Origin of the sequence: Williamsia sp. D3 (assembly GCF_000506245.1) — a bacterium.
In the GTDB taxonomy this organism is placed as follows: Bacteria; Actinomycetota; Actinomycetes; order Mycobacteriales; family Mycobacteriaceae; genus Williamsia; species Williamsia muralis.
In genome coordinates this window covers 227,920-283,583 of record NZ_AYTE01000004.1, presented here as the reverse complement: position 1 = coordinate 283,583, position 55,664 = coordinate 227,920, and the positions used below count along the sequence as shown (strand labels likewise).

The 55,664-nt window shown below is 64.3% G+C and carries 62 protein-coding genes and 2 pseudogenes (2 of these 64 only partly in view); 31 read left to right on the top strand and 33 right to left on the bottom strand.

Features of this window, described 5'->3' with window-relative positions:
* Positions 1–99, bottom strand: partial view of a hypothetical protein gene (locus W823_RS35090; protein ID WP_200866347.1) — the start only. It extends 660 nt beyond the left edge of the window; the window shows 99 of its 759 coding nt (coding positions 1–99); it begins with the start codon at positions 97–99; the stop codon falls past the left edge of the window.
* Between the two features lie 19 nt (positions 100–118).
* Positions 119–3,490, bottom strand: a complete 3,372-nt coding sequence (gene lysX / locus W823_RS35085; RefSeq protein WP_023955132.1) for a bifunctional lysylphosphatidylglycerol synthetase/lysine--tRNA ligase LysX — start codon at positions 3,488–3,490, stop codon at positions 119–121.
* 62 nt (positions 3,491–3,552) lie between these two features.
* Here lysX and W823_RS35080 point away from each other — a divergent pair, with 62 nt between their 5' ends.
* The 3 genes from W823_RS35080 to W823_RS35070 all read left to right on the top strand — a co-directional run bounded on the left by W823_RS35080 (position 3,553) and on the right by W823_RS35070 (position 5,931).
* Positions 3,553–3,792, top strand: coding sequence for an RNA-binding S4 domain-containing protein (locus W823_RS35080; protein WP_023955130.1), 240 nt, complete (start codon positions 3,553–3,555; stop codon positions 3,790–3,792).
* 87 nt (positions 3,793–3,879) lie between these two features.
* Positions 3,880–4,365: a ribonuclease E activity regulator RraA gene (rraA, locus tag W823_RS35075; protein ID WP_023955128.1), complete on the top strand. Its 486-nt coding sequence runs from the start codon at positions 3,880–3,882 to the stop codon at positions 4,363–4,365.
* Between the two features lie 12 nt (positions 4,366–4,377).
* Complete coding sequence (locus tag W823_RS35070; protein ID WP_023955126.1) at positions 4,378–5,931, top strand: succinic semialdehyde dehydrogenase; 1,554 nt, start codon at positions 4,378–4,380, stop codon at positions 5,929–5,931.
* A gap of 40 nt (positions 5,932–5,971) precedes the next feature.
* Here W823_RS35070 and W823_RS35065 read toward each other — a convergent pair whose 3' ends face one another.
* The 3 genes from W823_RS35065 to W823_RS35055 are packed head-to-tail and all read right to left on the bottom strand — an operon-like array spanning position 5,972 to position 7,074.
* Positions 5,972–6,403, bottom strand: coding sequence for a DUF309 domain-containing protein (locus W823_RS35065; protein WP_023955124.1), 432 nt, complete (start codon positions 6,401–6,403; stop codon positions 5,972–5,974).
* Positions 6,396–6,599 carry a hypothetical protein gene (locus W823_RS35060; protein ID WP_023955122.1) on the bottom strand — a complete coding sequence of 68 codons (204 nt, stop codon included), beginning with the start codon at positions 6,597–6,599 and terminating at the stop codon, positions 6,396–6,398. Before W823_RS35060 ends, W823_RS35065 begins: the two co-directional genes overlap by 8 nt.
* A 31-nt stretch (positions 6,600–6,630) precedes the next feature.
* The gene (locus W823_RS35055; protein ID WP_023955120.1) at positions 6,631–7,074 is read right to left on the bottom strand and encodes a hypothetical protein; all 444 of its coding nucleotides are present in this window, start codon (positions 7,072–7,074) and stop codon (positions 6,631–6,633) included.
* 322 nt (positions 7,075–7,396) lie between these two features.
* Here W823_RS35055 and W823_RS35050 point away from each other — a divergent pair, with 322 nt between their 5' ends.
* The 3 genes from W823_RS35050 to W823_RS35040 all read left to right on the top strand — a co-directional run bounded on the left by W823_RS35050 (position 7,397) and on the right by W823_RS35040 (position 10,180).
* Positions 7,397–8,032: an SDR family oxidoreductase gene (locus W823_RS35050; protein ID WP_235189399.1), complete on the top strand. Its 636-nt coding sequence runs from the start codon at positions 7,397–7,399 to the stop codon at positions 8,030–8,032.
* 173 nt (positions 8,033–8,205) lie between these two features.
* Positions 8,206–9,543 carry an APC family permease gene (locus tag W823_RS35045; RefSeq protein WP_023955118.1) on the top strand — a complete coding sequence of 446 codons (1,338 nt, stop codon included), beginning with the start codon at positions 8,206–8,208 and terminating at the stop codon, positions 9,541–9,543.
* An 82-nt stretch (positions 9,544–9,625) separates the two neighbouring features.
* Positions 9,626–10,180 (top strand): DUF1990 family protein, encoded by a 555-nt coding sequence (locus W823_RS35040; protein ID WP_081729622.1) that lies wholly within the window; start codon positions 9,626–9,628, stop codon positions 10,178–10,180.
* Here W823_RS35040 and W823_RS35035 read toward each other — a convergent pair.
* The gene (locus tag W823_RS35035) at positions 10,147–10,560 is read right to left on the bottom strand and encodes a MerR family transcriptional regulator (RefSeq protein WP_023955114.1); all 414 of its coding nucleotides are present in this window, start codon (positions 10,558–10,560) and stop codon (positions 10,147–10,149) included. The genes W823_RS35040 and W823_RS35035 overlap by 34 nt on opposite strands.
* 63 nt (positions 10,561–10,623) lie before the next feature.
* Here W823_RS35035 and W823_RS35030 point away from each other — a divergent pair, with 63 nt between their 5' ends.
* Positions 10,624–11,289 carry an NAD(P)H-dependent oxidoreductase gene (locus W823_RS35030; protein ID WP_023955112.1) on the top strand — a complete coding sequence of 222 codons (666 nt, stop codon included), beginning with the start codon at positions 10,624–10,626 and terminating at the stop codon, positions 11,287–11,289.
* Here the strand turns inward: W823_RS35030 and W823_RS35025 are convergent.
* From W823_RS35025 to W823_RS35000, 6 genes are all read right to left on the bottom strand, one after another.
* Positions 11,278–11,901 carry a hypothetical protein gene (locus W823_RS35025; RefSeq protein ID WP_023955110.1) on the bottom strand — a complete coding sequence of 208 codons (624 nt, stop codon included), beginning with the start codon at positions 11,899–11,901 and terminating at the stop codon, positions 11,278–11,280. The two genes, W823_RS35030 and W823_RS35025, sit on opposite strands and share 12 nt — an antisense overlap.
* A 150-nt stretch (positions 11,902–12,051) precedes the next feature.
* Positions 12,052–12,978 (bottom strand): copper resistance D family protein, encoded by a 927-nt coding sequence (locus tag W823_RS35020; RefSeq protein ID WP_023955108.1) that lies wholly within the window; start codon positions 12,976–12,978, stop codon positions 12,052–12,054.
* A 6-nt stretch (positions 12,979–12,984) separates the two neighbouring features.
* Positions 12,985–13,497, bottom strand: a complete 513-nt coding sequence (locus W823_RS35015; protein ID WP_031331389.1) for a copper resistance CopC family protein — start codon at positions 13,495–13,497, stop codon at positions 12,985–12,987.
* Positions 13,498–13,508: 11 nt separating this feature from the next.
* The gene (locus W823_RS35010) at positions 13,509–14,210 is read right to left on the bottom strand and encodes a YcnI family protein (RefSeq protein WP_023955104.1); all 702 of its coding nucleotides are present in this window, start codon (positions 14,208–14,210) and stop codon (positions 13,509–13,511) included.
* 87 nt (positions 14,211–14,297) lie between these two features.
* On the bottom strand, positions 14,298–14,690 hold the full coding sequence (locus W823_RS56290) for a hypothetical protein (protein WP_051406344.1): 393 nt from the start codon (positions 14,688–14,690) through the stop codon (positions 14,298–14,300).
* A gap of 87 nt (positions 14,691–14,777) precedes the next feature.
* On the bottom strand, positions 14,778–15,473 hold the full coding sequence (locus tag W823_RS35000; RefSeq protein ID WP_023955102.1) for a DUF6474 family protein: 696 nt from the start codon (positions 15,471–15,473) through the stop codon (positions 14,778–14,780).
* A gap of 135 nt (positions 15,474–15,608) precedes the next feature.
* Between W823_RS35000 and W823_RS34995 the strand changes: the two genes are divergently transcribed.
* Positions 15,609–17,306: a TM0106 family RecB-like putative nuclease gene (locus W823_RS34995; RefSeq protein WP_051406356.1), complete on the top strand. Its 1,698-nt coding sequence runs from the start codon at positions 15,609–15,611 to the stop codon at positions 17,304–17,306.
* Positions 17,307–17,334: 28 nt separating this feature from the next.
* On the opposite strand, the gene W823_RS34990 is transcribed toward W823_RS34995, so the two are convergent.
* Positions 17,335–18,120, bottom strand: a complete 786-nt coding sequence (locus tag W823_RS34990; protein WP_152537983.1) for a hypothetical protein — start codon at positions 18,118–18,120, stop codon at positions 17,335–17,337.
* Positions 18,121–18,397: 277 nt separating this feature from the next.
* Here W823_RS34990 and W823_RS34985 point away from each other — a divergent pair, with 277 nt between their 5' ends.
* Genes W823_RS34985 through W823_RS34975 form a run of 3 tightly spaced genes read left to right on the top strand, consistent with a single transcriptional unit; the run spans position 18,398 to position 20,617 of the window.
* Positions 18,398–18,928, top strand: a complete 531-nt coding sequence (locus tag W823_RS34985; protein ID WP_031331386.1) for a helix-turn-helix domain-containing protein — start codon at positions 18,398–18,400, stop codon at positions 18,926–18,928.
* Between the two features lie 28 nt (positions 18,929–18,956).
* Complete coding sequence (locus tag W823_RS34980; protein ID WP_023955094.1) at positions 18,957–19,469, top strand: hypothetical protein; 513 nt, start codon at positions 18,957–18,959, stop codon at positions 19,467–19,469.
* Positions 19,460–20,617 (top strand): MAB_1171c family putative transporter, encoded by a 1,158-nt coding sequence (locus tag W823_RS34975; RefSeq protein ID WP_023955092.1) that lies wholly within the window; start codon positions 19,460–19,462, stop codon positions 20,615–20,617. Before W823_RS34980 ends, W823_RS34975 begins: the two co-directional genes overlap by 10 nt.
* A gap of 44 nt (positions 20,618–20,661) precedes the next feature.
* On the opposite strand, the gene W823_RS34970 is transcribed toward W823_RS34975, so the two are convergent.
* The 5 genes and pseudogenes from W823_RS34970 to W823_RS57990 form a co-directional block, all read right to left on the bottom strand.
* Positions 20,662–21,423, bottom strand: coding sequence for an SDR family oxidoreductase (locus tag W823_RS34970; protein ID WP_023955090.1), 762 nt, complete (start codon positions 21,421–21,423; stop codon positions 20,662–20,664).
* 57 nt (positions 21,424–21,480) lie between these two features.
* Positions 21,481–22,260, bottom strand: coding sequence for a TMEM165/GDT1 family protein (locus tag W823_RS34965; RefSeq protein WP_051406355.1), 780 nt, complete (start codon positions 22,258–22,260; stop codon positions 21,481–21,483).
* A 486-nt stretch (positions 22,261–22,746) separates the two neighbouring features.
* Entirely contained in the window at positions 22,747–23,304 is a 558-nt protein-coding gene (locus W823_RS34960) for a hypothetical protein (RefSeq protein ID WP_023955086.1), read from the bottom strand.
* 214 nt (positions 23,305–23,518) lie between these two features.
* A pseudogene (locus tag W823_RS34955) lies at positions 23,519–24,147 on the bottom strand (superoxide dismutase).
* A gap of 223 nt (positions 24,148–24,370) precedes the next feature.
* Positions 24,371–24,535, bottom strand: coding sequence for a hypothetical protein (locus W823_RS57990; RefSeq protein ID WP_156045341.1), 165 nt, complete (start codon positions 24,533–24,535; stop codon positions 24,371–24,373).
* Positions 24,536–24,844: 309 nt separating this feature from the next.
* On the opposite strand from W823_RS57990, the gene W823_RS34945 reads away from it, so the two are divergent.
* From W823_RS34945 to W823_RS34920, 6 genes are all read left to right on the top strand, one after another.
* Positions 24,845–26,005, top strand: coding sequence for an iron-containing alcohol dehydrogenase (locus W823_RS34945; RefSeq protein WP_031331383.1), 1,161 nt, complete (start codon positions 24,845–24,847; stop codon positions 26,003–26,005).
* 161 nt (positions 26,006–26,166) lie between these two features.
* Entirely contained in the window at positions 26,167–27,693 is a 1,527-nt protein-coding gene (locus W823_RS34940; RefSeq protein ID WP_023955080.1) for a DUF3375 family protein, read from the top strand.
* Positions 27,690–28,460, top strand: a complete 771-nt coding sequence (locus W823_RS34935) for a DUF4194 domain-containing protein (protein WP_023955078.1) — start codon at positions 27,690–27,692, stop codon at positions 28,458–28,460. The genes W823_RS34940 and W823_RS34935 overlap by 4 nt, the downstream gene beginning before the upstream one ends.
* Complete coding sequence (locus tag W823_RS34930) at positions 28,457–31,915, top strand: ATP-binding protein (RefSeq protein WP_023955076.1); 3,459 nt, start codon at positions 28,457–28,459, stop codon at positions 31,913–31,915. The genes W823_RS34935 and W823_RS34930 overlap by 4 nt, the downstream gene beginning before the upstream one ends.
* Complete coding sequence (locus W823_RS34925; RefSeq protein ID WP_023955074.1) at positions 31,912–32,994, top strand: winged helix DNA-binding domain-containing protein; 1,083 nt, start codon at positions 31,912–31,914, stop codon at positions 32,992–32,994. Before W823_RS34930 ends, W823_RS34925 begins: the two co-directional genes overlap by 4 nt.
* 58 nt (positions 32,995–33,052) lie before the next feature.
* Complete coding sequence (locus tag W823_RS34920; protein ID WP_023955072.1) at positions 33,053–33,892, top strand: AraC family transcriptional regulator; 840 nt, start codon at positions 33,053–33,055, stop codon at positions 33,890–33,892.
* Between the two features lie 124 nt (positions 33,893–34,016).
* Here the strand turns inward: W823_RS34920 and W823_RS34915 are convergent, their stop codons facing one another.
* Positions 34,017–34,763, bottom strand: coding sequence for a glucose 1-dehydrogenase (locus tag W823_RS34915; protein ID WP_023955071.1), 747 nt, complete (start codon positions 34,761–34,763; stop codon positions 34,017–34,019).
* A 167-nt stretch (positions 34,764–34,930) separates the two neighbouring features.
* Between W823_RS34915 and W823_RS34910 the strand changes: the two genes are divergently transcribed.
* Positions 34,931–35,533 (top strand): TetR family transcriptional regulator, encoded by a 603-nt coding sequence (locus W823_RS34910; protein ID WP_023955069.1) that lies wholly within the window; start codon positions 34,931–34,933, stop codon positions 35,531–35,533.
* Positions 35,534–35,677: 144 nt separating this feature from the next.
* Here W823_RS34910 and W823_RS34905 read toward each other — a convergent pair whose 3' ends face one another.
* The 3 genes from W823_RS34905 to W823_RS34900 form a co-directional block, all read right to left on the bottom strand.
* The gene (locus W823_RS34905; protein WP_023955067.1) at positions 35,678–35,959 is read right to left on the bottom strand and encodes a helix-turn-helix domain-containing protein; all 282 of its coding nucleotides are present in this window, start codon (positions 35,957–35,959) and stop codon (positions 35,678–35,680) included.
* Positions 35,956–36,360: a VOC family protein gene (locus W823_RS0127940; protein WP_030167394.1), complete on the bottom strand. Its 405-nt coding sequence runs from the start codon at positions 36,358–36,360 to the stop codon at positions 35,956–35,958. Before W823_RS0127940 ends, W823_RS34905 begins: the two co-directional genes overlap by 4 nt.
* 252 nt (positions 36,361–36,612) lie before the next feature.
* A complete protein-coding gene (locus tag W823_RS34900) occupies positions 36,613–37,071 on the bottom strand; it encodes a MarR family winged helix-turn-helix transcriptional regulator (protein ID WP_023955063.1) in 459 nt (152 codons plus the stop codon).
* A gap of 174 nt (positions 37,072–37,245) precedes the next feature.
* Here W823_RS34900 and W823_RS34895 point away from each other — a divergent pair, with 174 nt between their 5' ends.
* From W823_RS34895 to W823_RS34870, 6 genes are all read left to right on the top strand, one after another.
* Positions 37,246–37,842, top strand: a complete 597-nt coding sequence (locus W823_RS34895; protein ID WP_023955061.1) for a hypothetical protein — start codon at positions 37,246–37,248, stop codon at positions 37,840–37,842.
* Between the two features lie 310 nt (positions 37,843–38,152).
* A complete protein-coding gene (locus tag W823_RS34890; RefSeq protein WP_031331380.1) occupies positions 38,153–39,175 on the top strand; it encodes an iron-siderophore ABC transporter substrate-binding protein in 1,023 nt (340 codons plus the stop codon).
* An 88-nt stretch (positions 39,176–39,263) separates the two neighbouring features.
* Positions 39,264–40,265: an iron ABC transporter permease gene (locus W823_RS34885; protein WP_023955057.1), complete on the top strand. Its 1,002-nt coding sequence runs from the start codon at positions 39,264–39,266 to the stop codon at positions 40,263–40,265.
* Complete coding sequence (locus tag W823_RS34880; RefSeq protein ID WP_023955055.1) at positions 40,262–41,302, top strand: iron chelate uptake ABC transporter family permease subunit; 1,041 nt, start codon at positions 40,262–40,264, stop codon at positions 41,300–41,302. The genes W823_RS34885 and W823_RS34880 overlap by 4 nt, the downstream gene beginning before the upstream one ends.
* A complete protein-coding gene (locus W823_RS34875) occupies positions 41,299–42,105 on the top strand; it encodes an ABC transporter ATP-binding protein (RefSeq protein ID WP_023955053.1) in 807 nt (268 codons plus the stop codon). The genes W823_RS34880 and W823_RS34875 overlap by 4 nt, the downstream gene beginning before the upstream one ends.
* Before the next feature lie 152 nt (positions 42,106–42,257).
* Positions 42,258–43,211, top strand: coding sequence for a diguanylate cyclase (locus W823_RS34870; protein ID WP_023955051.1), 954 nt, complete (start codon positions 42,258–42,260; stop codon positions 43,209–43,211).
* A 64-nt stretch (positions 43,212–43,275) separates the two neighbouring features.
* On the opposite strand, the gene W823_RS34865 is transcribed toward W823_RS34870, so the two are convergent.
* The 3 genes from W823_RS34865 to W823_RS34855 form a co-directional block, all read right to left on the bottom strand.
* Positions 43,276–43,722 (bottom strand): acetyltransferase, encoded by a 447-nt coding sequence (locus W823_RS34865; RefSeq protein WP_023955049.1) that lies wholly within the window; start codon positions 43,720–43,722, stop codon positions 43,276–43,278.
* Between the two features lie 166 nt (positions 43,723–43,888).
* A complete protein-coding gene (locus W823_RS34860; protein ID WP_051406343.1) occupies positions 43,889–44,272 on the bottom strand; it encodes a hypothetical protein in 384 nt (127 codons plus the stop codon).
* 64 nt (positions 44,273–44,336) lie between these two features.
* Complete coding sequence (locus tag W823_RS34855; RefSeq protein WP_023955045.1) at positions 44,337–44,705, bottom strand: DUF1877 family protein; 369 nt, start codon at positions 44,703–44,705, stop codon at positions 44,337–44,339.
* A gap of 223 nt (positions 44,706–44,928) precedes the next feature.
* On the opposite strand from W823_RS34855, the gene W823_RS34850 reads away from it, so the two are divergent.
* Positions 44,929–45,402 carry a hypothetical protein gene (locus W823_RS34850; protein WP_235189398.1) on the top strand — a complete coding sequence of 158 codons (474 nt, stop codon included), beginning with the start codon at positions 44,929–44,931 and terminating at the stop codon, positions 45,400–45,402.
* Positions 45,403–45,417: 15 nt separating this feature from the next.
* On the opposite strand, the gene arr is transcribed toward W823_RS34850, so the two are convergent.
* From arr to W823_RS34825, 5 genes are all read right to left on the bottom strand, one after another.
* Complete coding sequence (gene arr, locus W823_RS34845) at positions 45,418–45,846, bottom strand: NAD(+)--rifampin ADP-ribosyltransferase (protein WP_031331377.1); 429 nt, start codon at positions 45,844–45,846, stop codon at positions 45,418–45,420.
* Between the two features lie 141 nt (positions 45,847–45,987).
* Positions 45,988–46,185 (bottom strand): hypothetical protein, encoded by a 198-nt coding sequence (locus tag W823_RS58335; RefSeq protein WP_023955039.1) that lies wholly within the window; start codon positions 46,183–46,185, stop codon positions 45,988–45,990.
* Positions 46,186–46,306: 121 nt separating this feature from the next.
* Complete coding sequence (locus W823_RS34835) at positions 46,307–47,020, bottom strand: carbon-nitrogen hydrolase family protein (RefSeq protein WP_023955037.1); 714 nt, start codon at positions 47,018–47,020, stop codon at positions 46,307–46,309.
* Positions 47,021–47,043: 23 nt separating this feature from the next.
* Positions 47,044–47,658: an O-methyltransferase gene (locus tag W823_RS34830; protein ID WP_023955035.1), complete on the bottom strand. Its 615-nt coding sequence runs from the start codon at positions 47,656–47,658 to the stop codon at positions 47,044–47,046.
* A 172-nt stretch (positions 47,659–47,830) separates the two neighbouring features.
* On the bottom strand, positions 47,831–48,442 hold the full coding sequence (locus W823_RS34825; protein WP_023955033.1) for a bifunctional 2-polyprenyl-6-hydroxyphenol methylase/3-demethylubiquinol 3-O-methyltransferase UbiG: 612 nt from the start codon (positions 48,440–48,442) through the stop codon (positions 47,831–47,833).
* A gap of 43 nt (positions 48,443–48,485) precedes the next feature.
* Between W823_RS34825 and zapE the strand changes: the two genes are divergently transcribed.
* Positions 48,486–49,502 carry a cell division protein ZapE gene (gene zapE / locus W823_RS34820; RefSeq protein ID WP_031331376.1) on the top strand — a complete coding sequence of 339 codons (1,017 nt, stop codon included), beginning with the start codon at positions 48,486–48,488 and terminating at the stop codon, positions 49,500–49,502.
* An 87-nt stretch (positions 49,503–49,589) separates the two neighbouring features.
* Here the strand turns inward: zapE and W823_RS58330 are convergent, their stop codons facing one another.
* The 3 genes and pseudogenes from W823_RS58330 to W823_RS34805 form a co-directional block, all read right to left on the bottom strand.
* Positions 49,590–51,068 (bottom strand): DAPG hydrolase family protein, encoded by a 1,479-nt coding sequence (locus tag W823_RS58330; RefSeq protein WP_051406342.1) that lies wholly within the window; start codon positions 51,066–51,068, stop codon positions 49,590–49,592.
* 60 nt (positions 51,069–51,128) lie between these two features.
* Positions 51,129–51,746: a trans-aconitate 2-methyltransferase gene (locus W823_RS34810; RefSeq protein WP_023955027.1), complete on the bottom strand. Its 618-nt coding sequence runs from the start codon at positions 51,744–51,746 to the stop codon at positions 51,129–51,131.
* Between the two features lie 40 nt (positions 51,747–51,786).
* Positions 51,787–52,529: pseudogene (locus W823_RS34805) on the bottom strand (VOC family protein).
* A gap of 141 nt (positions 52,530–52,670) precedes the next feature.
* Between W823_RS34805 and W823_RS34800 the strand changes: the two are divergent.
* The 5 genes in view from W823_RS34800 to W823_RS34780 are tightly spaced (at most 58 nt apart) and all read left to right on the top strand, a layout consistent with a single transcriptional unit that may run on beyond the window.
* The gene (locus W823_RS34800) at positions 52,671–53,543 is read left to right on the top strand and encodes a S49 family peptidase (RefSeq protein ID WP_023955025.1); all 873 of its coding nucleotides are present in this window, start codon (positions 52,671–52,673) and stop codon (positions 53,541–53,543) included.
* A 58-nt stretch (positions 53,544–53,601) separates the two neighbouring features.
* Complete coding sequence (locus W823_RS34795; RefSeq protein ID WP_023955023.1) at positions 53,602–54,231, top strand: DUF4178 domain-containing protein; 630 nt, start codon at positions 53,602–53,604, stop codon at positions 54,229–54,231.
* A gap of 2 nt (positions 54,232–54,233) precedes the next feature.
* Positions 54,234–54,722, top strand: a complete 489-nt coding sequence (locus W823_RS34790) for a DUF2617 family protein (RefSeq protein ID WP_023955021.1) — start codon at positions 54,234–54,236, stop codon at positions 54,720–54,722.
* Entirely contained in the window at positions 54,722–55,237 is a 516-nt protein-coding gene (locus tag W823_RS34785; protein ID WP_023955019.1) for a DUF4247 domain-containing protein, read from the top strand. Before W823_RS34790 ends, W823_RS34785 begins: the two co-directional genes overlap by 1 nt.
* A 15-nt stretch (positions 55,238–55,252) precedes the next feature.
* On the top strand, positions 55,253–55,664 hold the 5' portion of the coding sequence (locus W823_RS34780; protein WP_023955017.1) for a DUF350 domain-containing protein. The gene runs 29 nt beyond the window's last position; only the first 412 of its 441 coding nucleotides appear in the window; it begins with the start codon at positions 55,253–55,255; its stop codon lies off the right edge, out of view.

Below are 55,664 nucleotides of genomic sequence, written 5' to 3'. Positions count from 1 at the left end.
GATCCATCGCGTGATGCCGTAGGTCACGATGAAACCGACCAGGGCGAACACGGCCGCAGACCGGCCTGTCTCGACCACATGGGTCATGTACCAGTTCAAGCTTCAACCTTCAGAGCGGTCACTTCGGCTTCGCGAGTGGGAACGCGAGCGTCTCCCGGATCGACTGTCCGGTGAGCAACATGACGATGCGGTCCACTCCGATGCCGAGTCCGCCGGTGGGGAACATGCCGTGTTCGAGGGCCTGCAGGAAGTCCTCGTCGAGTTCCATAGCCTCGGGGTCGCCGCCCGCGGCGAGCAACGACTGTTCGGTGAGACGCCGGCGCTGCTCCACCGGGTCGGTCAATTCGGTGTAGGCCGTACCCAATTCGACACCCCACGCAACCAGGTCCCAGCGTTCGGTGACACCGGGGATGGTGCGGTGCTGACGCGTCAGCGGTGACACCGACGTCGGGAAGTCCTTGTAGAACGTCGGGAACGTGGTCTGGTCTTCCACCAGGTGCTCGTACATCTCCAACGCGACCTGACCGGCATCCCAGTCGTTGCGGTAGGGGATCTCGTGCTTGTCGCACAGTTCCTTGAGGTACTCCACCTCCGAGTACGGGGTGACCTCTTCGCCGATCGCCTCCGACACCGCGCCGTGCAGTGTCTTCACCGGCCACTCACCGGAGATGTCGACCTTCTCGATCTCCCCGTCCTTGCCCTCGATGTAAACCACCTGCTCGCCGTGCGCGGCGACCGCGGCGTTCTGGATCATCTCGCGGGTGAGGTGCAGCATGCGGTCGTAGTCGCTGTGCGCCTCATACGCTTCCAGGCTGGTGAACTCCGGGTTGTGCTTGAAGTCCACACCTTCGTTGCGGAAGTTGCGGCCCATCTCGAACACGCGCTCCATGCCGCCGACGCACAGCCGTTTGAGGTACAGCTCGGGAGCGATCCGCAAATACAGATCGAGGTCGTAGGCATTGATGTGCGTGCGGAACGGCGCCGCGTTCGCGCCGCCGTGGATCTGCTGCAGGATCGGCGTCTCCACCTCGAGGTAGTCGCGGCCGGAGAGGTAGTCGCGCATCGACTTCACGATGGCGCTGTGCACTCTCATGAGTTCGCGGGCCCGGGGATTGATGGTCAGGTCCACGTACCGCTGACGCACTCGCGCCTCGGGGTCGGTGAGCCCACTCCACTTGTCCGGCAACGGATGCAGACACTTGCCGAGCATCCGCCAGTCCTTGGCCAGCAGCGACAACTCGCCCTTGCGGCTGCGCCCCACAACTCCGCTGACCTCGATGAGGTCGCCGAGGTCGACGGTGCTTGCCAGGTCGAGGGTTTCCGGCTTCAGTGCGCTCGCATCCACGAGTACCTGCACGTCCCCGCTCCAGTCGCGCACATCGCAGAACACGACCTTGCCGAAGTCACGCATGCGGATGACGCGGCCTGCCACCCGGGCGGTGGTCCCTTCAGGCGCGCTGACGGCCTGCGCGATGGTGTGGGTGGGCGGATAGGCGGGCGGATAGGGGTCGACGCCGGCCGCGGTCAGCTGTTCCAGTTTGGCCAGACGGACGCGGACCTGCTCGGGACGCCGCGGTCCGCGATGCTCGGCCTTCTCCTCGCTGGCGATCTCCGCGGCGATCGCGTCGATGTCGACACCGGGCGGCACCGAGGAGGCATCACCGGTGAAGTCGTTGCCCTGCCCGAACTTCGGCAGCTTCACGAATCCTTCGTTGACCACCGCGGCCAGGCCCACTCGCGGGATGGTGCGGCCGTCCTCGAAACACAGGAACCGGGGAACCCACTCGGGGTGGTACTTGGCGTTCGACTTGTACAGAGATTCCATCTGCACGAACTTCGACGCGAAGGTGAGAGCGCCGTACATCGCCCGCATGATCGGGCCCGCGCCGATCTGGCCGCCTTCTTCGAACACCACACGGAAGGCTGCGAAGTTCATCGAGATGTCGAGGATGCCAAATGCCTCGGCGTTCTCGGCGAACTCGGTCACCATCGTCTCGACCAGTCCGTTGATCGAGTCCCGGTCGCGACGCATCACATCGAGCGATGCGCCGGTCTGGCCCCAGGGGACAAACGAGAGCATGCCGACGACCTTCTCGTTTGCGGTGCCCGCGTCCCGCACTGCTTCCACGAGAATGGACCGGCCGTCCGCAGGGTCACCCAGACGCCCCAGCGCCATCGAGAAGCCGCGTTCTTCGTCGGTGTCGCGCCATTCGTCGGCGCGCGCGATCACTGCGGCCATTTGTTCGGGGGAGAGATCCTCGTGGCGGGCGATACGCACGGTGATTCCGGCGCGCTTGGTGCGGGCCACCGACTGACGGACGGCCTTCATCTCCGGTCCGTTGAGGTTGTACCCGCGGGTGTGGACGATCGCCTCGTCGCCGATGTTGAGTGTGGTGAATCCGGCAGCGTCCCACGCCTCCGCGCCGGTGGCACTCACGCCGATTGCGCCCGGATGCCAGCCGTACCGGTCGCAGATCTTGAGGAACTCCGCGATCGCGTCGGGCCAGTAGCGCTTGTCGCCCACGGGGTCTCCGCCGGCCATCGCGGTGCCGACCTCCACCCGATAGGTGATCGCAGCCATGCCGTTGGGAGCGAAGACAACCGCCTTGTCGTGGCGGGTGGAGAAATACGCCAGTGAGTCGTCGCCGCTGAAGCCATCGATGAGCAGCCGCAGCAACCTCTCGTCGGTCGCGGTCATCGAGTTGTTCGACCGCTGCGAACGGAACAGGATCAGCGCCGCGGCGATCAGCGCCAGAGCACCGAGAAGACCCAGGAACGTCTCGACGGGTGCATAGGAATGGTGCTCGTCGAAGTCGGTCGAGAGGTCGACGGACCCGAACGTCACCACATGGTTGATCGCGTAGGGCAGTCGCTGGGAGGCGGTCAGGGTGTGGGGGAAGATCTCGACGAGCGCCCAACCGATCAGCGAACCGATGACCAGGCCGGCGACCAGCACGCCGGCAGCGCGCCAGAGAGCGCCGCGGCGCACACGGGTATAGAACTGCCGATAACTCGCGATCAAATACATCAGGGCAAACACGTGCAGGACGACGCCGATGCAGATGTTGATCCGGACCACGGTGTTCACGCCGTTTTCCGACGACAACGGCTCGAACAGGTAGAGCGCATTTCCGATGGCATAGACGGCGACGTACGCCACCGTGATCCACCACGCGATCCGCTTGCGGGATGCGAGTGCAAAAGCGAGCAGCGCCAAGACGAACGCCCAGGCGAAGCTGGTGTCGGGTGCGGAGATCAGATAGTTGTCGACGTAGTCGCGAGGCACCTCGGTGAGGCGCCGGAACTGCAGGGAGATGCTGCTGAGCAGCGAGATGGCGGCGAGGACGCCCGCAACCCAACTGACGTACCGGGGCGCGTTCTTGAACCATCCCGCAGGTGGGACCAGGCGAGCCGGCCGACGGGGCGCAGGAGTTGCCTGGCTGCTCACATCGATTGAGTCGACCGTGGTTTCGGGTGAATCGACGCTCACAGGTGTTGCCTTTCCGCAGCTGGTCCGCAGTAACGTTATCTCTCAGATGGGAGGATTGAACGGTGAGCCGAGAAACAGTTCCGATCCGAGACAATTCCATCCGACTGGGCCAATTCCTGAAGCTGGCAAATCTCATCGAATCCGGGGCCGAGGCAAAAGAAGTCATCGCGGACGGATTGGTCAGCGTGAACGGTGAGACCGAGACGCGGCGCGGCCGACAACTGGTCACCGGCGACGTCGTGGAGATCGGCGGCACCGAGGCCGTGGTCGGCGGACCAGACGATGGCGTGCTCCCGGACTGATGTCCACGGCCGCGTTCAGCTGACTGGGATGCGGGCCGGTCAGCGGTGGTTACCGGTCGGTAAGTAAGAGTCGTTAGGCTGAGGTGCATGAGTGAGATCACCTTCGTCGCCACCGCCGACCTCGTGGACGAGATCGGCGAGGAGGTACGCAGCTGCGACCTCCAGTTCACGCAGTTCGGAAAGCGCAGGGAGTTCGTCGGCCGGGTCACCACGGTTCGGTGCCTCCAGGACAACGCCCTGCTCAAGCAGGTGCTCGGCGAACCCGGCAACGGCGGGGTCCTCGTCGTCGACGGCGCCGGGTCGGTACACACCGCCCTTGTCGGGGACATGATCGCCGAACTCGGCCGGTCCAATGGCTGGAGCGGGATCATCGCGAACGGTGCGGTCCGCGACTCGAAGCTGCTCGCAGGCATCGACATCGGTATCAAGGCTCTCGGGACCAACCCGCGCAAGTCCACCAAGACCGGAGCCGGAGAGCGCGACGTCCCTGTTGAACTGGGCGGTCTGACCTTCAACCCCGGCGACCTTGCATACAGCGACGACGACGGCATCGTGCTGGTCGCGGCCGAATAGGAGACATTGATCATGGGCAAGCCAGACACAGCCACGTTCGACCGTTTGCGAGGGCTCATCGCCATCGACGATCCGGATGCCCGTTCCACGCGCCCGGTTCTCGAGGCGTTCACGGGCGAGGAGATGACCACCATCCCGGTCGGCACCGCCGACGACGTGCAGGCCGCATTCGAGCGGGCGCGCGCCGCACAGGTCGAGTGGGCGAAACTCTGGCCGCGTGACCGTGCCAAGATCCTGATCGACTTCGCGGCCCTGGTGCTCAAGAACAGGGATGCGCTGGCCGACATGGCGCAGGCCGAGACCGGCAAAGCGCGCGCCTACGCCCAGGAGGAAGTGCTGGACGTGGCGATGACCGCCCGGCACTACGCCAAGACCGGCCCGCGGCTCCTGGCGGCGAGCAAGGTCAAGGGAATGCTGCCCCTGGCCACCGACGCCCGCGTTCGGTATCAGCCCAAGGGTGTCGTCGGCGTGATCTCGCCGTGGAACTACCCGATGACCCTGGCTGCCTCGGACGGGGTCGCCGCCCTGATGGCCGGTAATGCGGTGGTGCTCAAGCCCGACAGTCAGACGCCGTACTGCGCCCTCGCCGTGGTCGAGCTGCTGTACCAGGCCGGTCTGCCGAAGGATCTGTTCGCCGTGGTGCCCGGACCGGGCTCTGTTGTGGGACAAGAGATCTTGGCTCAGGCCGACTACCTCATGTTCACCGGGTCTTCGGAAACCGGCGCGCAGCTCGCCGAGCAGGCCGGCCGTCGCCTGATCGGGTTCTCCGCCGAGCTCGGTGGCAAGAATCCGATGATCATCACCAAGACCGCCGACATCGACAACGCTGTCGAAGGTGCAGTGCGCGCCTGCTTCTCGAACTCGGGGCAGCTCTGCATCTCGATCGAGCGCATCTACGTCGAGAAGCCGATCGCCGACGAGTTCTCCGCCAAGTTCGCGCAGCGGGTGTCGGCGATGAAGGTGGGCAAGTCCTACGACTTCTCCACGGAGATGGGGTCGTTGGCCTCGGCGGACCAGGTCGACACCGCCGAACGGCACGTCGAGGACGCCAAGTCCAAGGGCGCGGTGGTTCTCGCCGGCGGGCACCGCCGTCCCGAACTCGGACCCTTCTTCTTCGAGCCGACCGTTCTGTCCGGGGTTGCCGACGGGATGGAATCGTTTGCCGGCGAGACCTTCGGACCGGTTGTCGCCATCTATCCGGTGGATTCCGTGGACGAGGCCATCAAAGAGGCCAACAACACCGAATACGGCCTCAACGCAAGCGTTTTCGCCGGGTCATCGGAAGAAGGCCGCAAGATTGCCGCAGAACTGCGCGCCGGCACGGTCAACCTGAACGAGGGCTACGCGGCGGCATGGGGTTCTACTGCTGCTCCGATGGGCGGAATGGGCAAGTCGGGCGTAGGTCGCCGTCACGGCGCCGAAGGGCTTCTCAAATACACCGAGCCCCAGACGATTGCCGAGCAGCGGGTGATTGGTCTGGGTGGCATCAAGGGCGTGCCGCAGGGGCTCTTCCTGCGGACCGTTCCGGCGTTCGTGAAGTCGCTGAAGTTCCTGCCCGGTCGGTGACCGACGATGCCGGCCGTGTGTTCCGCGCGGCCGGCATCACTCAGTGCGTGTCCTGTATCTGTTGCTCCGCACACGCGATGACGGCGTCCAGATCGAGTCCGTACGGCGTCGCATCGACCAGGCTGTAACGTAGGAGCCGCCCGGCCCCGCGTTCGACGAGACGCGTTGCGCCCCTAGGGTTTCCGCGCAGATGATGCGTCAGGCCGACGCAGATCTGGGCCAGCCCCTGCCACAGCTCCCGTTCGTCGGGCGGGCATGTCTTCCAGCGGACCTCGAAGACCTCGTGGGCTGCGAACGGACGTCCGGCGTCGATGAGTTGACGTGCCAGCGCGATGGTTTCGGCGGGTGGTAACGGTTCCTCGGAGACCGGTTCGACGCCCTCGGCGCCGTACGGCAGCGGCCGGCCCAGCTCGTCGCGCGGCCGGGCCTGCCGTGCGCGGCCGTCGGCGTCGCGGTCGCGACGTTCAGGCATCGTCCACCTCGTTGCTCGTCCTGTCGCCCAGCCAGGCAAGGACCGCAGGATCAGCCGATTGCAGGCGCTGTACTTCTTCGCCACCGTCGCAGGTGCACATCGAGATGGTCACCGCGGTGGCGGTTCGGGACGTCACGCGCCATATCGCACCTGACTCCGTCCACCGGATCAGCGATTCGATCACGTTCTCGTCCACGATTCCTCCCCTCCGGCGGTCGGTGTCAAAACTATCCCGTCACATTCCAACTCTGGGACAGCAGCAGGATCCCGGGAGTGACGAGCGCGGCCACTTTGAGCACTTCGGCGCCGATGTACACGTGATGTGCGTGCGACCGCGGCGCTTGCTCGCCGGCGATCACCCGATCCGACCGACGGGTGAGTGGCGGCCGGACCACGATGACCTGAAACGCGAGGATGGCGATAGCACACAGGCATGGGATCAACACTCGGTACGGCACGTCGCCGACCACCATCGCGATCGCCAGTACAACCGCAAGGATCGCCTCGACGGTGTTCAGCGCCCGGAACACCAGCCGCCCGATGCCCAGTCCCGTCTTCAGATCCACCCCGGGAGCGCGGAACTTCAGTGGAGCTTCCAGGAAGGAGATGGCCAGGACCATCCCCAGCCAGATGAAGACGCAGGCTGTTGCGATGGCTTGTGCTGTGGTCATGCTGCGGGGTCCCATCGTTCGAAGTCGTTCGCAGTGCCATCATCGAGGACAACGTGCCGCAGCAACAGCACGTGCTCGGCGCAGCGAGTCCACGACGACAGGAGAATCCGGTGACCCAACATCCATCCACCGCGGTCACGGGGGCTACCGGCAATGTCGGGGGATCGGTCGCGCGTGCCCTGTCGGAGGCCGGGACAGCTCTCCGGTTGGTGGTGCGTTCGCGCGGTCGCGCGCCGGTGTTGCCCGGGGCAGCGGTCGCGGAGACGAGCTACGGCGACCACGACGCCGCGGTCGCCGCACTCGCGGACGCGACACCTTGTTCATGGTGTCGGCCTCGGAGAGCGCAGACCGGTTGGACCAACACCGCACGTTCGTCGATGCGGCTGTCCGGGCCGGTGTACAACACATCGTCTACACGTCATTCCTGAATGCGGCACCCGACGCGACTTTCACTCTCGCGCGCGATCATTGGGCAACGGAGGAGCACATCCGCGCGTCGGGTGTGCAGTTCACGTTCTTGCGGGACAGCTTCTACATCGATTTCCTGCCGAGCCTCGCCGGCACCGACGGCGTGATCCGTGGCCCGGCCGGCGACGGCGCGGTGGGTGCGGTGGCACGTGCCGACGTCGCGCGAGTGGCGACCGCGGTTCTCTCCGATCCGGCATCACACCGGGGTGAGACGTACGACCTCACCGGCCGCGAATCAATCACCTTCGACGAGGTGGCGCGGATTCTCACCGAAACCAGCGGTCGCACAGTCACATTCCACAACGAGACGATCGACGAAGCCTACGAGTCACGCAAATCGTATGGGGCGCCGGACTGGCAATTGGACGCTTGGGTGTCCACCTACACCGCGATTGCCGCGGGTGAACTGGCAGCGGTGACCGACAGTGTGGAGACCATCACGGGCCGGCGGCCGATGACATTGCGCGACTTCGTTGTCGGCTCGGCGTGACGGTGCACGAACGCTGACGATCCTGGCGGGAGCGCTCGTCAACAACCCTGTGGTTCGCCGAAGGTTTTCGATCGTCGCTCGCAGGCTATGCCTACCTGGAACAAACGTTGTGGGAACAGCCGGCCCTCGGGCGACGTCGGCCGGCTGATTCTCGGTGGCACCAGGAGATGCGAATGACGGCTGATGCCGAAACGGGAACACAGGCAACAGGCGATGAGCCCGCATCCAAACTGAAGCGGAAGATAACCGGCCCGCTGCTGTTCTTGTTCATCTTGGGTGACGTGCTCGGAGCCGGTATCTACGCCCTGATGGGAGTGCTGTCCGAAGAGGTGGGTGGCGCACTTTGGGCGCCGCTGATCGTCGCCCTCCTGCTGGCCCTGCTCACTGCCGGCTCCTATGCCGAGTTGGTCACCAAATATCCGCAGGCCGGCGGCGCAGCGATCTTCGCCGAGCGGGCCTTCAAGCAACCGATCGTCTCGTTCCTCGTAGGTTTCTGCATGCTGGCCGCAGGGGTCACGAGCGCAGCCGGACTGGCGCTGGCCTTCTCTGGTGAATACCTCAAGACCTTCATCGATGTGCCGACCGTCCCGGCCGCGCTGGTGTTCCTGGCACTGGTGGCCTGCTTGAACGCACGCGGCATCAGTGAGTCGGTGAAGAGCAACGTGGTCATGACGATCATCGAGGTCAGTGGACTGGTCATCGTCATCGCAGTGGTCGGGGTGATGCTCGGCGAAGGCAGAGGTGACGTGTCCCGGGTGACCGAGTTCCCGGACGGGTCAACCCCTGCGATGGCCATCCTCAGCGGTGCCATCATCGCGTACTACTCGTTTGTCGGATTCGAGACCTCGGCCAATGTTGCCGAAGAGATCCGCAATCCCAGTCGTGTGTATCCGTTGGCCCTCTTCGGATCGTTGGCCACAGCTGGACTCGTCTATGTGTTGGTGGGACTCGCCAGCTCGATCGCTCTGCCCGCGAGCACCTTGTCCGAGTCGTCGGGACCGCTGCTGGCCGTTGTCGGGGAGTCCGGTGTCGGCATCCCCGACTGGGTCTTCAGCCTGATCGCTCTGGTGGCCGTGGCCAACGGCGCTCTGCTCACGATGATCATGGCCAGTCGCCTCACCTTCGGGATGGCCGAGCACAGGCTTCTGCCGAGCGCATTGGGGAAGGTGCTGCCCAAGCGGCGTACCCCGTGGGCGGCGATCGTGGCGACGACGTTGGTGGCCATGCTGCTCACACTCACCGGCGACCTGTCGACATTGGCCGAGACGGTGGTGTTGCTGCTGTTGTTCGTCTTCATCTCCACGAATATCGCTGTGCTGGTGCTTCGTCGGGATCCTGTCGACCACAAGCACTTTCGGGTACCGACAGTCATTCCGATCCTGGGTGTCGCGTCGTGCGTGCTACTGCTGACCCAGCAGAGCGGTGAGGTCTGGATGTATGGCGGGCTTCTTCTTGCGGTGGGTATCGCACTTCATTTCGCGGCCGTCTGGGTTCGTCGACGGGCAGCGTGATGCTCGCGCCTCGCGGTACGGATGGCGCTGGCGAGGTCGAGAAGCAGCACCGCGGACAAATCCCGGTGGGTAGTCTCCAGAGATGAGCAAACCATCTGTCCGACCTATGGATTCGGACACCGCGGATCGTTTGCGGGCGGCGGAGTTCACCTATCCGGAGGTCGGTGCGACCGCGACCGGAATGCCGTCCGGTTACCACCACCTGCGACGAGAAAGAGTCGTGGGATCGGGCGCTGCGGTGTTTCGTGAACTCGGCGACGATGTTCTGAGGTGGCAGGTGCAGCTCGGCGCCGGCCTGACGGTGACCAGTCCGGACACGACAGTCAGCGAAGGAAGCGTCGGGCTGGTCGGGCTCGGCGTGGGTGCGGCCCGGCTGAAAGCGCCGGTGCGAGTTGTGTACGTGCTCGACGAACCCGATCGCTGTGGTTTCGCCTACGGCACCTTGCCCGGCCACCCAGTAGCAGGTGAGGAGTTGTTCTGCGTCGAGCACCGAGCCGACGACAGTGTGGTGCTGGTGGTCGCAGCCTTCTCACGCCCACACTCGGTTCTCGCCCGGGCGGGCGGACCGCTAGGGAGACTGGGTCAACGCCTGGTGACGAAGCGCTATCTTCGTGCGCTGGACAATCCAGAGAGCTGATCCGGCGACGTCGAAGCCTTCATGGCGTCGCGCACATGCGTTCGCAGCTCGGAGATCCCGGCTCTCTGTGCCCGAAGACGACGCATCGCGTCGGCCAGCTGATTTTCGCGCTCGTCGAGTTGCCGTAGGGCTTCACGGCGTTCCTCGTCGGTCGCCTCGTCGGGGTCGGCGCACGCAACGCGAAGGATGAAAGCGGACTCCGACAACGACAGTCCTGACGCCAAGAGGCATCGGATGTCTTCGACGGTCTGTACGTCTTCTTTCCGGTACCGCCGATAGCCGTTCGGATCACGCGTCGGCGTCAGCAAGCCGGCCTTTTCGTAATGCCTGAGCATGCGGGAACTGGCGCCGGTGATGTCACTCAAGTCGCTGATGTACATCGATGCCTCTTCTCGAGATGGACCTTGACATTGACACTGATGTCATAGTTTACCGTCGCCGGTATGAGCAACGCAGATCAGCAGTCCGATGTCATCCTGGTGGTTGTCCACCCCGACACCCAATCGGTGACCTGGAATGTGGCCCGAGCGATGAAAGAGAGCATCGCCGCCGAAAACCTCACTGCCACAACGTATGACCTCGCTGCTTCGGGATTCGACCCCGCCTTCAACAGCGACGATCTCGCACATTTCCGAGGGCTCGCCGGGGTCCCCGTGGACGTCGCGGAGCAACAGCAGATGTTGCGATCTGCCGCAGCGGTGGTGTTGGTTTTTCCGGTCTATTGGTGGTCGCTGCCGGCACTCGCCAAGGGCTGGATCGACCGCGTCTTCACACGCGGCTTCGCCTATGACGACCGAGTCGCCGACGCCCCGAGCGCTATCAAAGGCCTGCATCTGGTGGCGATCGGCGGAATAGATGAAGGGACTCATCAGCGCCACGGATACAAGGAGGCGATGACGCTGCAGATGATCCATGGGATCGCGGACTACTCGCGCATCGAGGCGTCGTCACTCGACTTCCTCTACGACGCGGACTCCGACGACCCGGCCGTTCGGCGTGAACTGGTCGCTCAGGCCGAGGTCATCGGCGCCAAGATCGCGGCAAGTGTGGTCGGGCAACGCGAATCGGCATCACCACAACAGCTTTCGTCTCTCGGGCTATCGACGTAGCCGCCGGATGGTCAGGAAGATGAGCGCCAAGAGAACCACGGCGCTGCCGATTTTGACCACCGGGCCTGTTGTCGACGGCTCAGGCAGAGGCAGGGGTTCCGTGCGTTTGAGAGCAGTGAACCGGGCCTGCTGATCCTCGTCCGGAGTGGGCGCCGAGGGTTTCGGGTGTGTGGGTTCCGGTGTCGCGGCCGGGGCGGGAGCGGTCTTGGGAGACGGGGGAGCCGAAGACTGTGCCGGGGTCGACTTCGGTGGAGCCGTGTTGCCCGGCTTGCCAGGACCCTTGCGTACCGGGGGCTTTTTGGCGGGTGCCTTCTTCGATACGACGTGTTCGGCGTTGGCGTGATCGGGTGCGCCGGCGTCAGAGCTACTCTGCGCAGACGCCTTTGGGGGTGGAGTGTTGCCGGGCCCAGCCTTTTTCGCCGGGGCCTTCTTGGCAGCGGTCTTCTTCGCAACCTCCTTCTTGGGGGCTGCTTTTTTCGCCGCCTTCTTGGCAGCGGTCTTCTTCGCCGCGGTCTTCTTCTCAGGAGCCTTCTTCGCTGCCGACTTCTTGGCCGGCGGGGCGGGGCGCTCGCCCGAGTGATCGGAGTCGGGCTGGGAGTCCGGGTCGGCCATACGGCTCAGCTCCTTCGAAGACGGGCGGACTGATCACCGCGTCTCGATTCGGCCCGGAGGTAGTGATCCGGGCCTGCATCGAGACGGGGGCGACGCCACGTGTAGGTGGCTGCGCCGTCGTCAATCATGCCCGGTTCCGGCTGGTTCGGCTCAGCTGGGTGCGGTGGTCCCGAGCCCGGCGGCCAGTCCGATGACAACCGCCATCAACAGCACCTCGACGATCGCGCGTCGCAGCGATGCCTGTTCGGAAATGCGATGGGTGTGGGCCGAAGGCAGCCACCGCCGCCGTTGATCGGCAGCCACCGCAAGCAACGCCACCATGCTCACCGACTTCGCAAGCAGGATCCGGCCGTAACCCGTGGACCAGACCTCGCTGATCGAATCCAACTCCAGCAGGGCAGCGACCACACCGCTGACGATCAACGCCAGGACCAGCCATTGCGCGTACCGCGAGAACACGGGCAGCACGGTTGCCCAGCCTTTTCGGCCGCGGACGGTGAGGGCGAGAGCCGCGAGAGAACCGCACCACCAGCTCGCCGCGAGTACATGGACGGCGATGAGCAATGCTCCACCGGTCAGCTGTCCCAGATGCCCGGTGACGGGTCCGATCAACAGACCCAACGCGGCGAGGGCGCCGACGGCTTCGGGCGCGATCAGACTCGGATACCGGATCCAGACCGCGCAGAACAAGGTGACCGCCAGCGCGCACATCGCCGCGATCAGACCCGCGGTGGTGCCGTTGACCCGGAAGAAGTCGTTGATGCCCACCTCGTGCGGTGCGAGCCCCGTCCGCTGGGCGGCACCCAGCCATGCACCCACCAGCAGCGATACAGCCCACACCGCAGCGAGCACCGATGCCAGACGCAGCACCGGCGGGGTGAGCTCTTCGCCGCCAAGAAGTTTGACGGTGGACAGCCCGAGCACGGTCATCCCGGCGAGCAGGGCGACGGCCCCCGCGATCGATTCGGCTTCGGGGCCGGCGGGACGGGCGAGCGCCCAGGCCAGCAACAAGCCCAGCCAGACCGCGGGCACGGCGACGAGCAACCACTCGCGCCGCGCCGCGCCCGCGGTCGTCACTGTGCGCTACTTCTTTCGCTGGGGACGCAGTGCAAAGGCAAGCCCGGCACCGAACACCACGACGCCGCCCACGATGAACGGCCACACCGGGATTCCTGATGACGAGGAATCGTCGGCGTCCACCGCAGGTCCCGAAGTTCCCGAGCCCGCGACGGTGAGCTCGAAGTCGAGCTGGCCTTCCACCGGATGGCCGTCGGCCGACGTGATCCGGTAGTTGATCAGGTACGTGCCGGTCGGCCCCAACTCGCGCACCGGGACGGTGACCGTACGGCCGGTGACCGTCGGTTCACCGTCCTGCCAGTAATGCTCGTCCGGCCCGACCACCTTCAGCACGGCGTAGTTCTTCTGCACCGGCTCGTTGAAGGTAAGTGTGACCGCAGCCGGGCCGGCCGCCAGCGGCGCGCCGTCGGCCGGATCAGATCCGATCAGCGCCGAATGGGCCGACGCGGTCGGTGCCCAGGCCACCGTCGCGAGAACAGTCATCATCAGCGCGACGATCGAGAAGGTCAGACGCCTCATTGAATCTCGCCTCACTGGCGTTTACGCGCGAGGGCGCCGATCGCGACGCCGATTCCCAACGCGCCCAGCAAGATTCCGGCACCGGCCAGCCAGCGGGCGGTGTCGTCGGTGCTGTCGGTGTCTGAGGACGCGGAGTTCTCCGAGGCGGTCTGGGTGTCTTCCTCGTGAGTCGCCGAATCGCCGTGACCGTCGGCGGTCGGTGCGCCGAGCGTCACCGTGGGCGCGGGCTTGTCGGGCTCGGGCTGACCCTCGACGGTCGGCTGGTCCCAGCGGACCACCTCGCCGTCGGAGTACGTCTGCGTTGCGGCCATGGTGACCGTCTCCTGCTCCGGCAGGGGCCCACCGGACACCCGGAACTGGAGGAACTCGCCGGGACGGATGCCTGGGTTGCCGTCGGCGACCTTCCAGGTCACCTCCGTGGCCGCTTCGGTGGCCGGGTCCTTCTTCACCTCGGCGGTCCAACCGGGCAACGGCTCGGTACGGGCGGAGGTCAGGTTGGGCAGGGCGACGGTCAGCGCGACCGTGCTGGCGGTGTCCGACTCGTTGGGGACCCGGAACGTGATGACGCCGTAGCCACCCTGGGTGAGACCGTCACCGGCCGCGGTGACGTGAGCCGAGGCCGAACCGGCGCCCAGCAAACTCAGGCCACCGACCATCGTGACGGCGGCGAGTGACGCACCGAGAAGACGGAAGCGTCGCTTGAACAAAGACATGGATGTTTCCTAACGGAGATGGGAGAAACCCACCCGGGTGACCGTGTCGATCTACGGGCTCGGGCGGATGAAGGGTGTGGGCGAAGATCAATTCGCCGGTGGACCCCGAACCCCTGTCCCGCCAGGAGCGAACACCCCGACCAGAGGTCGTAGATGGGGTGAGGGAGGAAGATTTGAACTCGCGAGTTCGGCAACCGGGCCGCCGAGAAGGCGGCGCACGACGGCCAGGACCGACGTGATCACCCCGTACAGCGAGGTACCGCCGGCGATGAGCAGCGCGCACACCGGGATCGCGATCAGGTGGGTCACCAACATCAGCGTCTGCGACCCGTGCGCATGGGCCATCGGGTCTGCGGTGGCCGAGAGGAGCATGTGCCCGGCGATCTGGGCGCCGGTCAGAACCGCGAGCAGAGCGAGCGGGGAATTGAGCCGACGACACAGGGTGGCCGCGACGACTCCGACCAGCAGGAGCAGCAGCATTCCCGCAGAGTCAGGAAAAAACGCCTGAAGCCGCCCCGTGGGCAGCGATTGCCAGCGCCGGGGCGGTCAGGAGGATGGACAGAGCGGTCAGGGACGCACTCCGAGGCGGGCGAGGAGATCGGCGTCGATGGCGGCCAGCTCACGACTGATGGCGGCGTGCGCACTGCGGCGCCGTGCGGCGGGCATGTGTTCGGCTGCCGCAACAGCGGTGGACAGGTCTGACAGCCGCTGGTTCATCGTCGACGCGAAGGTCTTGGTCTCGGCGTCCGACGGATGCTTGGCGGTGAGGGTCTGCAAGGAGGAGTTCGCACCGGCGATGCGTGCCGACAGAGCGGCGCCATGGCCGCTGTACTTGTTCAACTCGGCAACAGGGACACCTGCGCGATCGGCCTGGATCCGGCTGATCTGCTCGCGGGCGGCAGTGCTGGCGCGGTAGGCGATGGGCACCAGGATCGGTGAGAGCACTTTGGCGACCTGCAGATAGCGCTTGACCCGAGCGGGCGAGAGAACCTTGCCATCGGCGACCGCCTTGGCGTTGGCCTGTGCGATCTTGACGCTCGCCGAGTTCGTCTTGTCGGCGATCTTCAGTGCACTCTTGTCCGACTTGGCCTGCGCCTTGCGCGCTTTCTTGGCGAGCTTGCGCTGCTGCTTGAGCTCTTCCTTGGCGAACTTGCGCCCGGACTTGTCTTCGAGGCGTGCTTCGAGCTTGGCCTTCGCCTTGAGGGCCTTGGCCTCAGCTTTGCGCTGTGCCCGGCTCTTGCGTCCGGAACTGAACAAACCCATGCGTTGGGGACCTCTCGTTAGCTTGGTCGAGCATCGCCGTCGGCGGTTGACGAAATTGTCCTGCAGTTGCGGTACAAGCATTACATAGCGGGGGTACGGCAGGTGCCCCAGATCGGTGAGGAGAGGATGGTGTGGATGGCAACTCGTTCATCGGTGCCATCCGGCCCGACAAGACCGCCGCTGCTCAGTCCCAGGGATCTGAGCGGCTGCGAACATCGGCTTGCCCTCGATTCCCGATTCCCCGGCTCGGAGAAGGTCGCCGAAGACCCCGCGGTGACGCTGCGCAAAGAAGCGGCGGCCGAGCATCGTGAGCGTGTGCGCGACATGCTCCATGCGGTCCATTCGATCGAACTCAGCGGTTGGGCCGATGTGGGCAGCGGCGGCAGCAGCCGACAGCGCGCCGAGCGAACCATGGCGGCCATCGGCTCGGGTGCCAGATGGATCTGGGGCGCGTCCCTGCCCGACGACGAGGCCGGTGGCCGTCGCGGATGGGCGGAGCTGCTGATCCGCATGGACGATCCGCAACGGACGTCGGGTTACCTGCCCGTCATCGTGGTGAATCACAAGGCTTCCGACCCCGGATCGGGCGCGGTGACCAGCCCGGTGTGGAGTTGGCAACCGATGCTCGACGAGACGCGGAAGGTTCGCGGCAATTCGCGGGACACCGTCCGGCTGGCGCAGCTGTACCGAATGCTCGAGGCCCTCGGCGTCGCAGGGGTCGACCCGGGGACCGGCAAACCGGTCGGCGCGGTGATCGGCCTCGACACCGACTGCATGGTGGTCCTCGACCTCACCGACACGCTTGTCCGATACGACGCGCTGCTGGAGCGCCGGGCCGGGATCGCCGCGGGCCGGATATCGACGGCACCGTCACGGATCGGGGAGTGCCGCAACTGCGCGTGGTGGTCCAAGTGCGGTCCGGAACTGCACGAGGCGCGCGACGTGAGCTTGGTGGTCAACGGCAATCTGACACAGCTGCTCGCGACGGTGGGCGTTCGCACGGTGGACGAACTGGCCGCCTACGACGGCCCCGTGCCCGACGGCTGGCCGGGCAACAGCCTCGCTGACTCGATCCTGTTGGCGCGTGCCTGGCTGGCTCAGGTGACGCTGATCCGGCGAATGCCCGAGGTGCAGGTGGCGCGGGCCGACGTGGAGGTCGACGTCGACATGGAGAGCTACCAGGACGACGGCGCCTACCTGTGGGGCACGTTGCTCACCGACAACACCGATCCCGCCCGAGACGTCAGATACCGCCCGTTCGTCACCTGGCAACCGCTGCCCACCCAGGACGAGGCCCGCTCGTTCGCCGAGTTCTGGCAGTGGCTGATCGACGAACGCGACGAGGCCCTGAGTGAGGGCAAAACCTTTGCGGCCTACTGTTATTCGCAGCAAGCCGAGAATCGTTGGCTCCTCGGGTCGGCTGACAGGTTCGCGGGATCGCCCGGTGTGCCGAGCCGTGAAACCGTGCAGGAGTTCATCAACTCATCGCACTGGGTCGACATCTATGAGGCCGTCAGCGTGAACTTCCTCAGTCCCGAGGGCAAAGGCCTCAAGAAGGTGGCGCCCCACGCGGGCTTCCACTGGCGCGACGACGAAGCCGGCGGCGAGGCGTCGATGCAGTGGTATCGGCGGGCAGTGGGCCGCGACGGCGAAGAGGTGGATCAGACCCAGCGGGTGAGATTGCTCGAATACAACGAGGACGATGTGCGCGCCACAAAGGCGTTGCGCGAATGGATGACAACCACCGCAGCTCAACAGGTGCCGTTGGGTTCGGATCTACCCGTGCCTGCTGTCGCGCCAGGGCACGATGGGGTGCCTACGCCCCGGATTTGATCCCGCCGCCCGCTGATGAGGTGAGAAGTCAGCCGCGGCCGTTGCGCAGCGACTCGAGGAATGCGCCGCTACCGAACAAGGCGACCGAACCCAAGACGAGTAGCCCGGCAGGCGACAGATCGCGAGCCACCTCGGCGCCCGCGCAGCCGCCACCGGTCCCGGCGCCCATCAGGCAGGACGACGCGGTGGGTGTGGCAGCGGGCGGGGTGTTCGGGTCGGACAGCGGATCGCCCTGTGGGACAGCCGGTTCGGAGTCACCTGGGGTCAGTTCGGGCGTCCCGGTACTCGGTGCCGGGGAGCCAGGTGTCGGGGAGCCCGGCGCCGGGGGAGTTGATGCGTCCGGTGCCGGCATACCGGGGATCGGCAGGCCCGGGATCGGAAGACTCGGAATCGTGATGGCCGGCGATTCGATTCCGGGTAGTTCGGCGGTCGGGGCCGTGGGGAGACCGTCGTCGTCGCTATCGGTATTGCCGTTGTTGCCATTGTTTCCGGGGATGCCGGTGTTGCCGCTCCCGTTCCCGTTGTTGCCGTTTCCACTGTTGCCGTTGCCCTGGCCACCGTCTGGTGTCGGGCCCGTCATCAAACGGGAGTTCTCCGCGTGGTCGGCGGCGGGAGAGTTGTCGTCCTCGTCCGCCGCAGATGTCTCCGTCGTGGTGGGCGTGGACGTCACCGTGACGTCCGTCGAAGGTCCGGGATCGGCGGACGCAGCGGGTGAGGTCAGAGCCAGGAGAATGCCAGAAACCACCAACCCCAGCGACGCGACGAGCACCGAGAACCACACCGTGGTGGGGCGCATCACGCGATGCTTCGGCATCGAGTCCTCCAGTCCGGAAATCACCAGGGGCGGGCTATTGAATTTTCGGCATCTTCACGGTTTATTCAGGTGGGCTCGATCAGCGTTGAACGAGTCCGAAAGTGAAGTACCGAAGACCGACTCCGCGCAGCGCGAAGCTGTTTGGCTGCCTCAGGGCTGTAAGCTACCATATGGCAAACACGGCGTGCGGAGTAGTGAATTTCATACTTCTGGCTGGTCTCCGTTCGGTGATCGGCCCTCATTGGGAGGCACACGGAGAATGCGCGTGGAGCGTGGCATGACCGACGACATGGACCAAGCAGACACCGAGAACGTATTTGATCCCGGTCTGTTCGCGCGACGTCTGGAAGAGCTGTTCCGAACGGTCCCTGGCCCCAACGGTCGTGCCTACAGCGCCAAAGCCATCGCCAATCGCTCCACTGAACTGGGCTTTCGTCTCGGTGAGTCCTACTTGAGCCAGCTCCGGTCGGGGAAGGCCAAGTCGCCGTCGTTCCGTACGGTCGAGGGCATCTCAGCGGCATTCGGAGTCGACGTCCATTACTTCCTGGAAGATCGGGCCGCCCAGCGCACCCGCGACCAGATCGACCTGATGCGGCTACAGGCCGACAGCAATGTCCAGCTCGCCGCGTTCCGGCTGGCCGGTCTGTCGAGTGACTCGGTCACCGTGGTCAACGAACTCATCAAGGTCCTCCGGGTTCAACAGGGCCTGCCCGCCGACCCGCCCGACCTGCTCAAGTCGGCCGAACCCGAATTGGGGCATGGTCACTCGGGACTTCGAGTGGTCGAAAGGCACGAAGCCGCAGACTGATCGCGGGGGCACCGTCTTAAGATGGAGCATGCGATCCGAGCGCGAACTACGGGCATTGTGCCGCCGCGAACTCGGCGGTCTCGACCTGGATCTGCCTCTCGACGCTGAACAACTCTGTGACCTGTACGGCGCGCGGCGTGGTCGGCCGATCAAGATCGTTGCGCACCCGATGCCGGCCGGTATGCCGAACGGTGTCTGGTTGGTGGCGGCCGACGCGGACTATTTCTTCTGCCAGGCCGCCACGACCAAGCTCCATCGCGATCAGATCATCATCCACGAGTTCGGCCACCTCATTGCAGGTCACCAGTTGATCGACCAGGTCGAGGACCGGCTCATCGGGAGTCCGGCAGGTGGTGAAAACACCGACGACGCACTGAGTCGGACGTGCTATTCGGATGAGCGTGAATGGGAAGCAGAGTTTTTGGCAACACTGATAGGAGAATGGGCGGCAAAAGCCACCCAGGGCGTCGGAAAGACGGCCGGCCATGATGGATTACGGGGAATCCAAAGCATCCTCGGGGGGCACAACGGATGGTTGTAGGGGTAGTCAACGCCATCGCGTTGGCGTTGTTCGCCCTGGCACTGTGCTGGCGCATCGACCGCCTTCGCAGGGAAGCCGCCGGTCTGCAGCCGATCGCAATGACCGTCGCCATCTCGGCGACAACTCTCGCCTTTGTGGTCGGTAACCCCCGCGTACGGCAGTGGCTCAACGACGACTTCTTCCCGGGCGCGGACCGGTTGTCGATCTATTGCCTGCTCGCGATCGGTGTCGCCGCCCTGGTGGTCGTCTTTTTTTACGGGACAACCGAGGAGCAGCGGCAGCGGCGCGCAGGCGTGGAAGCAATCCCGCTGGTGGTCACCCTGATCGGGCTCAATGTGGCGATGCTGGCCACGCCCGTGCCGGTTCGTACCGAGCACATGTCCGACTGGACCGTGCACCATGTCGGATACGCGCTGTTCTTCGTGATCGCCGATTGCTACGTGGCGTATGGGATGGCGGCTTGCGTGGTGTCGATCGGGCGATACGTACGTCACGCCGAGGGATATCTTCGCCATTCCCTGATCATCCTGTCGACCGGGTTGGGGTTGCTGGGGGTCGCGGCCCTGATACAGACGCTGTACGTCGTCACCGCCGGACTGCATGTGGCGCACCTACATGTGTTGCTGAACGTCGCGGCCGTCCTGGCCGTCTTGGGGGCGGTCCTGTTCCTCGCCGGCATCTGCTACCCGCTGGTGCGAGCGCGAGTGATGTCGTTCCTACACGACCGCCGTCACCGCAGTCAGTACCGGGAACTCGAGCCCTTGTGGGCTTTGACCACGTCGGCACTGCCGGGGGTGGTGTTGCCGTCGCCGCCGCAGGGTGCATTCGACGGTTCGATCATCTGGCTCTTCCAGCGGCGGGTGGTCGAGATCCGCGACGCATTGCTGCAGCTGAGCCCTTATCTGCCCGACGACTTCGACGAACTCGAATCGGCGGCCCAGGCCACCGCGCTCCGCGACGCGGTGGATACCTACGTCGACCTCGGCGGATCAGCCGGGGCGGTCCGGCAGGTCCTCGCCGGCGCCGGCGACGACCTTGACAGCGACGCCGCACCGCTACTCCGGATATCTCGCGAACTGGCGCGCAGTTCCGGTCCGTCGCGTCAGAACTCGGTGACGTCGCGGCAAAAACAGAACCGGACCGGCTGAAGGCCGGTCCGGTCTGAGTGTTCAGTTGCTGGTGACGTCAGTGGTCAGCGCGGAGCCATCCGCAGCGCGCCGTCCATGCGGATCGTCTCGCCGTTGAGGTAGTCGTGGTCGACGATGAACGCGGCCAGCTTGGCGTAGTCGCTCGGATCGCCAAGGCGCTTGGGGAACGGGATACCGGCTTCGAGCGTCTTCTTGAACTCCGGGGTGATCCCGTCGAGCATCGGGGTGTTGATGGTGCCCGGGGCGATCGTGTTGACCCGCACGCCCACCTGCGCGAGGTCGCGGGCAGCGGTGATGGTCATGGCATGCACGCCGCCCTTGGATGCGGTGTAGGCGATCTGACCGATCTGGCCTTCGAATGCCGCGACCGACGCGGTGTTGATGATGACGCCGCGCTGGTCGTTCTCGTCCACCGCTTCCTGGCTCTGCATCCGATTCGCGGCCAAACGCATCACGTTGAAGGTGCCGACCAGGTTGATCTCGATGATCTTCCTGAACAGGTCGAGCTCGTGGGGGCCCTTCTTCGTCAGGATCCGGCTGGCCCAGCCGACACCGGCGCAGTTCACGGCGACGCGGAGCGGGGCGCCGGATTCGGCGATGGTGTCCAGCGCTGCCTCGACATCGGCTTCGCTGGTCACGTCAGCCGCCAGGAGCGTGACGCCGTCCACCGCGGTTGCCTTGTCAATCGAAGGCTGCAGGTCGAGCCCGAACACAACCGCCCCGGCATCGGCGAAGCGCTTTGCTGTTGCCGCGCCCAATCCCGATGCTCCGCCGGTGATTAATACCGCTGATCCTGAGATCTCCACTGATGCCGTCCCTTCTACAAAGTGTCCGCGGGGGTTGTTCAGCCCGCTGGGATCACCCTAGTCAGTGGCTGTGGCGACAGGTCGCTCGGCTACGAGGCCGGCGGGGTGCTCACCGGGCAGGTCGGCTTCCGATTCCGGCTCGGCGAGGAGCCGTTCGCGTTCGGCGGCCCGGATCTGCTCGCGGTGGCTGTGGACGTACCAGGTGCCGGCGCTGACGATCATGGCGACGGCGGTGATGGTGGCCATCGTGACGATGAAGTTGTTGGCGGTCACCAGGCCGTCGGTGGTGAGCCACGCGGCGAAGACGAAGAAGAGTGCAGCCGCGCCGTATGCGATCGCCTTCTCGGGGAGCTTGCGGCCGAGGACTGCGCCGACGGCGATGGCCAATGCGTCGGCGGCGACCATGCCAACGGTCGATCCGATCCAGACACCGACCCAGTTGTGGTCGGTGGCCAGGGTGATGGTGGCGAGCATCGTCTTGTCGCCGAGTTCGGCGAGGAAAAACGATCCGATGACCGCGAACAGCACTGACTTCTTCACCCGATCGGCCTTGTCGGATTCGTCGGTGTCGAGGCTGTCGCCGCGAAGGGTCCAGAAGCCGAACAGCAACATCGCCAGTCCACCGACGATTGTCATCAGGTCGGTCGGGATCGAGAGACCGAGTACGTGTCCGAAGAGAACAGAGACCGCGTGCACGGCGGTGGTGGCCACCGTGATGCCGAGCAGGACAACCCACCAGCGGTAGCGAATGGCGTACGTCATTGCCATCAGCTGGGACTTGTCGCCGAGTTCGGCCACGAAGATCACGCCGAAGCTGACCAGGAGTGCGGATATCACCAGACCAACGTAAGCGCCGCTCACGACTGTTTGCAACTGATCGAATGCCCGCATTTATGCAGGTAGGGAGCCCTTTTTCAAAAGTTTGGGTGTCCGAACATTAGGGTTCCCTTACCCGGTGATTCGCGGAAGGTTCGCCGCGAGGCTGTGACATGCGGACATGGGTGGTCGGAGGCGGGTTTGGCGGCTCGGGTGGCTGGGATTTGCGCGCTCCGCAGACCGAGCTTCGGCGGGTTCCCGAGCGGGCCAGGTCTACCGCTCGCGCAACTCGAGTTTGCTCGGTCTGCAGACCGAGCGTCGCCCAATTTCCCGAGCCGGTCCGGTTGCCGGCTCGCGCAACTCGCGTTTGCGCGGTCTGCAGAGCGCGCGTCGCCCGGTTTCCCGAGCGGGCCACGTCTACCGCCCGTCGAACTTGGATTTGCTCGGTCTGCAGAGCGAGCGTCGGCCCGTTTCCCGACCGCGCACCCGCTCGCAGACCTTTACTACTCAAGCAGCGAGGAGCATCGCCAGGACAGCGGTATCGGGGTCGGTTCCCAGATCCAGACCTACCTGATTGCGCAGGGTCACCACAGTGCCGTCGGCTTCGGCCTCGGCCCATCCCGCGCGGTGTTCGAGGCCGAGTTCGGGGAGTCCTGGCAGCAGTACGCACCCCGAGGCAACGTCTGAACACTCGGGCAGGGACGGTCGCGTCTCGGACGGGGGATGGAGCATGAACAACGCGGGCGGCGGAGTGTGGAACGGGCCGGCCTCGGTGAAGTTGTTGTCGATCACGCTGCCGACGGCGAGCATCAATCCGACGGTGTCGGGGTCGCACACCTCTGGTTTGTCCTCGATGACGCTGAACACGGTGGTGGTGCGGAGAAATCCTGGCCGGCAGGCAATACGCACCGATGCGACGAGCGTCTGCGTCCACTCCAGGGTGGTGTCGGGCCAGCGGCCCGAGATCAGGATTCCGCGTAGCTCGCCGTGGCGGTGGAACGGGGTCAGCCCGATGGGTATTGACCCGGACCGCGACATTTCATGGCCGGTGGCGTCCTCGCTCATGGTTACCTCCTGTTGCCGGAAGTTCCTCTGCTCAGGTCGCCTTTGACCAGGTGTCGAACTCTATTCGCAGCATGCCCGGTAAACAGTTGGCACACAACCCGACTCGAGTGCTAATCGCGGCGGTTAACAGGAAGTTTCCCTCTGGGGGCGAAGACGCCGACGCGGCCACCCGAGTGGGGTGACCGCCGACTGCGAAAGGGCTGTACGAAAGTGCTTATGCGGGCACGATCAGGCCGGAGCCCTGTGCCTGTGCCTTGGCAAAACGCTCCGCGGCGTCTGCCCAGTTGACGACGTTCCACCATGCCTTGACGTAGTCAGGCTTGACGTTCTGGTAGTGAGGTAGAAAGCGTGCTCCCACATGTCGAGCATGACCACGGGGATCAGGCCCACCGAGGTGTTGCCGTGCTGGTCGGTGAGCTGCTGGATGACGAGCTTGCCCTCGATGGTGTCGTATCCGAGGATCGCCCAGCCGCTGCCCTGCAAAGTGGTTGCCGCGGCGGTGAAGTGCGCCTGGAACTTGTCGAACCCGCCGAACTGGTCATCGATTGCCGCTGCCAGTTCGCCTTCGGGCTTGTCGCCACCGTTGGGCGACAGGTTCTTCCAAAAGATCGAGTGATTGGTGTGGCCGCCGAGGTGGAAGGCCAGGTTGGCCGACAGCTGGAAGACCTTGTCGGCGATGGTGCCGTCTTCGCGCGCAGCCGCCAACTTTTCCAGTGCGGTGTTCACGCCCTTCACATAGGTGGCGTGGTGCTTGCTGTGGTGCAGCTCCATGATCCTGCCGGAGATGTGCGGCTCGAGAGCTGCGTAGTCGTAATCCAGATCCGGCAAGGTGTATTCAGACACATTGTTCCTCTCACTATGTGGGGACACGCGTGCCCCCTTATTGATGTCCTCTGGGATCTATCCCTCGAGTGCAACTTCCACCCTTGCTTAGGACATTGGGTTGTGCAATAGGACGTGAGCAATGCGCCTCAAGCCCAGTTGAGGTTTACCGGGGTTGCGCTGGGGTGTTTCGCAGGTGCCGGGGTGCCGCAATCGCGGTCGACCACAGCCGGCTCAGGACCGCTTACGCGACAAAAATCAGCGCGAGCAAAAGAAGGAACAGGGCCAGAATGCTGATGCCGGTGGTGATGCATCGTGCGCCTACATTGATGGGCTCGGCGCCCGGCCAAGAACGGGGCCTGCGATCGAAGACCGGGAGGCCGCTGCCGCTGTCGGTAGAGGCTGCCATCCGATCTCCCCTCGTCAACTCGTGGTCCTGCGGGTCGTCAGTGATAACGATCACATACCCCGGTGGTGCACAGCTAAACACGTCTGGGCGCAGTACTCAAGCTGCGGCGGATCGGGGACCGCGATCGAACGCCCGCAAGGCCGCTGCAGGGCGGATGTGGGTCGTTTGACCAGGTCCGACGGGCCGCTGTCGGCGATCTCCGGGTAGGGATGGACGTCGCCGCAATAGGGTGGTTGTACAAGAGCGGTCGTCGACGTCCGCGTTCCGCAGTGGGTGACGAAAGCACCCCGTGCCGAAAGGAATCAGCCATTGGTCAGCACAGTCGGTCTACCACGCGAGATGCGAATCGGGGCGGGCGCACTCGATCAGCTGGTCGACGTGGTGACCGGATTGGGATCGCGGCGGCCGATGGTGATCACGGACGGTTACCTGGCAGGCGGCGGGCGGGTTGACCAGTTGATCACCGCGCTGATCGAGGCCGGCCTCGATGCGGTGTACTTCGACGGGACTGTGCCCGACCCCACCACGGCCTCCCTCGACGCCGGGCTCCGCGCAGTGCGCGACCACGGCGCCGACCTCCTCGTCGGATTCGGTGGGGGCAGTCCGATGGACACCGCGAAAGCCCTGGCTCTGCTCGCCGTCGAAGGCGGCTCGATGCGCGACTACAAAGCGCCCCTGCGCAATGACCGTGCCGGCCTCCCGGTGGTCGCCGTACCGACCACGGCAGGCAGTGGTTCGGAGGCCACCCAGTTCACGATCATCACCGACAGCGACAGCGACGAGAAGATGCTGTGCATCGGTCGGGCATTTCTGCCGGTGGCCGCGATCGTCGACTTCGAGCTCACCATGACGATGCCGCCGCGTCTCACCGCCGACACGGGTATCGATGCGCTGACCCACGCGGTCGAGGCCTACGTCAGCCGGAAGAACAACCCGTTCTCCGACGGGTTCAGTCTTTCGGCGATCACGACCATCGGCCGGAACCTGCGCAGGGCCTACACCGACGGCTCCGACCGCGAGGCCCGGGAAGCGATGATGCTGGCCTCCACGCAGGCGGGGATCGCATTCTCGAACTCCAGCGTGGCCCTGGTCCACGGGATGAGCCGGCCCATCGGGGCGCACTTCCATCTCGCACACGGACTGTCGAACGCCATGCTCTTCCCCGCGGTCACCCGGTTCTCCCTGTCGGCAGCGACCTCGCGCTACGCCGACTGCGCCCGCGCATTCGGGTGCGCAGACTCGGACACCTCGGACGAGATGGCCGCCGAACGACTGGTCGATGCCATTGTCGATCTGTGCCGCGACCTCGCCGTCCCCACGCCGGGCGAATGTGGCATCGACCGTGACCGCTGGTTCGGACTGTCCGCATTGATGGCCGAGCAGGCACTGGAGTCGGGGTCGCCCGCCAACAACCCGCGGGTTCCGAATGCGGGAGAGATCGAAGCCATCTACGCCGAGATCTACCGCTGATCGACACCGGGTCGGCACGACCGCGGACCGACAGTGCGGCGTCGGCCAACTATCATCGCTGCGGGCAACCAGATGGGCCTTGCCGCCCGTCGTGAGCGCCGAGCTGCGGGCAGCAGGTCGGTGGGTGAGCTCGCCATGGCAGGAAAAAGTGAGGTGGTCCGATGGCACGCCCGACAGCGGCGCAGCTCTACGCCGCCTACGGGGACAACGCGGACAGCGATGTCACCCTGCGACTGCTGAGGTCCCGGAACGCGGTGCCCTATCTCGCGATCATGGCCGCGCGTCTGGCCGACGGTCAGGTGGACGGCGACCATCTCGCGGCGGGTATCGACCGCGACCTGGCGGACTTGGCCGTGCACTGGACCGAGCGAGGGTGGGAACTGCCCACGGCCGATGACCTGTTGGACCGCTGGGTGCGGGCCGGTTATCTCGCCCGCACTCTGCACGCCGACTCCCAGCGAGAGCGGTACCAGCTCACCCGCGGTGCCACGCAGGCCATCGCGCAGGTTCAGGCCGTACGCCGTAACCGCACGGTGGCCACCGAGACCGTGCTCGAACTAGTGATGTCGCGGCTGTCGAACATCGCTGTGTCGATCAACCCGGATCCCGGCGAGCACATCCGCGACATCGACCAGAAGATCGCCGAGCTCACCAGACGGCGGGAAGAACTCGCAGCGGGCGCCATCCCTGCGGTCGATTCGCGGCGGGTGCTCGACGACATCCGGATGGTCACGTCGCTGGCCGAGCGGATGCCCGCCGACATCATCGGATACGGCGAGAAGATGCGCGAGAACTCCCGCGCGCTGCTCACCAGTGGCCTCGATGCCGAGCACGGCTCGCATGCCGACGTGCTCAACCGGATGTTCGACGGCCATGACGCGCTGGCGGACTCCGACGAGGGAAAGGCTTTCGACACCTTCTACACGCTGATCGCGGATCATCGGTTGCGCGACGACCTCGAGTCGAGCATCCGGCAGATCGCCGAGGGTATCCCGAATCTCCCACACGACATCCTCGACACACTCACGGGTTTCATCGACCGGATGTGGGATGAGGTGCAGTCGGTGGACGAGGTGCGTGGTCAGGTCTACCGGCGCATCAACACCTTCGTCAAAGACGGCGACTTCCTGCACTATCGCGCGTTGCGCAGCCAGATCGCCGATGCGCAGCGCGCCGCCGCCGCTGCGTTTGTACACGCGGGGCCGGGCAAAGACCTGGGCATCGCGGTACCGATGAGCGCCGCGGTGTCCAATTCGGTCGGCGCGTTGATCTTTCACGACGGGATCGTGGATTCGCCTGGGGCGGTTGCCGATACCGTGGGTGAGATCAACATCGACCCTGCCGACCTGGTGGGCGCAGAATCGATCGACTGGCATGCACTGACCGACGCGGTGAACGAGGCCGTGGCCGACGGTCCCGCCGAGATCGACGATGTGCTGGCGTTGTTGCCCACGGCCCGTACCGGTGACGTGATCGGCATCTGGTCGCTGGCTCAGCGCCATGGTGCGGCAGAACACGGACGGGACGAGGTCACCGTGCTTGCCCACACTGCTCGCGGGATGCGCGAGATCCGTTTGCCTGCAGTCCGATTCACACACATGCTGCCCGATCCGATAACCGCTCAGCCACACGAGGTGATGCATTTGCTCGATGAACCAGCCGAGCCTGTCCGAGGTGCGACCCGGTGAGCACGCCAGAAGATGACGTCGTGGTCCAGGAGGGCGACGACCTGTTCGTCGACTCACCCGAAGCGATCACTGAACCATCGGTCGACCTGTCACACTTCGCATTCGATGGATCAGAGCCGGTCGGAACGATCAGTGAGGCGCGGATCGACGCCCGATTCGACGGTGACACGTCGGCCCTGCCTGCGCCGGTCTGTTACGCGCTGCAGGAGTTGGTTGCCGCCGCACACGTATCGGCGCGGTCTCGTAACTGGAAGACCATCGAGGTGCACGAGGAGATCATTCGGTCTCGCCTGTCGGAGCTGAATCTCCAGCTGGAGATCAACCGAGAGCACAAGTACGCGTTCACCCGCCAGGTGTCGGAGAACGACCCGCGGCAGCGGAACATCTTGCGCGCCCAGACACTCACCCTGGCAGCGTCGGTCCTTGCGCTGTTCCTGCGACAGAAGTACTTGACCAGTGCCGATGAATCGGTGGTTACCGAACGGGGCGAGATCATCGACCACATGCTCACCTACAAGCCGGTGTCCGACACCGACGAGGCGGGCTTCATCAAGCGAATCGATGCGGCCATCAATCAGCTCGAATCACGAAAGATCATTCGCGCGTTGCCGGGAACGGACCGGTTTGTGGTGCACGGGGTGATCGCTTCGCTCCTCGGGCCCGAACAGGTGGCCGCCTACACAGAGGCCTACCGCAGGCTCGCCGGTGAGCACACCGAAGAGGGCACCGACCTCACCGAACTCGATGACCAGGAGCGCACGTCATGACCGAGATCCTGGAAGTGGACGCAGCCGGCGGATCTCGACCGGTTGACCGCGATACGCCATCGCCACTGGCCGCCCCTGCGGGCAAGCGCACCCTCAACATCGGCCAATTCCGTTTGACCAGACTGCAACTGGTCAACTGGGGAACCTTCGACGGGTACAAGGACTATCCGATCGACGAGCGGGGCGTGATGCTCACCGGGCCGTCCGGGTCGGGTAAGTCATCGATGATGGACGGCCATTCGGTGGTGCTGTTGCCCACCTACGATCAGGTGTTCAACGCTTCGGCCGATCTGTCCGCGAAGGGTGCGAAGAAGGCGGCTCGGTCGATGGCCGACTACGTGCGCGGCGCGTGGGCGGAGAACGACGACCGGTACAACCAATCGCAGGTGCAGTACCTGCGGGCCGATGGCGCCACCTGGTCGGCGATCGCGGCGACTTACGACAACGGCGCAGGATCTGCCACCACCGCGGTGGCGATCAAGTGGTTCCCGGGGTCGGGCACCGACGGCAGCTCACTGCGTTCGTGGTACCAGCTACATGACGGGCATTTCGACCTGCTCGGCCTGAACACGTGGGCGCAGAACGGATTCGACATCCGCCGGTACCGGTCGGCCAACCCGACCGTGGAGTGTTTCGATGTGCAGAGCGCCTACCAGGAGGCGCTGAGGCGACGTGTGGGAATCGGCCAGTCGTCGGCAGCCCTGTCTTTGATGGGCAAGGCAAAGGCCATGAAGAACGTCGGTGACCTCAACCTGTTCATCCGGACGTACATGCTCGATCGACCCGACACCTACGCCAAAGCCGAACGGCTGGTGGAGAACTTCACTCAACTCGACGAGGCTTATCAGGCCGCGGCCCGCGCCAACGCGCAGGAGCAGGTCCTGAGGCCGATCCCAGCGGCCTGGGAAACGTACTGCAGTGCTGAAGAATCCACCACTCGAGCGGGCACGCTGCTGGGTCCGCCGATGAGGGCGTTCATGCGCGAGCATCGGCTGACGCTGCTGCAACAACGTCTGGATCAGATCGACGCCGACCGGATGAGGTTGGACAACGAGGTGGCCAACTGGGAGAACCTCGCGGACGAACGCGAGGAGCGCCACAGCTCGCTGCGTGACCAATTGACCGCCGAGAAGGGCGAGCTGACCACTCTGGAGTCGGAGCTCAAATCCTTCGAGGCGCAGGTGACGGCCCGGAACCGCGCCTACGAACGGTATGCGACGCTGGTGGGCGGACTGGGGGAGCAGACCCCCGAAACCCAGGACGAGTTCGCCGCGCTGCGGATGCGTGCCCCGGAGATCGCCAGGGCGGCAAGAGAAGCCGCCGACAGGTTGGCCACCACGGCACACAGCTTCTTCGCCGCAGAGACCGATGCCAGGCGCGAGTTCGAGGCGGTTGTGGAAGAGCTGGCGAGCCTGAACACCCGGCGGTCGTTGCTGCCACGCGAAGTACTGGCACAACGCGACGGCATCGCTCAGGCCACCGGGGTCCCGTACGCCGAACTGCCGTTCGCCGCCGAACTCATCGACGTCGATCCCGCCGCCAAGGACCGCTGGGCCGGGGCCGCCGAGAGAGTGCTGCGCGGACTGGGCATGACCATGCTGGTGCCGGCTCGGCACCGAACCACCATCGGCGAGTTCGTCAACCGGACCAACATCGGCGGGGTGCTCGAATACCGCGTCTACCAGGAAGACTCAGCGGTTGCTGCCGACCCTGTTCGCGGTTCGCTCGCCGAGAAACTGATCGTCGACCGGAAACACCCCGCCGGAGCGTGGCTGGCAACAGTTGTCGCCCATGGCGCTGAACATATCTGCGTCGATCTGCCGTCCCAGCTCGACGAGCACACACTCGCGGTCACCCCGCAGGGATTGGTGAAGTCCGGCCGCGACCGTTTCCGCAAGGACGACCGGCGTTCGGTGTCCGACCGCACACAGTGGATCCTCGGCTCCAACACCGACGGCAAGCGCACGGCTCTCGAAGAGCTCAAAGCTGAGCTCGAACTCCGGTATCAGCAGGCGCGGCAGGCGGCTCAGGACAAGCGGGACCTGTTGGAGCAGAACCGCGAACGCGCGAAGAACGCCGATGCCCTGACCGGCTATGCGTCGTGGGCAGAGTTGAACTGGTGGTCGTCGCGGCGCGACGCCGACGAACTCAACGCCCGCATCGATCGCGTTCGCGAGAACCGGGTGGATCTCGCCGAACTCGAGGAGCAGGTGGAGATCGCCCGGGCCGATTGGCGAGAGGCCGTCGCTCGGGTGGGTGCGCTGGGCGATCAACTAGGACACATCGGCTCGGACTGGGATCGATGGTTCGCCGAGTTCGAGCAGGTCAAGAACGAGGGCACCAAACTCGACGATTCCGACCGGGAGTATCTCGCCGAGGTGCTCGCCGAGACGCTCGCCGACGGCGGCAAGACGCTGACCCTGGACAACTACGGTGAGGTGCGGTCTGATCTTCGCAATTCGCTCGAAGCCGTTGTGGGCAAGGCCAATGCCGAACGGGACGGTGCCGAGAACCGAATTGTCCGCGCCGCCGAGGCCTTCCTGCGGGAATGGCCGGAGGCCGCGTCGAACTTGAGTGCCACGGTGGAGTACGCGTCCGATCTCGTGTCGATTCATCAGAGCCTCGTCGAGCACGGTCTCGCGTCGACACAGCAACGGTTCCGACAGCTCATCACCACCGACATCAGTCACTCGGTCTCCAACTTGTACAAAGAGATCGGCGACACCAACAAGCGCATCACACAGGGCATTGCCGAGGTCAATATCGGCCTGCGCAGGGTCGACTTCAACGAGGGCACCTACCTGCAGATCGCGCAGCTGCACAATCCCACTGATGAGTCGCGGGAGTTCGGCAAGATCGTCGACGCCATGATCCGCGACGCGCCTGCGGCCAAGTCGGGTGACGGCGCGGTCTTGGCGCGGCAGTTCTACCGCATCCGAGGGCTCGTGGGCCGGCTCACCGGCACCGACGCGGAGAGCCGCCGCTGGTGCGACAACGTGCTCGACGTCCGCAACAGCTACACCTTCTACGGCAAAGAGCTGAGTTTTGATGCCGCACCGGACGATCCGCCCGTGCACACCTACCGCAACACCGCATCAAACTCCGGCGGCGAGCAGGAGAAGCTGGTGGCGTTCTGTCTGGCTGCGGCCCTGAGCTTTTCACTGAGTCACGGCGAGGACCATCGTCCGGGGTTTGCGCCACTCATGCTCGACGAGGCGTTCAGCAAGTCCGACGAGACCTTCAGTTCGCAGTCACTCCGCGCATTTGAACAGTTCGGGTTCCAGCTGATCATCGCCGCTCCGATTCGTATGGTGGGCATCGTGGAGCCGTTCATCGGCCAGGTCATTCTGGTGGACAAGCAGATCGGCGATACGGGTGCCCGATCGGATGCACGCGCGGCCACGTTCGGAGAATTGGCGAAGGCGCGGGCGTCGTCGGGCCGACGCAAATCATGAGCACGACGTTGTCGATGCGGCAATGGAACCGCACGCTCCTGCAGCGCCAGCATCTACTCGAAAGAGTGGACGAGGACGTCCTCGAGGTGCTCGACCGTTGCGTCGGTCTTCAGTCGCAGGACCCGAAGTCCGCGTTTTACGGCCTCTGGTCACGAATCGCCGACTTCGACCCCGCTGATCTCGATCAGCTGATGGCTGGACGCGAGGTGGTGCGAGTTGCGCTGCTGCGCAGCACCGTATTCCTCATCGACAGTGAGGACGCGCGATGGATCCGCCCGCTCACCCAGCCGCTGATGGACAAGGTGTTGCGGTCCAACCACTACAAGCTGATCGGCGATGCTGACCCTGCTGAGGTGGCGGACTACGGACGAGAGTTGTTGCGCGGCAACGAATTGCCCGTCAAAGAGCTCAAGGCGGCGTTGTCGGAGCGTTGGCCGGCAGCAGACGCATCGTCATTGGTGACTGTGGTGCGCTGCCTGGAGTCATTGGTTCAGGTACCTCCGCGGGGCACGTGGCGCGGTTCTGCGACGACGACCTATCAACTGTTCGAAGACTGGTGCGGGGCGGGCGAACCCGCTGTGACCGGGGACGAAGCCATCGCTGATCTGGTCCGGCTCTACCTGCGTGGATTCGGGCCGGCATCCCTCAACGGCATCCAGACCTGGTCGGGGATAACCGGTCTACGCCCGATCGTCGAGGCGATGGAAGCGGACTGGGAACTCGCGAAGCTGCAGGGGCCCGACGGCGAGGAACTCTTCGACATCGAAGGCCTGGCGCCGGCCGACGAGGGGGTTGACGCCCCCGCCCGTCTGGTTGCGCCCTTCGACAACATCGTGCTGGCTCAGGGCGTCGATCGGCGACGGGTGATCGACGACGAGGTGTTCAAGACGACGACGACCCCCAACGGCCGTTCCCCCGGGTTCGTTCTCGTCGACGGTCGGGTGGCGGGTATCTGGAATCCCCGCAAGGACGGCAAGCGAATCACGGTGGAGCTCGAGTACCTGCTGAAGGTGTCCGCAGCGGATCGCCGCGCAGTCGACCGCGAGCGCGATCAGCTGATCGAGTTCTGCAACTCATGAACGCCACACAGCGAACCAGCGGTCTTCAGAGCTCCGACCCACACCTGGCCCGGCTGTCATGACCATCCAGGATCTGCCGCCCGGTACGGCGAAGGCACGTCGACGCCCCGACGCCCCGGTTGCGGAAGCTCTCGACAAACGGATGCTCCCGGTTTACGAGGCTGGTGCCATCGACGTCCCGTTTGTGATCGCGGGCAACTACGAGGTGATGGCGCGTAACACTTTCTGGGAGGAGCACTCCCATCCCACGCATGAGCTGCTCTGGACAGAGCGGGGAGCGTCGACGGCCACCATCGGATCGCGGATCTGGGCGATCACGCCGTCTGTGGGTCTGTGGGTGCCGGCGGGCGTACGGCATTCGGGATGGACACCGGAGGGCATCACCTTGCGGGCCGCGCAGTTCAGTTTCCGTGCGGCTCCGTCGATCTCGGCCGAGCCGGTGGCGGTGGAGATGTCCACGTTGCTGTTGTTGTTGCTCGATCGGCTGACGGTCGACGGGCTGGACCCCGCCTCGCGGGCGGCGACAGAGGCGATGGTGCTCGACGTGCTGGCCCCTGCGAGGCACGAGGTGTCGCTGCGAGTGCCGACGGCGGCGCTGCTGTCGCCGATCGTCGCCGCGATTCGGGCGGACCCCAGCGACTCGACCACGTTGGCGCAGTGGGCGGTTCGACTCGGTGTCAGCACCCGCACCATCACCAGGGTCTTCCACGCCGAAACCGGTGTCGGGTTCAGCCGATGGATCGCGACGGCGCGAGCCCAGCATGCCATCGAGTTACTGGCCCGGGGCGAGGCGATCGACGAGGTCGCCTATAGCGTCGGCTACCGGTCGACGAGTGCATTCGGCACAGCCTTCCGGCGGGTCACCGGAATGAGCCCAGGGCGATTCCGAGCCCACTGACAGCGGTTCGCTTCAATTAACTCAGGTAGCCGGACCAGAGATTGTTCCGGCTACACCGGGGGCATCCCGCGTGAGGAGTCGTGCGCGCGGCCGACCAGGTAACGACCCCTTCTGCGACTGATGATCAGGAGGCGGTCAGTCCGCCGTCGATGACATGCTCCATTCCGCTGATGTACGAGGAGTCGTCGGAAGCGAGGAACAGCACAAGACTGGAGACCTCGTCAGGTTCGGCCATCCGGCGAAGCGGGACGGTTGCCGAGATACCGCCGCCGTCGGCGTCGGTGGCAGCTTCCATCATCGGTGTTTTGATGTAGCCCGGGTGCACTGAGTTGACCCGGATCTGTTCAGGCCCGAATTGGACGGCAACCTGTTTGGTCATGCCTCGTGAGGCGAACTTACTGCCCACGTAGCCGAGGTTGGGTGCACCGACAATGGAAACCATGCCGGCGGTTGAAGAGATGTTGACAATGGCGCCGCCGCCGGCTTTGCGCATCGACGGGATCACGGTCTTCATGCCCCATACCTGTGAGTGTTGGTTCACCGCAACAACTTTCAAGTAGGCGTCGGGGTCGATCTCGACGACGTCTTCGATAGGTCCGAGGATTCCGGCATTGTTCACCAGAATGTTCACCGGGCCGAAAGTGTTCTCGGTCTCGGTGACGACTGCACGCCACTGATCCAGTGAGGTGACGTCATGCTTGATGAAGTGTGCGCTGTCGCCGAGTTCCGCGGCGAGTTTGTTACCACCTTCATCATTGACGTCGGTGAACACAACCTTGGCGCCCTCTGCGACGAACCGCCGCACATGCGCTGCTCCCATGCCTTGTGCCGCTCCGGTGATGATGGCGACTTTGCCGTCCAACTTTCCCATTTCAAAACTCCTTCGATGCTCAGATCACCGCGAGCGCGGTGTCGGTCCCGGCGGCGTTTTGTCGAGACGCTCCGGTACGGATTCATAGTATTGGTACTCGGTACCACAATACGCCGCCACGGACGTCGGAGTCGAGTGATCGGGCTGTTCCCGCATAGGTTGGGGTCATGGAGACTCAACGACGCCAGCCGGGGCGCCCGCCGGCGGCGTCGAAGGCTTACGTGGAGCAGGTGGCTGTCGCATTGATGCTGCAGCGCGGCTACGAGAAGGTGAGCGTTGAGGACATCGTCGCAGCTGCGGGCATCGGACGTACCACGTTCTTTCGCTACTTCGGGTCCAAATCGGGTGTGATCTGGCTGGAGTTCGACGCGACGATCGAACGGCTGACTCGAACTCTGGCGGAGTCGGACTCAGACGATGTGCTCGACTCCGTGCGTACCGCCGTCCTCGAGTCGACACGTGAAGCGGTGTTCAGCAGCGACGTGTGGCTGGAACGCTTTCGGCTCCTGGATACCACCGCGGATCTACACGCCGGCGCGCACGCTCATTGGGAGGCCTGGAAGCTGCCAATCGTCTCTTTTGTGGCCACCCGAACCGGCAAGGGTGTGGGCGATTATGTCCCGATGGTGGTCGGCGCGGCATGTCATGCCGTCTTTGTCGCGGAGCTTCGCCACTGGCAGAACCGAGACAACGCGCGCACGGACCTCCTCGCGCGTTTGGATACGCATCTTGCTCACGTGCTCTCACATCTGAGTGGGTTGGTCGACTGACGCACCAGTCAGTTCGTACCACCCCGGACCGGTTGCCTCTGGTAGCGAAATATGTTGCGCCGCAGCCTATCGAGTCGAGATTGGATTTCAGGTAACGTCAGCGGTTGTAGCCCATTCTCGGGCCCGGACGGTGTCAGAGGTGTGTCAGGCGTCATTCTTGCCCCAGCGTCCCAACGCGACGATTGCCTCGCGCAACGCAAGCCCGCGATCGGTCAGCGCGTAGGCCCGGGTGTTGTGCCGCAGGGGAAGACGGATCAGTACGCCGGCGGCTTCGAGCTCGCGTAGGCGGGTGGCGAGCATGTTCGTCGGGACGCCGAGGTCGCGCTGCAGATCGCCGTACCGCTGTGGCCCGTCGAGCAGCCGCTCCACGATGAGCAGGGCCCACCGTGCTCCGACGATGTCGAGGGCAGCGGCGAGGTCGCTCATGTGGCCGGGTCGGCGTCCGGCTTCATCCAGAACGGCGAGTAGTGGTAACCGTCGAGATCGTCGAACTGGCGCTGGTACATGAAGGGGTAGTCGTCGGTGTCACCGATTCGCCCGCCGGCCGCGGCGGCGCGCTCGACGAGGTCGTCGACCGCTTGGCGGCTGTCGAGGTCGAACGAAACCGTGACTTTCGAGGGGGTCTGGGGTCCGCCAATCAGCTCTTCGACGCCGCCGACGCTCGCGTACATCTCGCGGCTGCCGAGCATGACGTACTGCTCGGGAGCAATCGCGAAGCACGACACGTTGTGGTCGGACATTTCGGCGTTGAGGGTCCATCCGAGGGCTGTGTAGAAGGCGGTCGTGCGCTCGACGTTTTCGACGGGGCAGGTGATGAAGAGGCTCATGAGGACCATACTTGCAAAATGCAAGTGCGTCGTCAAGGGTCGTGACCATGCGACCGGGCTGAGCTGTGGTGGTTGAACGCCTATGTTTGGCTGAGTGGGACTTGTTGCAGCACAAACCAAGTCACGTTGGGTACCGCGGCCCTGCCTGTGGGGCCGATTGGAGTCGGGGGCACAGAACGCTCTCGGCTAGGGCGGAGACTGCCCGTCCGGGCTCTGACAACCCCGCCCACCCGTCAGCGTCTGGCGACCGCCCTACGAAGCGGGGCGCGGCTCTTCACACGCGGCGGCCAGCTGAGCGAGTAGGTGGCGAAAGTGTGCAGCGTCGGTGGACGACATGGCGGAGGCGAGGAGCTCATTCTCCACCGCACTGATTTCCATCTGCACGCGCTGGAGCAGTTTCTGTCCGGTCGGCGTTATGCCGACGGCACGTTGCCGCTGGTCTCGTGACCGTTCCCGGGTCACAAGTCCCCGCGAGACCATCTCGTCTATATGGCGCCCCAACCGTGTGGGATCTCGGCGGGTTCGAAGCGACAGCTCTCTCTGCGACACGGCGATACTCGTGGCGACCTCGGTCAGAATTGCGTACTCCCACATGGAAAGCCCCGCGGCACGCAAGACGGGCTCTTCCATGGCAGCCAGCCGCGGCAGGATCCGAGCCATCAGTGCGCCCAGATCTTGCTGGCCGCGAGACGGATCGACTGCACCAGCCATGGACAACCTCCCGCCTATCGTCTACCGTGGTAGACGATTAATGCTCTACCGTGGTAGACGATCGACACGCGCTCTCTTGCCTCGAATCTAGTCACGCTCAGCCAGTTCCTGCGCATTCAGAATGCCTCGGCGCTTGTGAACATCACGAACTGGTCTAACCGGAAGGACACCGCTGTGGAGGTTTCCACTTTGCATTCAGTCACCGAAGACCTCGCGGGGTACCTGTCAGAGGTAACGCAAGGCGATCTTCGGAGTCCCACACACCTAGCAGGCTGCGACATCGGCGACCTGTACGTAGACCTCCTGAACCGGAACATTCGCGCGGCCGCGGCAATTGCACCCGAATCCTCCCGACAATCGCGCACGCGGCTGGTGGACCGATCCGCGTTAGCCAGTGTGGTGAATCTGTACGGGGGCGGCTTCGACACGCGATATCGCCAAACGGCTCGGGCGATCGAGATCGCGTTGGCGGCTTTGGAGACTTCCGCTGCGGGCTCGCGCATCAACGGAGTACAGGTAGACCTCGGCGCGATCTGCGCGACGCTCATCAGTGACATAGTCGTCGACACCTGGTACCTCGCAGAGGCGATGGGCTTGTCCTATCGTCCAAACCCCGCAGTGGTGATGGACGTCTTCAACGGACTGAAAACCCCACCGCTGGATGAGGATGAGGATGCGGAGGCGATCTGGGCCTGCGTGCGCATACTGCATGGATCACGAAAAGGCCGAACCGAGTATCGCCCTGCAGTCATCGAACCTTCACGGAGCTAACCCAACCCGTCGTGACTAGATCACGTTCGCCGCAGCGCGGACGATGCGCCCGACCGAAAGATGCATCCCGCTCGGTATCGATCCATCAAGGTACTCGACCGAGCGCGCATGTCCGTTTCGCGACATTTGGTGTCGCATTTGCTCGATTGCAAACGAGGACAGCGGACCCTAACGTTACTTAGGCAAACCTAATCCGTTCTCCGATCAGGGTCCCGCTGCTGTACACAGATGAACACGCGCGGACGTTCGGTGACCGATCCTCGGCGCCGCCGCGGTCGGTGGAATGGGGTATCACGATCGAAAGGGAACCATGCCTCGCGCATCACGATTGGTCGCATTGACTGCGGCCGCGCTTCTGGCCACCGGGCTCGCAGCGTGCTCGTCGTCGTCCGACGACAACGGGTCAGGGGACGGCGACTGGACGCCGATCACCATCCAACACGCACTCGGGACCACGACGATCGACGAGAAGCCCGAGCGCGTCGCGACGGTGAACTGGGCCAACCACGAGGTGCCCTTGGCGCTCGGGGTGGTGCCGGTCGGTATGGCGGCGGCCAACTTCGGTGACGACGACGGCGATGGCGTGCTCCCGTGGGTGGAGGAGAAGCTCCAGGAACTCAAGGCACCCACGCCGGTGCTGTTCGACGAGACCGACGGCGTCGACTTCGAAGCTGTCGCGAACACGCAGCCCGACGTCATCCTCGCCGGCTACTCGGGCCTGACGCAGGAGGACTACAACACCCTCAGTGAGATCGCTCCCGTGGTCGCTTACCCGGTGACCGCCTGGGGCACACCGTGGCGCGAGACCATCGAGCTGAACAGCAAGGCGATCGGCAAGGAGAACGAGGGCAAAGAACTCGTCTCCCAGCTCGAGAAGGAGATCGCCGACGCAGCTGCCGAGCATCCCCAGATCGCCGGCAAGAACGTCATGTTCCTCACCCACGTCGACACCACCGACCTCAGCGAGGTCAGCTTCTACACAACGCATGACACCCGCGCCGCGTTCTTCGAAGACCTCGGAATGGCGACCCCGCCGAGCATCGCGACCGCGTCGGCCGGCACCGAGAAGTTCTCGCTGTCGCAGAGCGCCGAACAGGTGGACGCGCTGAACGACGTGGACGTCATCGTCACCTATGGCGGCGCCGATCTCGTCAACGCGCTCAAGGCCGACCCGCTGCTGTCGAAGATGCCGGCTGTCGCCTCCGACGCGATCGTCACCCTGCCGAGCAGTGACCCTCTGGGCACTGCCGCCAACCCGACGCCGCTGTCGATCTCATGGGTCCTCGACGACTACCTGTCGATGCTTGCGCAGGCTTCAGGCAAGGTTCAGTGACCCACAAGTCGTGACGACGGACAAGCAGGCGACACCTAGCCGACTGCGCAAGGCTGAACCCTCCCCAGCCCTCTCGGGCGCCGCCGCAGTGCGGCGCCCGAGAAGGGTTCGAGCACTGTGGCTGCTGATCGCGGTCGCAGTGCTCGTGGTGTTGGCCATCCTGTCGGTCAAGGTCGGTTCGCGGTTCGTCGGTTGGGCTGATGTCATGGGCGCGCTCGACGGCACCGACGGGAGCATCGAGCAGGCTGCTGTCGAAAAACGTATTCCGAGAACGCTGTTGGCGATGATCGTCGGTGGCGCCCTCGGCGTCTCTGGCGCGGTCATGCAGGGCGTGACCAGAAACCCCATCGCAGATCCTGGCATTCTGGGCGTCAACATGGGGGCCTCGCTTGCCGTGGTCATCGGTCTTTCCTACTTCGGGCTCACGTCGTCGACCAGCTTCATCTGGGTCGCCATCGTCGGTGCTGCTCTCGCTGCAATCTTCGTCTACACCGTGGGATCACTCGGGCGCGGCGGGACCACCCCGCTCAAGCTCGCGTTGGCGGGCGCCGCGACATCTGCGGCTCTGCTCTCCCTGGTCACCGCACTTGTGCTGGGCCGCAACGACACTGCCGATGTGGTGCAGTCGTGGCGGGTGGGCGGTGTCGGCGGCGGCACATTCGACAGCATCGAACGTGTGCTGCCGTTCCTCGCCGTCGGTTTCTTGATCTGCTTGTTGTCGGCGCGTGGTCTCAACTCGTTGGCGTTGGGAGACGATCTGGCCGCTGGGCTCGGTGAGCGTGTCGCCCTGGTCCGCGGCGGCGCGGCACTGGGTGCGGTGATCCTTTGTGGCGCTTCGACTGCCGTGACCGGTCCGATCGCGTTCGTCGGACTGCTGGTACCCCACGCGTGTCGACTGATTGTCGGTGTGGACCACCGCTGGCTGCTGCCGTTCTCGGCGATCACCGGCGCTGCGCTGTTGACCGGCGCCGATGTGCTCGGCCGGATCATCGCCCGCCCCGCGGAAATCGACGTGGCGATCCTGACGTCCCTGATCGGTGCGCCGTTCTTCATCTACATCGTGCGACGCCAGAAGGTGGGCGCGTTGTGAGTGTGCCTGTCGTGACAGCAGAGTCGATCGCCGAGAGCCGGCAGAGCCGTGGTCGTCGACGTCAAGCCGTGATCGCGGTGCTCGCCGTGCTGATCGTGATCGGATTCGCGGTCAGCCTGATGGTGGGGCACACGTACTACCCTCCCGGCGACGTCCTGAAAGTCATTCTGGGCGAGCAGGTGCAGGGTGCGACATTCACTGTCGGACGACTGCGTCTGCCTCGCGCTGTGCTCGCGGTCGCTGCCGGTCTGTGTTTCGGTTTCTCCGGCATCGCCTTTCAGACCATGTTGCGCAACCCGCTGGCCAGTCCGGACATCATCGGTATCAGCGCCGGTGCGAGCGCCGCGGCCACCTTTGCAATCGTGACCCTGTCCCTCGGGGCCACCCAGGTGTCGATCTTTGCGATCGTCTCCAGCCTCGCGGTCGCGGTGCTCATCTATGTCCTTTCGTTCAAGAGCGGCGTGGTGGGCACCCGGCTGATTCTCATCGGAATCGGTTTTGCCGCAATGCTGCTCAGCATCACCGACTATCTCCTGGACCAGGCTGCCGAGTGGGATCTGCAGGAGGCGACGCGTTGGCTGACCGGGAGTCTGAACGGAACGTCGTGGACCGAGACGATCCCGGTTCTCGTCGCCCTGGTGGTGCTCACCCCGATCCTGCTGAGCCAGACTCGCAATCTCGCGATGACGCAGCTCGGCGATGACGCCGCGTCAGCGCTCGGGGTGCGGGTCAACCGCACCCGACTCATCGTCATCGTCTCCGCGGTCGGCCTCATCGCGTTCGCCACGGCAGCCGCGGGCCCGATCGCATTCGTCGCCTTCCTCTCGGGACCGATTGCGGCCAGGCTGGTCGGACCTAACGGCTCGCTCCTCATCCCGTCCGCGCTCGTCGGCTCCTTGCTTGTACTGGTGGCGGATTTCGTCGGTCAGTTCGCGCTCGACACGCGATACCCGGTGGGCGTCATCACCGGTGTGATGGGCGCTCCCTACCTCATCTACCTCATCATCCGCACCAACCGCGGAGGCGGCTCACTGTGACCACCACACACTCGCTGACCATCGAGAATCTGACACTCGGGTACGGCAACAGGAACGTCATCGAAAAGCTCGACCTGACCATCCCTCCGGGGCAGGTCACGGCGATCGTCGGGGCGAATGCGTGCGGCAAATCGACCCTGTTGCGGTCGATGTCGCGGTTGCTGGCACCCCGCACCGGCCGCGTGGTGCTCGATGGCAAAGAGGTACATCGGACTCCCGCCAAGCAGTTGGCCCGCACGCTCGGGTTGTTGCCGCAATCGCCGATCGCGCCCGAAGGCATCACGGTCGCGGACCTGGTTGGACGTGGTCGCCACCCACATCAGGGCATGTTCGCGAGGTGGAGCAAAGAGGACGATACGGCGGTCGCAGAGGCTCTCGATGCAACAGAAACATCCGCTCTCGCCGATCGGCCGGTCGACGAACTCTCCGGTGGACAACGCCAAAGGGTGTGGATCGCAATGGCCCTGGCCCAGCACACCGATCTGTTGCTGCTCGATGAACCCACGACGTTTCTCGATGTCAGTCACCAGATCGAGGTCCTCGACCTCCTGACCGACCTCAACCAACAACGGGGCACCACCATCGTCATGGTCTTGCACGACCTGAACATGGCGGCCCGGTACTCCGACCACCTGATCGCACTGGCCGACGGAACACTTCATGCCGCTGGGAAACCCGCAGAGGTTCTCACCGAGGACACCGTTCGCGCGGTGTTCGGTCTGGAGAGTCAGGTAATCACCGATCCCACATCAGGGAAGCCGTTGATGTTGCCGCTGGGTCGGCATCACACGATCACCGTCTGAGTCGCGCCGTTCGCTCGCTGCCAGAGTTGTCGCGAGTTCCCGGGCCTGCACCTGGCGTCGCCGACTGGCAGCCGCCCGTGCCCCGGGCACCGGACTCGCTTCCGCGATAACGTCGTCCTGGCGGGAACGAACCGAACAGGCTGGGGGTCATCGTGAACCGTTTCGCTCTCGTGTCCGGATCAGCCGGTCAGATGTTGCGCGAGCAGAAGGTCCGTGTACTCCGCATCTACCTGGCCGCCACAACGTTCTTGTACTTCGTCGGGGTGTTCCTCAACCGGATCTCACCGAGGAGTGACGAGCTCGCGAACCCCACCGGCGGCATGATCGCTGTTGTCTTGGGAGTAGGCGCACTGATCTACGTGGCGTTCGCTCACGCAAGGCTGGCTCCCGCGCTTGTCGCGGCGATGATCGCGACGCCGGTGGTCATCGCATTCCACAACTCGATCATCTACGACTTCCCCTGCCTGATCGCAGTGATGTTCCTGGCCATGTACATCCGGGCGTTCTATCCGCCCAAGCGCGCGTGGATGATGGTCATCTTCCTCACCGCCGCGACGTGCGTGGCCCTGGCGATCGGGCCGGCGCACAAGCTCGGGATCACCTACGTCGTCTTCGCCGTCGCGATCGTCGGAGCGGCAGAATCTTTCGGGCTGGTGACACGGTCACTCGTCACCATCGCGTGCACCGATCCACTGACAGGCGTGCTGAACAGGGCCGGGTGGGAGATCGCGACCACCGAACAACTCGCGCGCGCACGATCAGCCCGCGCCACCATCACGGTCGCGGTATTCGACATCGACGATTTCAAGAATGTGAACGACTCTCTGGGGCACCAGGTGGGCGATCAACGACTGATCGAGTATGCCCAGCGGTGGAGTTCGGTGGTCCCGAAAGGCGCCGTTCTCGCCCGCCTCGGCGGCGACGAGTTCGCTCTTCTCATCGCCGGTACCGGACAGGCATCTGCATCAGACGTGATCGAGCAGCTCCGGTCTGTGGTTCCCGAGGCGAGCGTCGGATTCGCCACCGAGGATGCCGGTGCCACAACCATTTCCGACCTTCTCGAGCAGGCGGACGCGGCACTGTACGACGCAAAACGAGGACGTTGAAGATCGACGTGTCAGACGCACGCTGAGAGCTTTGCCGGCCGTCGTCGATGTGTCATCGGGTGATCTACCCGATGTTTCGCCGCAAGTGCAGAAGGGGAAACGGTCGACCGTCTGAATCGAGCGGCGATCGCCCGATCTGCTCGAATCCGCGGCGTTTGTAGAACGCGACTGCGTCCGAGTTCTGTTCGTTCACGTCGACATCGATGTTGCCCTGCGCCTGAACGGCTCGATCCAGCAGCGCTGTACCCACTCCGCGGCCGTGTGTTGTGGGATCGACGAACAACATCTCGAGCCGACCGTCGGTGGTGCCACTGAAACCGGCTACGCGGCCGCCCAATTCGGCGACCACGAGTTCGACCATCGGAAAGAACTCTGCTGCCAGACGCTCTGAGTACCCGTCGACATCCGAGGGGGAGAGGAAGTGGTGGGTTGCTTCTACTGCGGCGCGCCAGACCTCGACCAGCCGGACCGTATCCCGCTCTTCGGCTCGCCGGAGTACCAGTTCAGGCATGGCTCGTCCTGTCCATGACTGAGCACAGTAGTTCGGGCGAATGCCGACGAGCAAGTACTCATAAAGCTCGTGCATGGCGAGCGGCCGCACGACGAAGCCGCCAAACGCATCGGGGTTGCGAATGGCGGAGTATTTTCAAGATTGTCGTGTCGACGTACGCCCGACGTCAGCTGTAGAAGTAGACCGTCTTGGTCTCGGTGGTGCCTTTCTCACCCCAGTAACCACGGATCACGGCCTTGTACTGGGTGTCCTCGTACGCGGTGGCCAGGCTGCGGCAGGTGTTGCCCGCGCCGCCGCCCGCGTAGGTGTTTCGCTCGGTGAAGTCGTGTCCGGGACCCGAGCGGCTGATCGCGGTCAGCGTCACCCGTACAGTCCGGACCCCTTCGGCATTCCAGGCGAACGCGCAGAACTGATCGTCACCGTCGTTGTAACTGGCGGTTCCACCCTGGGTGCTGGGGGAGAACGAATTGGCCGACGCAGCAGGAGCTCCCAGCACGCTGATCACACCGGCCGCAGCTACGGTGAGGGCCGCCAAGGAAGCTTTTGTCATGGTTCTTTTCATGAACCTGACCCTAGGTTCGTCGACTTGGCCCCGGGAGTCATCAACGTCGACTTCACCAGCTCTTCACTTCCCGTTGCGGTGAGGGTGGGACTCGTTTGTGGCGCGGCGCAACCGATTCCGTCCGCCTGCGGTTGTGCCGCCCACCCGGGCACTGAAATCGACCAGCCGATTGAAGAATCCCCTCACTGAAGTTGATGTCGCCGGGCATGGAACCGTGACCGACAACAGGATTCACCGGCAGTCCGGAGCGGTCGAACATGAGACCGAGAGCCTCGAAAGCCTTGTCGATGTCCACCGTGATGGTCGGATCGGCATCGCGGAGACCATTGACGAACCCGACGACGTCCTCGGTCGTATCCTGCAGGTAGATCTCGTGCAGCTCAGCGTCGCTGAACCGGGTGTATGACCTGATGAGCCCCATGTCGGTATCTCCTCCTCCGGGCATCAAAGTATCGCGGCATCGGCTTGGCAACAGTCGGTCGATGAGAGGATTGTCGACGCCGCTCCCGTGGGGGCCTTTACTGGGTCCGGATGGTTCTCGCGTCGTTCGAACGAGTGAAACTCCTGAGGCCGCGCCGGCGGAGTTAAGCGGCGCTGAAACAACATGATTCGGCATAGCATGGGCTATGCCTGCTCAGGAGTTGGTGGACTCTCACCACGGTCTGATCCTGTTGGATCGTGATGACGATGGCCGCGTTGTGGTCAGTGGCGAATCGATTCCCACCGCGTCGATCAACCTCTCCATGGACGGCGACGCCAGCCGCAACAACCTGGCCCTCGACGAGGTTCGGTATGAACTGCTGGTGTTCAAGGGGTCCTGGCGTCGAGCGCATCGTATCGAGATCTCCGGCGCTACTGGGCATTGGATATTTGCGCCGGCAACCCGAAGGAGTCATCGCCTGATACGCGGGCACCGGGGTGTCGAATCCAAAGAGGTCGGCAAAGTTGTTGCGGAACAACAACGAGTAACCGCCCACTGGGGGAGCGGCTCGGACTCGAAACCAACACCGGGGGAGTGTGCGATGGGATACCTGCTCGCCGCGACGTACGGGACGGGCAAACCGTTGACGCTCATGGCGATCTTCCAGGGAACTGTGAACGTGCTCGTCCCCGGTTGACCGAGATTACGGCCGCTAGTCGTAGAGGACTGCATCTCCGCGGCGTCGGAGCGCGTCCAGTCCGGCGCGGAATTGACGAAGGTACTCAGGGGAATGTCCTACCCAGTCGGTCATCTCGCCGATGACCTTCACCGGCTGCGCGCTCCGATAGGAGTGAGTTGGATTCCCGGGGAACTTCTTGTCGGTGACGTTGGGGTCGTCCTCGACGTCGTCCTCGGGTTCCACGATGTAGACGCGGCAGGGCCCATCGCCCACGGCCATTTCCGCTGCCAGCACCGCGCCGTCCAACACCTTCGTCATGTAGACGTAGTTCGAGATGTGGTCGTCGCGGTAATTGGAGCGATGACCGGGCACGAGGTAGTCCCCAACCCGAAGGTCGGCCTTGGTGCCGTGAAAGTAGGCCCCGGACTCGTGCACCACAAAACGTTCCGGCGTATCGGCCATATCTGCCATCAAGAACCCCTCCGCGTGTCGGTTGCCGGGCGATTGTGCACGACAAACGGGGTCTTGCCGCAAGCCCCCATCTCCGCGATACGATGAAAGGGGAAGTGATAGCAGTAGGAAACTCGAGCAGTCGTCTGCAGGTCAGCGACGCTGAGGTTTCTTTGCTCCCCAGACGGCCGAGGCGATGCCGATGACGCCCAAGATCAGCAGGACGATACCCAGCGGCTGGCCACGGAACCACCAGAACTCGCTGTCGCGAAAGAAGAGCAAAAGCACAAGTCCCACGATCATGAGTGCCGCATCGGCTACGAGGTTCATGGTCAACTTGTTGGTGAGCATGCCAATAGTGTGACCGCGACCAGCGTTCCCCGCGTCCGACATAGTGATGACTTCGCGGATGAGATGCGGGGGCCTCTCAGACTGATCGAGTGTGAGCTCGATGTCGGAGTGCAACCCCGATTTACGCAGTGAGTTCGGCGCTCACATGTTCCCCGGGTTGATCACCCGCTTGGATCACGCAGTGGCCGTTGGCATCCCAGATGGCCGACCCTCCACAAGTCTGTGTGTATCCGCCGTCAGTCGGACCGGCGAAACCCGCGAACACCACTGGAACCGAGCCCAGGGCGCAGATACGGCGCGCGCGGACATCGAATTGGTCCACTTCGTGTGGTCCGTGCACGAGACCGGCAGCGTACAAATCGATCGCCGAGGCAATGGTGGCGCTGGTGTGATCGTCGATGCGGGTGTCTTTGCAGATCCCGATGCCGACACGCCATCCCGAAACCTCCACCACAGCCACCGTCGTTCCCGGTACGTACACCCCGACCTCGGGGCCTCCGAGGTGCACTTTGCGGTAAACGACTTGGGCGCCGGTTCCCGCCACCGCCAAGACTCCGATGGCCCGTCCGGACAAGTGAGGAACAGCCGCGCCCGCCAGCGCGATCGAGCCCGTCTCCTCGCATGCTTCCACCAGTGGATCCAACGCCGGGTCATCGACGTCGACGGCCTGCGCTTCCATGCTGTACCCGGTCAGGGACATCTCCGGGAACACAACAAGTTGTGCACGGCAACGCCGGACGGCGTCGGCGTGGGCCAGGGCGTTCGCGCGGAGGTCGTCGGTCTTGGTGACGGGTTGCGCCGCAGCTACCCGCAGAGTCGGGCTCTTCGTCGTCATCGGTCTATATCGCTGCCTGGCCTTCAGGCGTAGCGCCCAACTGCCCAGCCTCGAGCTGCGTCAGGGCGTATCGCCTCGACCTCAACACCATCCTGGAACAGGCCTGTTTGCAGCACGGTTCCGGCTTCGATTGCCTCGCGCCACGCACGGATGGGCCCCTCGCCCCACGGCTTGTGCGGGAGCAGGTCGTCGAAGATGAGCACGGTGCCCTCGTGGGCCAGGCGCTTCATGTTGGAGATGTCGGCGGAGGCAACCTCGTACGTGTGCCCACCGTCGATGAAGATCAAATCGAAGGTGCCGTTGGTCTCCGAGTCGGCGAACAGCGGAATCGTCTGGCGCGAATCGCCGGCGATCAGCGTGTGGCGCTCCGGGAACTCCGCGTCGACGTGTTCCTTGGCCATTGACACGTACTCGTGTTCGGCCAGATCGAACGACGTGACATGAACGAGAGGGTTGGCACTGAGGAAGGCGTAGCTCGAGAACCCCACGTTGAAACCGATCTCGCCGATTCGACGTGTTTCTTGCCTGGCAGCCAGGGCCTTGAGGAAGGCAAGTTGCTCGGCGTTCGCGGACCCCTCGACGAACCACCCGTGACCACGGGCTTCGTTGACGATCTCTTCCAGGCGGTCAAAGCTCATGTGCCACTTCCTCGGACGGTGAGGCACGTCGCACCTCGGACACCTCATTTTAAGAGCAGCCGCGCACAAGAGTGCGCATACCTCGCCGACCGTGCGTGTCCGGACTCGCCGGTGAGGATCGAGACAGAGCGGCACGGGCAAGTCGTTGTCCAAGTGTTTGTCGGCGCACTGCTCAGAAGTCCGACTTCGGCTTTTGCCAAGTGATCGCGTAGCGCCATAAGGGTAGGCGGCGCCAGCTCAGGCCTGGTAGTACGGCTGTGGCAATGCTTTTGACCTGTGTATAGGTGTGCGGAAAGAGCATCTGCACCGGAGCATTGTGTTGCCAGTAGCCGCGCCTGCGAGACAGCACTTGGTGTTGTATGGCGCCCACGAGTTCCAAGACGTAGTCCTGCGCGGTCGAGCTGCGTGCGCAGCCGATGACTACCAGGGTGCCACCGTGAGCTGTGAGGCGCGCGAGCCGTCCGAGTCCTGCCGCGAGGTCGGGGAAGTGATGGACGGTTGCTACTGCGGTGACGAGGTCGTAGTGCCCTTCGGGGAGTGGGTACGTCAGTACGTCTCCAGCAATCCACGTGACATCGGCGGAGGCGTTCTTCTGCGTGTTGGTCAGCGTCTCACTGTCAGAATCGATACCGGTGACCTCATCGACGTTCTCGGCGAGGCGGGCGGCGAGAAGTCCGTCGCCGGTTCCAACATCGAGAGCCGTTCTGGCCATCGGCGCCGCCGCCAAAGCGATGTCGTAGTAGTGAATGTTGTGGTTCCACCGGCGGTCTAGCTTCTTGTCCACTCCACCACTCTGGCATGCGGCGCCGACATGGGACACTTCCAACGTGCGTTCAGAGCAGCAGCTCGTTACGGCGGTCGATGCATCGGCAATGCGGGCCGGGTTCACTCTGGACGCCGCCCAGCGGCGACTCCTTGATCGACTCGCTTGCGTTGCAGCAACAGCTAACAAGAAGCAGAGACGCCAATCAACGCCTCGTGGCCTGTACATTTATGGCGACGCCGGCAGGGGTAAGTCGTGGCTGACCGACGCGCTCTATGCAGCAGTGCCTACGACCCAGAAGACCCGTATTCACTTCCACCGCTTCTTCGACGAGCTCCATCGCAACATCCACGATCACCGCACCGAACGGGAGGCTGTGGACCGGGCAATCGACGAAGTAACTGGCGCGGGCAGGTTGCTGTTTTTCGACGAGTTGCACGTCCATGATTCCGGCGACGCACGTTTGCTCACACGGTTGCTCGAGAACGCGTTCCGTCGTGGAATCACTGTGCTCGCAACCTCCAACTATGCACCAAAGGACTTGTTGCCGAACCCTGTCTGGCATCACACTTTTGAGCCCGGCATCGAACTGATCAAGACGAATATGGAGCTCTTCCATCTAGACGGTCCTACCGACTACCGGTCGCTCCGGTTTGATCACGCAGTCGGCTTCGCGGCCGGCACCTGGACTACGCGAACGCCAGTGGTGCTTCCACTACGCAGCGAGGCCACAACGGCGGAAGTTCGCGGCCGCCACTTCCCGGTCCTTGCGACGCGCCCCGCTCACCTGTGGGTTTCTTTCAGCCAGATCTGCGATTCCCCGACATCGACAATCGAATACCTGGAATGGATGCGGGCATTCGCCACCTGGACGATTACCGACGTCCCCTTGCTTCGAGACGCCGATCTCGAGGCTCAGCAACGTTTCATCAATCTGGTCGATGTGCTTGTCGATGCCGATGTGTGCGTCCACTTCACGTCCATTCACGAACTCGCGACCTTCCTTGAGGGCGCCACTCGACGGCCCGATGCGTTTCGGCTGGCCAGTCGCATGCAACTGCTACGTCAAGATCCAGCCTGACGTTCGGCCGCGATGTGTTGGTGAGGGCATGCACGAGTCAGCTGCTTGTGCCCGCGAATCAGAAATCCTTTGCCGACAACGCAATGATCAAGGCACATCGCGGAACTCGGTGAAGAGTCTCGGTAAGAACGCAGCCAAGTGGTTCATCTCTTCGGCACAGTGGCGGAGAAGATCCCGAGCGAGCTGTGCGCTGGTGCGTCTACGCCCGACTGTGGCGACCACAGGCGCAAGTGCTCGGTGACCCATTGGATTTGCGAGCAACCGGGTGCTCATGGGTCGTGATGTGGAATTCGCTGGTACGTCGAGGATTTCGGCGCGTCCCAGAAAGAAGCGGGATCTCATCTCACTACCGCGATCGGTGGGGCGGACCTGGTGGACAAACCACCCAGCAACCACCGGGAAGTCGCTTGTACCGATGCGGGCGCAGATGTGGGTGGTACCTGCGCTGGGGGCAAAACCCAGCGTGCTCGGTTCGACGAACCTGATTGCGAAGTGCGACAGGGTGGATCCGATGTACTCGTCGACGTATGACACGTTCCCGATGTAGCGCTCCGTGTCCGTCAGGTGCCGCTGGGAACTACGATCATCTCCCCACGCTGCGAAGACATGGGCGCGAGGGTGCCACAACTTGTAACGTGCGCTGTCGGAGCCATGCCATCCGAACCACCAGTCCCACATCTCTGCCGTGACATCGGGCATGTCGGTCAGGCACGACACCACAAGTGTTCCCGCCGAGGTTCGGGTCCAACCGGTTTCCATCGGTGTGTATCGCGGCGCCGACAGATGCGCAGCGACGTCTTCGACCTCGTAGCCTCCAGCCGTGGGTTCCGGGCCGGTTCTCAGCGCTTTGTCGACGTGCGACGGAACGGGCTGCATCATCGAGTCCAGGTAGCCCGCAGAAGGTTTCGTGAGATCGTCGTCGCGATAGCCGAGATGGCGAGGTTCGGTTCGGTACGACCGTGGCAACGGGCGCCGGTCGGCGTCAGTGACCTGATAGTCGGCGATGGTCAAGATTCCTCCAGCCCACGCCATGCGCCGTGTTCGGCCCACTTTGCAGCCCGCGCGGTGATCTCTTCGATGAGGGGCCCCTTGGCCGAGGCGTAGGCGTTCATGTCTTGCCAATCGCGCTGAGCCAGGGACTTTTTTGAGTTCGCCATAGGCTTCGCGATCGCGCGCGTCGTGGCGCAACCAATCTCGGAACAGGAGGTGCCGACGTTCCCAATCGCTTCCACTGCGACAGATGTGTACGTGCACGTCGAGGCTTGCCGTGCGCACCATTCGATGTCCGGGCTCACGCACGCGAAGACGGTAGCCGGCTGATTCGAGGGCCGGCAGGTAGCTGGCCTCGTCATCGGGGTCGGCGACGCTCAGGTCGATGTCGATGACGGGCTTTGCGACCAGACCTTGAATCGACGTCGATCCGATGTGATCGATCCGAATGGCCACCTCACCGAGCGCGGCCGCAATACGGCGACGCTCTCGCTCGAAGGCTTGGGGCCAGGCATCGTCGTACGGGACCAGGACGATCGCCCGTTTCTCGATTCCGCCGATCAATTCGAAGGCCACGAGGCAAGAATAAGACGCCCCACCGCCCGGTCTGCCAAGACTTCTGCTGCGGCTGCGTTCTCATCGCCGTGTGGCAAGCATGTGGACCTCAGCGAATCGGTGCTGATCGTCGGGTTGGCTCACCGCCCGCCACACCTCGTCGAATCCGGCGTCGGACAGGGCCGCTGCCAATCGATCGGGGTGCCATCGCCAGGCGGGCGCCACTTTGTGGTCGAACTGCTCGACTTGCCCGGTGTGCGAACTGATCTGACACGCCACCAGGACGGGGGCGCCCGCCGAAGTCCGGGAGGACCAGCAGCGCAGCACATCCGGGACATTCTCGGGCGGTATGTGGATCAGGCTGAAACGCGCCAGGATGGCAGCGATCGGCAAGTCGCCACCGAGTTGATCGAGCGTGGCATCACCTCTGACGAAATCGAGATGTGGGAACTGGCGCGCCGCCCGAGCCAGCATCTGTTCGCTGGAATCGATGCCGATCGACGCCAGCTCTCGTTCGGCCAGAAATGCGGTGACCTGTCCCAGCCCGCACCCGACATCCACAACAGGTCCATCGGCGCCACGGTCCCGGACCGTGTCGGCGAACGCCGCGACGGCGTGTTCTTCGAGGGGGGTCAGGAACGGATGAGGAAACGTTGCGGCATACAGGTCCGCCATTGCGTCGTACCCCGGTTGCTCCACGGTGCGCGTCTCCTTCGTCGCCGTCTGGACCGACCGGCGGCTAGTGTGTCAGGTCACCCGACCGCGGGTTGCGATGGGTGATGCAGTAGCGACGACCGATCGGGTCCGACATCACGGTCCAGAACCGGTGGTGCTGCTCCACTTTGGCGCCCCAGCCTCGTGCCGAGCGACCTCCTCCTCGGGATGGGTGCTGGCGAGGTCGAGATGACCGCCGATCGTGGATGAGCCGATCCGTTGGAGCAGCACCCGTAGCGGCATCTCCTTCGGACGTCGCAGATTACGGAATTCGGGCATCACGCCCTGACGCCACGGCCAGCCGGTGAGCGTGGCCCAGAAGTCGCATTCGGCGTCATACAGTTTCGCCGGTATGTCGATGCACAGCTGATCGATGATGCTGATGGTGTCACCGGGCCACCGGATGGGCCGGGAACGTTCGTGTTCTCCGTTCCACGGCACAAGGCAGAACCCGAATCCGGCGGGCGAGGTCAACACCACCAATTCGCTTGCTGCAGAGACGATGTGGGCGCCCAGCGATTTGGCGTGCGCAGTGGCCGGCTTGATGTCGTCGACGTGCAGATCGAGATGGACGCCGCCGGGTCCGTCCTTCACCCGTTGAACACGCAGGTGCGGGTCGCCGTTGAACGGCTCCAGAGATGCGAACTGGCGGTCCGGTCCTCGGGCAGGCGACACCGTACTACCGGCGATTGCTCGCCAGAACGTCACCTCGTTGCTGAAGCTGTCGGCAGGAAAGTCGAGAAAGGCGCTGAGCCAGCGGATCGTCATCGATCACTCACTCCGTAGCGGTGTCCCATGACGACAGTCTGACATCGACCGCCGTGAGTCCGGCACCGGTCACGCGCCTTTGTCGTTCCGGCTGAGTCGATGTTCGGCTGCCACCGGCGTACACGCGCATATTGTTGAGGGATGGGTCCGATCAAGCAGCTCGCCAAGAAGATGGCCAAGGCACACGCCGACAAGGTTGCAGTGGTGCGCCTGGAGGGTCCGATCGGCTCGGTGGGGATGGCACGCGGCGGCTTGACCGCCGACAACCTCGAACCGAAACTCAGGCGCGCATTCGAGACCGAACGGCTCAAAGCAGTCGTTCTTGTCATCAATTCCCCAGGTGGTTCGCCCGCACAGTCGGAGTACATCGCTGAACGCATCCGCCAATTGTCCTCTGAGAAGGGCATTCGGGTAATCGCGTTCTGCGAAGACGCGGCGGCATCGGGCGGCTACTGGATAGCTTGTGCGGCCGACGAGATCTACGCCGCGCACACGTCGATCGTCGGTTCGATCGGCGTGGTGTCGTCGGGTTTCGGTGCTCCCGAGCTGCTGGGCAGGGTGGGAGTGGAACGGCGGGTTTACACCGCAGGCGAGAACAAATCGCGTCTTGATCCGTTCTCCGCGGAGAAGCCCGAAGACGTCGCCTGGCTCCACGGTCTCCAGAACGACCTGCATGCCGCATTCATCACCTGGGTGCGCCAGCGCCGTGGCGCCAAACTGGTCGGGTCTGACGCCGAGCTGTTCAGCGGCGACGTCTGGGTGGGCCGCGCTGCTGCCGATGTGGGCCTCGTCGACGGAATCGGAGTGTTGCGGTCGGTACTGGCAGAACGTTTCCCCGACGCCGAACTCGAGATCATCGCCTCACCGAAGCCGCTGCTGACCCGGCTGACCGGGGGTGTGTCGCACAGCGAAAGTCGTATGTCGACGATGGCTGCGGAGACCTTCGATGGCGTGGTCACCGGTGTGCTGGCCGCTGCCGAGCGTAGGGCGCACTGGATGCGGATCGGCCTCTAGACGCCGACCGAGTGGTCCTGGCGGCACGGGACCTGTCCGAATTGGATAGGTTCATCGCATGGAGTCGCTGCTGATCATCATCGTCGCGATATTGGCCATCATCGCGGTGATCATGCTGTTCAACACAATCGCGAAACGTCGCGAGCGCCAGGCAGCCGAGACCAAGGCGGTTCGCGACCGCGCGTACGCTCCGCGGGATCCGTTCTCGAGTGCCGACGACGACGCCGTCCGTGGAGATCCTCGCGTGCTCAAGCCCGGCGACATGGTGGAGATCCGCGGGGAGATGTTCGCGGTCCGGGGCACCCTGACCCTCTCGCAGAGCGGCTTCTCGTGGACCGAGAACTTCCTCGACACCGGAACCGGCCGCAAGGCGTGGGTGTCGGTGGAGGAGGACCCCGACCTCGAGGTGGTGCTGTGGGAGGAACTCAAGGGTGTCACCGTTTCCCCCGGGCCCGAGTCGGTCGAGGTCGACGGCCGCCGATACTCGTCGGACGAGACCGGGTCGGCGAGGTTCACCAGCGCCGGAACCACCGGCCTGGCCACCGGAAACATGTCGTATCACGACTATTCGGCCGGTGACGCCCGGTTGTCCTTCGAGGACTTCGGGTCGGGGTGGGAATGCGCGCGGGGACAGGTCCTGGCCCGCGCCGAGTACCGCATCTTTCCCGCAGACACCGGTCCGAGCTGAGCATGCAGGCGATTCTCGCGGTGCCGTACTCGGACACCAGCGCCGACCAGCTGGCGCTGTCCTTCGATGAGCCGTTGCTGCCCGCTCTGTCCACCGTTCGCTGCCAATTCGACAACGCAGACCTCACGTTGCGGTTGTTGGGCGCAAGCCACCAGGTCAGCGCGGTGACCGCACTCGGCGAAACCGTCGAAACCCTGGCGTGCCTCCCGGGACAGCACCGAGAACTACCGTCGACGTTGCAAACGCCCACCGTCTCGTTCCGGGCGCGAACCGAACGCCACAACGCACGGTCCCTCTCCGTGCTCGGCGCCCAGATCTCGGATCGGGCGACAGGACCGCATGCTCTGATCGGGCACTATCCCGGCAGTCCCGATGCCTTCACCGCGATCATCGCCGCCGACCTCGGAGACCGGATCCGCTGGGACACCTGGCACGCCTATCCCCAGACGGGCGACGTGGTGATCACCTCGAGCCTCGTGCAGGTGCGTTGATGACCTACGACCACGATGCGGGCGGCTACAACCGCAAGCCCCTCAACCGCATCCGTAACGGAATCATCGCCGCCATCGTCCTGGTGGCTGTTGCGCTGCTTGCCTTTTCATGTGTGTCCGGCGGGGTGGCATCCACCAGCGCGCGCAGCTACATCCAACAGAACTATGACCGGGCGCCGAACCTGGACGAAGGATCGGTGGATGCGTACATCGCCGACGGCACCCCCGAGCAAGTCGCCGGCCAGATCCGCGGTGCCCAGAGACCGGCCGATCAACGTCAGGCGACCCAGACCGTCGCCGGGGTGCCCACGAGCGGGTTGTTCATGCAGTATCCCGACTACCTCGTGGGCCTCTTTCCCTATGAAAACAACAATACCCGCGTGATGCTCAGCGACGACTACGAATCCGGGTACCGCCATTACGGCGGGTTCATCGGTGGGTTCTGGGTCTCACGTCCCAATTTTTCCGGTGGCGGCTCCGACTATCGGGGTGGCGGCGGCGGTTCCGGCAAGTAGCGCAGAAAACAACAGGTGGGAGACAAAGTGGAGTGGGAGATCTTGCGCGACAACGTCGTATCGGCTGCGGCGTACAGCTGCGTAGGCGTGTTGCTGATGATCCTCGGGTTCGTCGCCGTCGACCTGGTGACGCCGGGCAAGCTGCGACAACAGGTCTGGGTGGACCGCAACCGGAACGCGTGCATCCTGGTGGCGAGCAACACCCTGGCGGTGGCGATCATCATCGTCGCGGCGATCACCGCCAGCCAAGGCGACCTCGGTGAAGGACTGCTGTACACCCTGATCTACACGGTGATCGGGATCTTCGTGATGGCGTTGGGCTTCATCCTCGTCGACGCCCTCTCACCCGGCGACCTGGGCGAGGTGTTGATGGATGATCGACCGCACCCCGCCGTCTGGGTCTCCGCGACGGTTCACGTGGGTGCCG

Bases quoted from the DNA above. Each gene is read 5' to 3' on its own strand.
- rraA (WP_023955128.1), top strand. From the start codon at position 3,880: ATGAGTGAGATCACCTTCGTCGCCACCGCCGACCTCGTGGACGAGATC.
- W823_RS35070 (WP_023955126.1), top strand. From the start codon at position 4,378: ATGGGCAAGCCAGACACAGCCACGTTCGACCGTTTGCGAGGGCTCATC.
- W823_RS35065 (WP_023955124.1), bottom strand. From the start codon at position 6,403: ATGCCTGAACGTCGCGACCGCGACGCCGACGGCCGCGCACGGCAGGCC.
- W823_RS35055 (WP_023955120.1), bottom strand. From the start codon at position 7,074: ATGACCACAGCACAAGCCATCGCAACAGCCTGCGTCTTCATCTGGCTG.
- W823_RS35050 (WP_235189399.1), top strand. From the start codon at position 7,397: ATGGTGTCGGCCTCGGAGAGCGCAGACCGGTTGGACCAACACCGCACG.
- W823_RS35045 (WP_023955118.1), top strand. From the start codon at position 8,206: ATGACGGCTGATGCCGAAACGGGAACACAGGCAACAGGCGATGAGCCC.
- W823_RS35040 (WP_081729622.1), top strand. From the start codon at position 9,626: ATGAGCAAACCATCTGTCCGACCTATGGATTCGGACACCGCGGATCGT.
- W823_RS35035 (WP_023955114.1), bottom strand. From the start codon at position 10,560: ATGTACATCAGCGACTTGAGTGACATCACCGGCGCCAGTTCCCGCATG.
- W823_RS35030 (WP_023955112.1), top strand. From the start codon at position 10,624: ATGAGCAACGCAGATCAGCAGTCCGATGTCATCCTGGTGGTTGTCCAC.
- W823_RS35025 (WP_023955110.1), bottom strand. From the start codon at position 11,901: ATGGCCGACCCGGACTCCCAGCCCGACTCCGATCACTCGGGCGAGCGC.
- W823_RS35015 (WP_031331389.1), bottom strand. From the start codon at position 13,497: ATGAGGCGTCTGACCTTCTCGATCGTCGCGCTGATGATGACTGTTCTC.
- W823_RS35010 (WP_023955104.1), bottom strand. From the start codon at position 14,210: ATGTCTTTGTTCAAGCGACGCTTCCGTCTTCTCGGTGCGTCACTCGCC.
- W823_RS56290 (WP_051406344.1), bottom strand. From the start codon at position 14,690: ATGCTGCTGCTCCTGCTGGTCGGAGTCGTCGCGGCCACCCTGTGTCGT.
- W823_RS35000 (WP_023955102.1), bottom strand. From the start codon at position 15,473: ATGGGTTTGTTCAGTTCCGGACGCAAGAGCCGGGCACAGCGCAAAGCT.
- W823_RS34995 (WP_051406356.1), top strand. From the start codon at position 15,609: ATGGCAACTCGTTCATCGGTGCCATCCGGCCCGACAAGACCGCCGCTG.
- W823_RS34990 (WP_152537983.1), bottom strand. From the start codon at position 18,120: ATGCCGAAGCATCGCGTGATGCGCCCCACCACGGTGTGGTTCTCGGTG.
- W823_RS34985 (WP_031331386.1), top strand. From the start codon at position 18,398: ATGACCGACGACATGGACCAAGCAGACACCGAGAACGTATTTGATCCC.
- W823_RS34980 (WP_023955094.1), top strand. From the start codon at position 18,957: ATGCGATCCGAGCGCGAACTACGGGCATTGTGCCGCCGCGAACTCGGC.
- W823_RS34975 (WP_023955092.1), top strand. From the start codon at position 19,460: ATGGTTGTAGGGGTAGTCAACGCCATCGCGTTGGCGTTGTTCGCCCTG.
- W823_RS34960 (WP_023955086.1), bottom strand. From the start codon at position 23,304: ATGAGCGAGGACGCCACCGGCCATGAAATGTCGCGGTCCGGGTCAATA.
- W823_RS57990 (WP_156045341.1), bottom strand. From the start codon at position 24,535: ATGGCAGCCTCTACCGACAGCGGCAGCGGCCTCCCGGTCTTCGATCGC.
- W823_RS34940 (WP_023955080.1), top strand. From the start codon at position 26,167: ATGGCACGCCCGACAGCGGCGCAGCTCTACGCCGCCTACGGGGACAAC.
- W823_RS34930 (WP_023955076.1), top strand. From the start codon at position 28,457: ATGACCGAGATCCTGGAAGTGGACGCAGCCGGCGGATCTCGACCGGTT.
- W823_RS34925 (WP_023955074.1), top strand. From the start codon at position 31,912: ATGAGCACGACGTTGTCGATGCGGCAATGGAACCGCACGCTCCTGCAG.
- W823_RS34920 (WP_023955072.1), top strand. From the start codon at position 33,053: ATGACCATCCAGGATCTGCCGCCCGGTACGGCGAAGGCACGTCGACGC.
- W823_RS34915 (WP_023955071.1), bottom strand. From the start codon at position 34,763: ATGGGAAAGTTGGACGGCAAAGTCGCCATCATCACCGGAGCGGCACAA.
- W823_RS34910 (WP_023955069.1), top strand. From the start codon at position 34,931: ATGGAGACTCAACGACGCCAGCCGGGGCGCCCGCCGGCGGCGTCGAAG.
- W823_RS34905 (WP_023955067.1), bottom strand. From the start codon at position 35,959: ATGAGCGACCTCGCCGCTGCCCTCGACATCGTCGGAGCACGGTGGGCC.
- W823_RS0127940 (WP_030167394.1), bottom strand. From the start codon at position 36,360: ATGAGCCTCTTCATCACCTGCCCCGTCGAAAACGTCGAGCGCACGACC.
- W823_RS34900 (WP_023955063.1), bottom strand. From the start codon at position 37,071: ATGGCTGGTGCAGTCGATCCGTCTCGCGGCCAGCAAGATCTGGGCGCA.
- W823_RS34890 (WP_031331380.1), top strand. From the start codon at position 38,153: ATGCCTCGCGCATCACGATTGGTCGCATTGACTGCGGCCGCGCTTCTG.
- W823_RS34865 (WP_023955049.1), bottom strand. From the start codon at position 43,722: ATGCCTGAACTGGTACTCCGGCGAGCCGAAGAGCGGGATACGGTCCGG.
- W823_RS34860 (WP_051406343.1), bottom strand. From the start codon at position 44,272: ATGACAAAAGCTTCCTTGGCGGCCCTCACCGTAGCTGCGGCCGGTGTG.
- W823_RS34855 (WP_023955045.1), bottom strand. From the start codon at position 44,705: ATGGGGCTCATCAGGTCATACACCCGGTTCAGCGACGCTGAGCTGCAC.
- arr (WP_031331377.1), bottom strand. From the start codon at position 45,846: ATGGCCGATACGCCGGAACGTTTTGTGGTGCACGAGTCCGGGGCCTAC.
- W823_RS58335 (WP_023955039.1), bottom strand. From the start codon at position 46,185: ATGCTCACCAACAAGTTGACCATGAACCTCGTAGCCGATGCGGCACTC.
- W823_RS34835 (WP_023955037.1), bottom strand. From the start codon at position 47,020: ATGACGACGAAGAGCCCGACTCTGCGGGTAGCTGCGGCGCAACCCGTC.
- W823_RS34830 (WP_023955035.1), bottom strand. From the start codon at position 47,658: ATGAGCTTTGACCGCCTGGAAGAGATCGTCAACGAAGCCCGTGGTCAC.
- W823_RS34800 (WP_023955025.1), top strand. From the start codon at position 52,671: ATGGGTCCGATCAAGCAGCTCGCCAAGAAGATGGCCAAGGCACACGCC.
- W823_RS34795 (WP_023955023.1), top strand. From the start codon at position 53,602: ATGGAGTCGCTGCTGATCATCATCGTCGCGATATTGGCCATCATCGCG.
- W823_RS34790 (WP_023955021.1), top strand. From the start codon at position 54,234: ATGCAGGCGATTCTCGCGGTGCCGTACTCGGACACCAGCGCCGACCAG.
- W823_RS34785 (WP_023955019.1), top strand. From the start codon at position 54,722: ATGACCTACGACCACGATGCGGGCGGCTACAACCGCAAGCCCCTCAAC.